This is a genomic window from Vogesella amnigena (assembly GCF_042648905.1).
In the GTDB taxonomy this organism is placed as follows: Bacteria; Pseudomonadota; Gammaproteobacteria; order Burkholderiales; family Chromobacteriaceae; genus Vogesella; species Vogesella amnigena.
The window spans coordinates 110532-164330 of the sequence record NZ_JBHRYH010000046.1 but is presented as its reverse complement, the minus strand read 5'-3'; the positions used below and the strand labels follow the sequence as shown (position 1 = coordinate 164330).

At 64.7% G+C, this 53799-nt stretch carries 56 protein-coding genes (2 of these 56 running past the window's edge); 27 read left to right on the top strand and 29 right to left on the bottom strand.

Annotated features, from left to right (window positions below; all coding sequences use genetic code 11):
- The 5 genes from ACFOKJ_RS16495 to ACFOKJ_RS16475 form a co-directional block, all read left to right on the top strand.
- Nucleotides 1–1001: the 3' portion of a leucyl aminopeptidase gene (locus tag ACFOKJ_RS16495; RefSeq protein WP_390281655.1), read on the top strand. 562 nt of this gene lie to the left of the window's left edge; 1001 of the gene's 1563 nt are visible here — the last part of the coding sequence; its start codon lies beyond the left edge, outside the window; the stop codon is at nt 999–1001.
- On the top strand, nt 988–1416 hold the full coding sequence (locus tag ACFOKJ_RS16490; RefSeq protein ID WP_390281654.1) for a DNA polymerase III subunit chi: 429 nt from the start codon (nt 988–990) through the stop codon (nt 1414–1416). Before ACFOKJ_RS16495 ends, ACFOKJ_RS16490 begins: the two co-directional genes overlap by 14 nt.
- Complete coding sequence (locus ACFOKJ_RS16485; protein WP_390281652.1) at nt 1413–3536, top strand: hypothetical protein; 2124 nt, start codon at nt 1413–1415, stop codon at nt 3534–3536. Before ACFOKJ_RS16490 ends, ACFOKJ_RS16485 begins: the two co-directional genes overlap by 4 nt.
- Complete coding sequence (locus ACFOKJ_RS16480; RefSeq protein ID WP_390281650.1) at nt 3536–4099, top strand: cob(I)yrinic acid a,c-diamide adenosyltransferase; 564 nt, start codon at nt 3536–3538, stop codon at nt 4097–4099. Before ACFOKJ_RS16485 ends, ACFOKJ_RS16480 begins: the two co-directional genes overlap by 1 nt.
- A gap of 88 nt (nt 4100–4187) precedes the next feature.
- Nucleotides 4188–4778 (top strand): thermonuclease family protein, encoded by a 591-nt coding sequence (locus tag ACFOKJ_RS16475; RefSeq protein ID WP_390281648.1) that lies wholly within the window; start codon nt 4188–4190, stop codon nt 4776–4778.
- Here ACFOKJ_RS16475 and ACFOKJ_RS16470 read toward each other — a convergent pair whose 3' ends face one another.
- Nucleotides 4779–5963 carry an EAL domain-containing response regulator gene (locus ACFOKJ_RS16470; protein ID WP_390281646.1) on the bottom strand — a complete coding sequence of 395 codons (1185 nt, stop codon included), beginning with the start codon at nt 5961–5963 and terminating at the stop codon, nt 4779–4781.
- Between the two features lie 145 nt (nt 5964–6108).
- Here ACFOKJ_RS16470 and ACFOKJ_RS16465 point away from each other — a divergent pair, with 145 nt between their 5' ends.
- A complete protein-coding gene (locus ACFOKJ_RS16465) occupies nt 6109–6651 on the top strand; it encodes a hypothetical protein (protein ID WP_390281645.1) in 543 nt (180 codons plus the stop codon).
- 97 nt (nt 6652–6748) lie between these two features.
- Here the strand turns inward: ACFOKJ_RS16465 and ACFOKJ_RS16460 are convergent, their stop codons facing one another.
- The 8 genes from ACFOKJ_RS16460 to ACFOKJ_RS16425 all read right to left on the bottom strand — a co-directional run bounded on the left by ACFOKJ_RS16460 (nt 6749) and on the right by ACFOKJ_RS16425 (nt 16865).
- Nucleotides 6749–7978 carry a multifunctional CCA addition/repair protein gene (locus ACFOKJ_RS16460; protein ID WP_390281643.1) on the bottom strand — a complete coding sequence of 410 codons (1230 nt, stop codon included), beginning with the start codon at nt 7976–7978 and terminating at the stop codon, nt 6749–6751.
- Entirely contained in the window at nt 7978–8916 is a 939-nt protein-coding gene (locus ACFOKJ_RS16455) for a complex I NDUFA9 subunit family protein (protein ID WP_390281641.1), read from the bottom strand. The genes ACFOKJ_RS16460 and ACFOKJ_RS16455 overlap by 1 nt, the downstream gene beginning before the upstream one ends.
- A 27-nt stretch (nt 8917–8943) precedes the next feature.
- The gene (locus tag ACFOKJ_RS16450; protein ID WP_390281638.1) at nt 8944–10827 is read right to left on the bottom strand and encodes a lytic transglycosylase domain-containing protein; all 1884 of its coding nucleotides are present in this window, start codon (nt 10825–10827) and stop codon (nt 8944–8946) included.
- A gap of 2 nt (nt 10828–10829) precedes the next feature.
- Nucleotides 10830–12284 (bottom strand): TrkH family potassium uptake protein, encoded by a 1455-nt coding sequence (locus ACFOKJ_RS16445; RefSeq protein ID WP_390281636.1) that lies wholly within the window; start codon nt 12282–12284, stop codon nt 10830–10832.
- Between the two features lies 1 nt (nt 12285).
- Nucleotides 12286–12678 (bottom strand): SMU1112c/YaeR family gloxylase I-like metalloprotein, encoded by a 393-nt coding sequence (gene gloA2 / locus ACFOKJ_RS16440; RefSeq protein ID WP_390281634.1) that lies wholly within the window; start codon nt 12676–12678, stop codon nt 12286–12288.
- On the bottom strand, nt 12678–14048 hold the full coding sequence (trkA, locus tag ACFOKJ_RS16435; protein ID WP_390281631.1) for a Trk system potassium transporter TrkA: 1371 nt from the start codon (nt 14046–14048) through the stop codon (nt 12678–12680). Before trkA ends, gloA2 begins: the two co-directional genes overlap by 1 nt.
- A gap of 193 nt (nt 14049–14241) precedes the next feature.
- Nucleotides 14242–14424, bottom strand: coding sequence for a cbb3-type cytochrome oxidase assembly protein CcoS (gene ccoS / locus ACFOKJ_RS16430; RefSeq protein ID WP_390281628.1), 183 nt, complete (start codon nt 14422–14424; stop codon nt 14242–14244).
- Entirely contained in the window at nt 14424–16865 is a 2442-nt protein-coding gene (locus ACFOKJ_RS16425; protein ID WP_390281625.1) for a heavy metal translocating P-type ATPase, read from the bottom strand. The genes ccoS and ACFOKJ_RS16425 overlap by 1 nt, the downstream gene beginning before the upstream one ends.
- A 51-nt stretch (nt 16866–16916) precedes the next feature.
- On the opposite strand from ACFOKJ_RS16425, the gene ACFOKJ_RS16420 reads away from it, so the two are divergent.
- Together ACFOKJ_RS16420 and ACFOKJ_RS16415 are read left to right on the top strand one after the other, a co-directional pair.
- Complete coding sequence (locus tag ACFOKJ_RS16420) at nt 16917–17906, top strand: NAD(P)H-quinone oxidoreductase (protein WP_390281623.1); 990 nt, start codon at nt 16917–16919, stop codon at nt 17904–17906.
- Between the two features lie 182 nt (nt 17907–18088).
- Nucleotides 18089–18685 (top strand): YajG family lipoprotein, encoded by a 597-nt coding sequence (locus tag ACFOKJ_RS16415; RefSeq protein ID WP_390281620.1) that lies wholly within the window; start codon nt 18089–18091, stop codon nt 18683–18685.
- Between the two features lie 72 nt (nt 18686–18757).
- On the opposite strand, the gene ACFOKJ_RS16410 is transcribed toward ACFOKJ_RS16415, so the two are convergent.
- Nucleotides 18758–19618, bottom strand: coding sequence for a hypothetical protein (locus ACFOKJ_RS16410; RefSeq protein ID WP_390281618.1), 861 nt, complete (start codon nt 19616–19618; stop codon nt 18758–18760).
- Between the two features lie 111 nt (nt 19619–19729).
- Here ACFOKJ_RS16410 and typA point away from each other — a divergent pair, with 111 nt between their 5' ends.
- On the top strand, nt 19730–21544 hold the full coding sequence (typA, locus tag ACFOKJ_RS16405) for a translational GTPase TypA (protein WP_390281615.1): 1815 nt from the start codon (nt 19730–19732) through the stop codon (nt 21542–21544).
- Nucleotides 21545–21899: 355 nt separating this feature from the next.
- On the opposite strand, the gene ACFOKJ_RS16400 is transcribed toward typA, so the two are convergent.
- On the bottom strand, nt 21900–23186 hold the full coding sequence (locus tag ACFOKJ_RS16400; RefSeq protein ID WP_390281613.1) for a Y-family DNA polymerase: 1287 nt from the start codon (nt 23184–23186) through the stop codon (nt 21900–21902).
- Nucleotides 23176–23595 (bottom strand): LexA family protein, encoded by a 420-nt coding sequence (locus tag ACFOKJ_RS16395; RefSeq protein ID WP_390281610.1) that lies wholly within the window; start codon nt 23593–23595, stop codon nt 23176–23178. Before ACFOKJ_RS16395 ends, ACFOKJ_RS16400 begins: the two co-directional genes overlap by 11 nt.
- A 153-nt stretch (nt 23596–23748) precedes the next feature.
- On the opposite strand from ACFOKJ_RS16395, the gene asd reads away from it, so the two are divergent.
- On the top strand, nt 23749–24597 hold the full coding sequence (gene asd, locus ACFOKJ_RS16390) for an archaetidylserine decarboxylase (protein WP_390281608.1): 849 nt from the start codon (nt 23749–23751) through the stop codon (nt 24595–24597).
- Between the two features lie 119 nt (nt 24598–24716).
- On the opposite strand, the gene ACFOKJ_RS16385 is transcribed toward asd, so the two are convergent.
- Nucleotides 24717–25145 carry a c-type cytochrome gene (locus tag ACFOKJ_RS16385; RefSeq protein WP_390281606.1) on the bottom strand — a complete coding sequence of 143 codons (429 nt, stop codon included), beginning with the start codon at nt 25143–25145 and terminating at the stop codon, nt 24717–24719.
- Between the two features lie 172 nt (nt 25146–25317).
- Nucleotides 25318–25749, bottom strand: coding sequence for a c-type cytochrome (locus ACFOKJ_RS16380; protein WP_390281604.1), 432 nt, complete (start codon nt 25747–25749; stop codon nt 25318–25320).
- 352 nt (nt 25750–26101) lie between these two features.
- Between ACFOKJ_RS16380 and ACFOKJ_RS16375 the strand changes: the two genes are divergently transcribed.
- From ACFOKJ_RS16375 to cueR, 3 genes are all read left to right on the top strand, one after another.
- Nucleotides 26102–26299 (top strand): heavy-metal-associated domain-containing protein, encoded by a 198-nt coding sequence (locus ACFOKJ_RS16375; protein ID WP_390281602.1) that lies wholly within the window; start codon nt 26102–26104, stop codon nt 26297–26299.
- Nucleotides 26300–26458: 159 nt separating this feature from the next.
- The gene (locus tag ACFOKJ_RS16370) at nt 26459–28849 is read left to right on the top strand and encodes a heavy metal translocating P-type ATPase (protein WP_390281601.1); all 2391 of its coding nucleotides are present in this window, start codon (nt 26459–26461) and stop codon (nt 28847–28849) included.
- A 49-nt stretch (nt 28850–28898) separates the two neighbouring features.
- Nucleotides 28899–29342, top strand: coding sequence for a Cu(I)-responsive transcriptional regulator (gene cueR, locus ACFOKJ_RS16365; protein ID WP_390281599.1), 444 nt, complete (start codon nt 28899–28901; stop codon nt 29340–29342).
- On the opposite strand, the gene ACFOKJ_RS16360 is transcribed toward cueR, so the two are convergent.
- Together ACFOKJ_RS16360 and ACFOKJ_RS16355 are read right to left on the bottom strand one after the other, a co-directional pair.
- On the bottom strand, nt 29321–30706 hold the full coding sequence (locus tag ACFOKJ_RS16360; RefSeq protein ID WP_390281598.1) for a heavy metal sensor histidine kinase: 1386 nt from the start codon (nt 30704–30706) through the stop codon (nt 29321–29323). The genes cueR and ACFOKJ_RS16360 overlap by 22 nt on opposite strands.
- Nucleotides 30703–31389, bottom strand: a complete 687-nt coding sequence (locus ACFOKJ_RS16355) for a heavy metal response regulator transcription factor (protein WP_390281595.1) — start codon at nt 31387–31389, stop codon at nt 30703–30705. Before ACFOKJ_RS16355 ends, ACFOKJ_RS16360 begins: the two co-directional genes overlap by 4 nt.
- 189 nt (nt 31390–31578) lie before the next feature.
- Between ACFOKJ_RS16355 and ACFOKJ_RS16350 the strand changes: the two genes are divergently transcribed.
- The 6 genes from ACFOKJ_RS16350 (at nt 31579) to ACFOKJ_RS16325 (ending at nt 36562) form a co-directional block, all read left to right on the top strand.
- Nucleotides 31579–32661: a hypothetical protein gene (locus ACFOKJ_RS16350; RefSeq protein WP_390281593.1), complete on the top strand. Its 1083-nt coding sequence runs from the start codon at nt 31579–31581 to the stop codon at nt 32659–32661.
- Between the two features lie 11 nt (nt 32662–32672).
- The gene (locus ACFOKJ_RS16345; RefSeq protein WP_390281591.1) at nt 32673–34061 is read left to right on the top strand and encodes a multicopper oxidase family protein; all 1389 of its coding nucleotides are present in this window, start codon (nt 32673–32675) and stop codon (nt 34059–34061) included.
- Nucleotides 34062–34087: 26 nt separating this feature from the next.
- On the top strand, nt 34088–34564 hold the full coding sequence (locus ACFOKJ_RS16340; RefSeq protein ID WP_390281589.1) for a cupredoxin domain-containing protein: 477 nt from the start codon (nt 34088–34090) through the stop codon (nt 34562–34564).
- 60 nt (nt 34565–34624) lie between these two features.
- Nucleotides 34625–34948: a copper-binding protein gene (locus tag ACFOKJ_RS16335; RefSeq protein ID WP_390281587.1), complete on the top strand. Its 324-nt coding sequence runs from the start codon at nt 34625–34627 to the stop codon at nt 34946–34948.
- Nucleotides 34949–34973: 25 nt separating this feature from the next.
- Nucleotides 34974–35498 carry a c-type cytochrome gene (locus ACFOKJ_RS16330; protein ID WP_390281584.1) on the top strand — a complete coding sequence of 175 codons (525 nt, stop codon included), beginning with the start codon at nt 34974–34976 and terminating at the stop codon, nt 35496–35498.
- 62 nt (nt 35499–35560) lie between these two features.
- Nucleotides 35561–36562, top strand: coding sequence for a YncE family protein (locus tag ACFOKJ_RS16325; RefSeq protein WP_390281582.1), 1002 nt, complete (start codon nt 35561–35563; stop codon nt 36560–36562).
- 20 nt (nt 36563–36582) lie between these two features.
- On the opposite strand, the gene ACFOKJ_RS16320 is transcribed toward ACFOKJ_RS16325, so the two are convergent.
- The 3 genes from ACFOKJ_RS16320 to ACFOKJ_RS16310 are packed head-to-tail and all read right to left on the bottom strand — an operon-like array spanning nt 36583 to nt 39172.
- On the bottom strand, nt 36583–37023 hold the full coding sequence (locus ACFOKJ_RS16320) for a carboxymuconolactone decarboxylase family protein (RefSeq protein WP_390281579.1): 441 nt from the start codon (nt 37021–37023) through the stop codon (nt 36583–36585).
- Nucleotides 37024–37059: 36 nt separating this feature from the next.
- On the bottom strand, nt 37060–38469 hold the full coding sequence (locus tag ACFOKJ_RS16315) for an MFS transporter (RefSeq protein WP_390281577.1): 1410 nt from the start codon (nt 38467–38469) through the stop codon (nt 37060–37062).
- 34 nt (nt 38470–38503) lie between these two features.
- Nucleotides 38504–39172, bottom strand: coding sequence for a class I SAM-dependent methyltransferase (locus tag ACFOKJ_RS16310; RefSeq protein WP_390281575.1), 669 nt, complete (start codon nt 39170–39172; stop codon nt 38504–38506).
- Between the two features lie 120 nt (nt 39173–39292).
- On the opposite strand from ACFOKJ_RS16310, the gene ACFOKJ_RS16305 reads away from it, so the two are divergent.
- The 7 genes from ACFOKJ_RS16305 to ACFOKJ_RS16275 all read left to right on the top strand — a co-directional run bounded on the left by ACFOKJ_RS16305 (nt 39293) and on the right by ACFOKJ_RS16275 (nt 44705).
- A complete protein-coding gene (locus ACFOKJ_RS16305) occupies nt 39293–40186 on the top strand; it encodes a LysR family transcriptional regulator (protein ID WP_390281573.1) in 894 nt (297 codons plus the stop codon).
- 435 nt (nt 40187–40621) lie between these two features.
- Nucleotides 40622–41056 (top strand): Fur family transcriptional regulator, encoded by a 435-nt coding sequence (locus ACFOKJ_RS16300; RefSeq protein WP_390281571.1) that lies wholly within the window; start codon nt 40622–40624, stop codon nt 41054–41056.
- Nucleotides 41044–41985, top strand: coding sequence for a CobW family GTP-binding protein (locus tag ACFOKJ_RS16295; protein WP_390281569.1), 942 nt, complete (start codon nt 41044–41046; stop codon nt 41983–41985). The genes ACFOKJ_RS16300 and ACFOKJ_RS16295 overlap by 13 nt, the downstream gene beginning before the upstream one ends.
- A gap of 1 nt (nt 41986) precedes the next feature.
- Nucleotides 41987–42196, top strand: a complete 210-nt coding sequence (locus ACFOKJ_RS16290) for a hypothetical protein (protein WP_390281567.1) — start codon at nt 41987–41989, stop codon at nt 42194–42196.
- Nucleotides 42193–42939, top strand: coding sequence for a metal ABC transporter ATP-binding protein (locus ACFOKJ_RS16285; protein WP_390281566.1), 747 nt, complete (start codon nt 42193–42195; stop codon nt 42937–42939). The genes ACFOKJ_RS16290 and ACFOKJ_RS16285 overlap by 4 nt, the downstream gene beginning before the upstream one ends.
- Nucleotides 42936–43808 carry a metal ABC transporter permease gene (locus tag ACFOKJ_RS16280; protein ID WP_390281563.1) on the top strand — a complete coding sequence of 291 codons (873 nt, stop codon included), beginning with the start codon at nt 42936–42938 and terminating at the stop codon, nt 43806–43808. The genes ACFOKJ_RS16285 and ACFOKJ_RS16280 overlap by 4 nt, the downstream gene beginning before the upstream one ends.
- A 9-nt stretch (nt 43809–43817) precedes the next feature.
- Nucleotides 43818–44705, top strand: coding sequence for a metal ABC transporter substrate-binding protein (locus tag ACFOKJ_RS16275; RefSeq protein ID WP_390281560.1), 888 nt, complete (start codon nt 43818–43820; stop codon nt 44703–44705).
- Here the strand turns inward: ACFOKJ_RS16275 and ACFOKJ_RS16270 are convergent.
- Complete coding sequence (locus ACFOKJ_RS16270; protein WP_390281558.1) at nt 44695–45390, bottom strand: sulfite exporter TauE/SafE family protein; 696 nt, start codon at nt 45388–45390, stop codon at nt 44695–44697. The genes ACFOKJ_RS16275 and ACFOKJ_RS16270 overlap by 11 nt on opposite strands.
- Nucleotides 45391–45647: 257 nt before the next feature.
- On the opposite strand from ACFOKJ_RS16270, the gene ACFOKJ_RS16265 reads away from it, so the two are divergent.
- A complete protein-coding gene (locus ACFOKJ_RS16265) occupies nt 45648–46433 on the top strand; it encodes an enoyl-CoA hydratase (protein WP_390281556.1) in 786 nt (261 codons plus the stop codon).
- 81 nt (nt 46434–46514) lie between these two features.
- Here ACFOKJ_RS16265 and ACFOKJ_RS16260 read toward each other — a convergent pair whose 3' ends face one another.
- The 9 genes from ACFOKJ_RS16260 to waaF form a co-directional block, all read right to left on the bottom strand.
- Nucleotides 46515–47435 (bottom strand): DUF808 domain-containing protein, encoded by a 921-nt coding sequence (locus ACFOKJ_RS16260; RefSeq protein ID WP_390281555.1) that lies wholly within the window; start codon nt 47433–47435, stop codon nt 46515–46517.
- A 99-nt stretch (nt 47436–47534) separates the two neighbouring features.
- Nucleotides 47535–48350 carry an alpha/beta hydrolase gene (locus tag ACFOKJ_RS16255; RefSeq protein ID WP_390281553.1) on the bottom strand — a complete coding sequence of 272 codons (816 nt, stop codon included), beginning with the start codon at nt 48348–48350 and terminating at the stop codon, nt 47535–47537.
- The gene (locus ACFOKJ_RS16250; protein WP_390281551.1) at nt 48347–49750 is read right to left on the bottom strand and encodes a PhoH family protein; all 1404 of its coding nucleotides are present in this window, start codon (nt 49748–49750) and stop codon (nt 48347–48349) included. Before ACFOKJ_RS16250 ends, ACFOKJ_RS16255 begins: the two co-directional genes overlap by 4 nt.
- Before the next feature lie 119 nt (nt 49751–49869).
- Entirely contained in the window at nt 49870–50313 is a 444-nt protein-coding gene (locus tag ACFOKJ_RS16245; RefSeq protein WP_390281549.1) for a peroxiredoxin, read from the bottom strand.
- A gap of 25 nt (nt 50314–50338) precedes the next feature.
- A complete protein-coding gene (locus ACFOKJ_RS16240) occupies nt 50339–50884 on the bottom strand; it encodes a Smr/MutS family protein (protein ID WP_390281547.1) in 546 nt (181 codons plus the stop codon).
- 71 nt (nt 50885–50955) lie between these two features.
- Complete coding sequence (gene trxB, locus ACFOKJ_RS16235; RefSeq protein ID WP_390281544.1) at nt 50956–51903, bottom strand: thioredoxin-disulfide reductase; 948 nt, start codon at nt 51901–51903, stop codon at nt 50956–50958.
- A gap of 199 nt (nt 51904–52102) precedes the next feature.
- Complete coding sequence (locus ACFOKJ_RS16230; protein WP_390281541.1) at nt 52103–52618, bottom strand: hypothetical protein; 516 nt, start codon at nt 52616–52618, stop codon at nt 52103–52105.
- A gap of 132 nt (nt 52619–52750) precedes the next feature.
- Complete coding sequence (locus ACFOKJ_RS16225; RefSeq protein ID WP_390281539.1) at nt 52751–53365, bottom strand: TetR/AcrR family transcriptional regulator; 615 nt, start codon at nt 53363–53365, stop codon at nt 52751–52753.
- Nucleotides 53349–53799, bottom strand: partial view of a lipopolysaccharide heptosyltransferase II gene (gene waaF, locus ACFOKJ_RS16220; protein WP_390281537.1) — the end only. It continues 593 nt past the right edge of the window; 451 of the gene's 1044 nt are visible here — the last part of the coding sequence; its start codon lies beyond the right edge, outside the window; it ends in the stop codon at nt 53349–53351. Before waaF ends, ACFOKJ_RS16225 begins: the two co-directional genes overlap by 17 nt.

The following is a 53799-nucleotide window of genomic DNA, read 5'->3' as shown; positions in this document are numbered from 1 at the left end:
ACCTGGCCAATATGCCGGGCAATATCTGCACCCCGAGCTACCTGGCGGAAACCGCGCGCGAGATGGCGCTGTCGTTCGGTGCCGAAGCCGAGGTAATGGGGCCGGCCGAGATTGCCGAGCTGAACATGAACTCCTTCCTGTCGGTAGCCAAGGGCAGCGACGAGGAAGCGCGTTTCGTGGTGCTCAAGCACTTTGGCGCCAAGGACAAGGGCGATCGCCCACTGGTGCTGGTGGGCAAGGGTCTGACCTTCGATTCCGGCGGTATTTCGCTGAAGCCGGGCGAGGGCATGGATGAGATGAAATACGATATGGGCGGTGCCGCCTCGGTGATCGGCGCCTTCCGTGCCGCAGTGGAAATGAAGCTGCCGCTGAACCTGATCTGTGTGGTGGCTACCTGCGAGAACATGCCTTCCGGTCGCGCGCTGAAGCCGGGCGACATCGTTACCACCATGTCCGGCCAGACGGTGGAAGTGCTGAATACCGATGCCGAAGGCCGCCTGGTGCTGTGCGATGCGCTGACCTATGTCGAGCGTTTCAACCCGGCCACCGTGGTGGACGTGGCCACCCTGACCGGCGCCTGCGTGATTGCGCTGGGCAATGTCGCTACCGGCCTGTACAGCAACCAGGATGGCCTGGCCAAGGAGCTGTGGCAGGCGGGCGAAGAGGTTGGCGACCGCGCCTGGCACATGCCGCTGTGGGACGAATACCAGGAACTGCTGAAGAGCCCGTTTGCCGACATGGCCAATATCGGCGGTCGCCCGGGCGGCAGCATCAGCGCGGCCTGCTTCCTGTCGCGCTATGCCAAGGCCTACGACTGGGCGCACCTGGATATCGCCGGCACAGCCTGGCGCAGTGGCAAGGACAAGGGCGCCACCGGCCGCCCGGTGCCGATGCTGGTGCAGTTCCTGCAGGACCGTGCCGACATCGCGCTGGGCAATGTGGTGCGCCGTGGCCGTCCGCGTCGTGAAGTGGTCGAAGCAGCCGAAGATGACGCGGATTGATTTCTATACCGATGTGGCCGATGCCCGGCAGTTTGCCTGCCGGGCGGCGCAGACGGTATATCGCAAGGGTGAGCCACTGCTGATCGTGCTGCCGGACGAGGCTGCGTTGCAGCAGTTCAGCCAGGCACTGTGGTCGTTTGGCGATGTTTCCTTTATCCCGCATTGCCAGTGGCAGCAGCCGGAGGCCGCGGTCACGCCGATCTGGCTGGCCGCCGGCGAGTTTCCGGCGGGGGCCGGTTCGCGCGTGCTGCTCAACCTTTCCCCGCAAATGCCGGCAGAACCTGCCGGTTTCTCCCGTATTCTGGAAGTGGTGGGCCAGGACGAGGCATCCAAGACGGTGGCGCGCAGCCGTTACCGCCGCTACCTCGACCTGGGCTTTGACATTCACCATCACAACATGAGTGCCACGGCATGAGCGATCCGAAACAAAGCGATAACGGCTGGAGTCTGCAGGACCTGCCGGTGCTGACCGAAGTGGTTGCCGAGAGCGCTGGCGAGCTGGAAGTGCCGGCCTTTGACTTCAGCGCCGAGCTGGACGAACTGGCGCGCAGCATGCCGGCGCAGTCCGAGCCGGAGCTGGAGCTGCCGCCGGAACTGTCGCTGGATGACGTATTGGGCGAAGAATCGCAGCCGGATGATGACGCGGCTTCGCTGGACGCCAGCAAGCTGATCGAGCGCCTGCCTTCGCTGGATCTGGAGGTGGACGAGCCGGGCGATCTGAGCCTGGATGATGTCTTGCCGGGTCTGGTGCCAGTGGCGGATGCTGGCTCGGAACCAGTAGCGGATGCCGATTTTGCCTTCGACCTGTCGGCAGAGCCGCAGGCGGAGCCGTCGCCGCCCAGTGCCGAGGCCGGGCTGGATGCCTTGTTTGCCCGCGCCCGCTTCGAGCCAGTGCTGCAGTCGGACGTGGATGTTTTTGCTGCCGATGATTACGACCAGCATGCGGGCAACCCGGCTGCCGCCCTGAACGTACTGCAGGCGCAGCTGGAGCAGTTTGCCGAGCCATCGGAAATGCCGGAGTTACCGGCCGACGCCTTCCTGAGCCAGGGGGCGGAGCCGGCGGTGGCGCTGATCGAGGCCGCCGAACCGGATCCGGTCTGGGCCGAAAACTGGCAGCCGGAACCCGCTCCCGTGGTGGAGGATGTGCCGCTGCCGCCGGTAGTCAGTGACGTGCTGGCTGCCGAGCCGCCCTTGCTGGAAACCGTTGCGGCTGAGGATGCCGCGTTGCCGCCGGCAGATGCGTGGCCGGAGCACGAGCAGTTGCCGCCGGAAGCGGCACAGCTGGTCGCAGAGCCATGGCCCTTGCCGCCGGTGCTGGCCGAAGCAGTGCAGGACGAAGCGGTGCAGGATGTCGGGCAGGGGGCCGAAGCCGTGTCGCAACCGCAACCGGATGCAGACGCGGATGCCAGCCAGTTCCATGTGTCGCTGGACGACTTGCTGGCCAGCCTGCAGCCTGCCGCGCCCGCCGAAGTGCCAAGCGTCGCGGTGGGTGCCGACTCGACGGTGCTGGCGAATGACTGGCCAGCAGCCGCTACCTTGCCGGAGCCGCTGGTAGCGGATGAGTCTGTCCCGGAGTTGTCAGCCAGTGGCGAGCCCGCCATGGCGGACACGATCGATGACTGGGAACTACCTGCGCCACCTGCGGATACGGTATTGCTGACTGAGCCGGCGCCGGTCGAGCTCGCGCCGGCAGTGGCGGAACCTGCTGCCGAGGATGGTTGGCCGCAGGAAATGCTGGATGATGCGGTTGTGGCGGTGGATGGCGAGCCGGACGCGGACGAGCCGCCTGCACCTGAGCCAATGACGCCGCCGCCGGAGGCTCCGGCGGTCTTGCAGTCGATTTCCATCGACAGCCTGCCTAGCGGTGTGCTGGGTGGTGGGCTGGGCGCCGTCGACGTGGCCTCGCTTGCTGCGGCTGCGCAGCTGGGTGCCGCTGCCGGCAGTCTGCCAGGCGGCAGCGACTGGCCGTTGCGCCAGCCGCTGCGTGCAGACGCCAGTGCCCGCGATGTGGAACTGGACTGGGCGCGTGACCTGCATGCCGAGCCGCCGCAAGGCATTGCCCTGCAGGACGAGCCGGAAGCCATGGTGATGCGCTCGCGTCGCCTGGGTGGGGTTGAGTTTGCCGTGCAGGAAGTCGAACCCAGGGACGAGCCTGCATCGCCGCCATTCACCATGGCGGAGCAGGACGAGCCGGTGCCGCCGTTTACCATGGCGCCAGCGCCGGAGCCGCAGGCCTTGTCGGCCAGCAGCATCCGCGTCGAGTCGGTAACGCCGCCGTTGGCCGCAATGGCCGCGCTGGGCAGCGTGAACGAGGAGGCGCTGATCGAGGCTCTGTATGCGCGGGTACTGCCGCGCATGAAGGTAGAACTGACGCTGTGGATGCAGGATGCGCTGGAGCAGCAGGCCAAGCAGCTGATCTCCGGCGTGATGCAGCAGATGAAGGAAGATTTCGACATGATGCTGGCGCAGTCGCTGAAAGAATCGCTGCGCGAGGCGCTGGATGAAGTGGCGCCGCAGCACAACAAGGACAACTGATGGGTCACCGTTTATCCCGCATCATTACCCGTACCGGCGATGCCGGCACCACCGGCCTGGGCGATGGCAGCCGCGTTTCCAAGCATTCGCCGCGCATCCACGCGCTGGGCGAAGTGGACGAGCTCAACTGCATCGTCGGCCTGATTCGCTGCGAGCCGCTGGCGGCCGAAGTGGACGCGCTGCTGGCGGAAGTGCAGCACGATCTGTTTGATCTGGGCTCCGAGCTGGCAGTGCCAGGCTACCAGGCGCTGCAGGAAACCCAGCTGGCGATGCTGGAGCAGCAGGCCGCCAGCTGGAACGAAACCTTGCCGATGCTAAAGGAGTTCATCCTGCCCGGTGGCTGCAAGGCGGCCGCGCTGGCGCACCAGGCACGGGCGGTATGCCGCCGTGCCGAGCGCAGCGTGGTGGCGCTGGACGAGGTGGAGCCGGGCCTGCCGGCCCTGCCGCGCCAGTACCTGAACCGGCTGTCCGACGTGCTGTTCATCCTGACGCGGGTGCTCAACGCTGCTGCCGGTGTCAGCGATGTGCTGTGGCAGCCGCGCCGGCTGCAGCAGTCAGACTAAGTATCTGCACATGGCCACGCGTGTGGCCTCGTTTTGCAAGCGGCCGGCAGGCCGTTTTTCATTGTCATTGTTGTCACGGATCTGCCGCATGCCACTCAATCGCCGTCAGCTGAACGCCATCGTTACCCTGCTTTCCTCCGCCAGCCCGCGGCGCAAGCTGCTGGCCGGCATCGTGCTGCTGCTGGCACTGGTGGGCTGGCTGTGGCCGCAGCAGAGCAGCCAGGGCGGGGCGGCGGGCGAGATACAGGGTGTGGTGGTGGCGATAGCCGATGGCGACACCCTTACCGTGCTGGATGCGGCGCAGCAACAGCACAAGGTGCGCTTCGCCTTCATCGACGCGCCGGAAAAGGCGCAGCCCTATGGCCAGCGTGCCCGCCAGGCACTGTCGGAACAGGTGTTCCGCCAGCAAGTGCGGGTGGAGGTGATCGAGCAAGATCGCTACGCGCGCAACGTTGGCCGCGTATGGCGCCAGGATACCGACATCAATCTGGCCATGGTGCGGCAGGGCTATGCCTGGCATTACCGGCAGTACGCGCAGAAAACCCAGGGCAGCGAAGACTTTTCGCGCTACCAGCAGGCGCAGCAGCAGGCCGAAGCGCAGCGGCTGGGCTTGTGGCAGCAAAGCACGCCGCAAGCGCCGTGGGACTGGCGCCAGCGCCGGCGTGAGGCGCAACCGTAATCAGGCTTGCGCGCTGTTGTCGTCCATGCCGAGGTGGCGCGACAGCTCGTCGGCAGCGACCGGCACGCTAAGCAGGAAGCCCTGCAATTCCAGGTCCGGGTAGCGATGCTGCAGATAGGCCAGGTCGTGGCGGTTGTCCAGGCCTTCCGCCACCATGCGCAGCTTCAGTTCGCGGCCGATGCGGATGATGCCGTCCAGAATGCTCTGGCTGCGTGGCGCGTGATGGATGCCGCGGATCAGGCTGCGATCCAGTTTCAGCTCGGTAAGCGGCAGCTCCTTGAGCTGCTCCAGATTGGTGTGGCCGGTACCAAAATCGTCCAGCGATAGCTCGAAGCCGCGCATGCGCAGCCGCAGCAGGGTGACCAGGGTATGCCCCAGGTCGCTGAAGGCCATGGTTTCGGTGATTTCCAGCACGATGCGGTTTGGCTGCAGGCCGCGAGACTCCACTTCGCGTACCAGCCAGTCGAAGAAATCCGCATCCTCCAGCAGGCTGCGTGACAGGTTGATCGACAGGCGCAAGTCGCTGGCACACGGGTCGCGTGCCAGCAGGTCGAGGCTGGTCTGCACGATGCGCCGTGTCAGCAGCACGATGAAACCCTCGTGTTCCAGCCGGTTGATGAAGCTGCCGGGGCCGATCACGCCATAGGTCGGGTGCTGCCAGCGCGCCAGCGCCTCCACTTGCACCGCGCGATGTTCAGTCTGACTGTAGATGGGTTGAAAGAAGGCGCAAAACTGGTTCTGTGCCAGGCCGCTGAAGATTTCCGCCAGCGGGATGGCCCGTTCCGGGCTGGCCGGGCGCCGTGCGGCCAACAGCAGGCGCTGCACTTCGCCCTGGAACACGTCCACATCGATAGGTTTGGCCAGGTAGGCGATGGCCGGAAAGCCCAGCTCTTCCGCCGCGCGCATACAGCCGGACAGCAGCTCCGGCACGTGGCCGCTGAGCAGCAGCAAAGTGGGCATCTGCACCAGCCGCGACAGCTGTTCGATCAGCTCGATGCCATCCATGCCAGGCATGTTCAGGTCGGTGATTACCAGGTCGACTTGCGCCATCTGCCGCGCAGCCTGTAGCGCCCAGCGACCGTCGGAGGCTTCGTGTACCTCCACGTCTGGCAGCTGCTGGCACAGTGCGGTGAGCATGCTGCGCTGGCTGCTGCTGTCTTCCGCGATCAGGATGTGGCTGGGCATGATGGTACCGAGTGAAATTGGCTGTACTGTTTTTATATAAACGGTTGGTAGCTGTTTATCCAGTTGTCCTTATTGCCGGGGGGCGGCTTGCTGCTGCCGGCAGCGTGATCTCATGGCACAATGCGCCACCTTTTCGGAGAGCAGCATGCAAAACAAAGACCTTGTCGCCCGCATCGCCGGGCAACTGCAGGCGGGGCAGCCCAAGTCGGCGATCTACGCCGCACTGCGCAGCCAGGAACATGACCCGCGGCTGGCTTACCTGCTGGCATCTGCCGCCAGCCCGGCGCGTCAGGTGCAGATGGCCAACAAGAACCGCGCGCTGATCGTGGTGATGGTGGCGCAGGCCATGCTGGCGCTGTTTGCCGGCTATGTCAGCGGCCAGCTGCTGGGCGGTAGTGCCGGCGTGTGGCTGGCGGTGTTCTATGCGCTGGTGCCGCTGGCCTTTGCCGCCGGTTTTTCCCGCTACCAGGCGGCGGCATTCAATGTCTACCTGCTGTACACCCTGATTCGTCTGCCGCAACTGGTGCAGCAGGCGATGGCCGGTGGCTTGCTGGAGGTATGGCTGCTGTTGCTGGCGCTGCTGACCCTGCTGCTTACCTGGCAGGTGCGCCGTGGCCTGTTCCCGGATTTCGGCGTTACCCTGCAGCCGCGCAAGGATGCCAGCGGCAAGTTCACCTTCAGCGATTGAGCTGGTAACAGCAGAACAGCTCCAGTGATGCAAAAAGCCCTTTCGCGGTAGCGAAAGGGCTTTGTCGTTTCTGCACGGGGCGGTGACGTCGCCTGACTTATGCGGCCGGATGCGGCCAAGCCTGCTTGCACGCGGTCAGTGCCGCCAGCCGCGCGGCATCCACTGCCAGCGGGATGGCTTTCTTGTCGTGGCAATCGCGCGCCACCGCGCCGGCATCCACGCTGGCCGCCGCTGCCAGCATGGCGGCCAGGTAGTCGGCTTGCGGGTAGTCGCAGCTTTCAAAGTTCAGCCGGCCACGCGCATCGGCCAGGCAGGCGGCCAGCATCTGTGCGAAGCGCTCCGGGCGGCGCAGGGCGTCGCAGTCGCGCAGCAGGCGTTGCACGGTGTCGGGGCGCAGCGAAAAGGCGGTGTGTACCTTGGTATGGTTCAGCAGGGTGATGCGCGCCAGGTCGCGACACTCCGCCGGTACCCGCAGCCGCTCGCACAGCGCCAGCAGCGGCGCCTCGCCGCGTGGCTCGTGGCCGATATGGCGCGGCAGGATCTCGGCCGGGGTCAGTGCCTTGCCCAGGTCGTGCATCAGGCAGGCAAAGCGCACTGCCAGCGGCTGGGCGTTGGCCGCGGCGTAATCCAGCACCCGCAGCACATGGTCGCCGGTGTCGATCTCCGGGTGGTAGTCGGCACGCTGTGGCACGCCGAACAGCGCATCCACTTCCGGCAGCAGCCGCGCCAGCGCGCCGCATTCGCGCAGCACCAGCAGCATGCACGACGGGTTGTCGGTCATCAGCCCCTTGGCCAGCTCCTGCCATACCCGTTCCGCCACCAGCGCGTCCACCTCGCCGTTGGCCACCATCTGCCGCATCAGCGCCATGGTTTCCGGCGCCACGGCAAAGCCGAAGCGGGCGGCAAAGCGCGCCAGGCGCAGGATGCGCACCGGGTCCTCGGCAAACGCCGGGCTGACATGGCGCAGCACGCCGGCACGCAGGTCGGCCACGCCGCCGTAGGGGTCGATCAGCGTGCCGTCGTCGTCCTCGGCAATGGCGTTGATGGTGAGATCTCGGCGGATCAGGTCTTCTTCCAGCGTGACGTCCGGTGCGGCGTGAAAGGTAAAGCCGTGATAGCCGCGGCCAACCTTGCGCTCGGTGCGGGCCAGTGCGTATTCCTCCTGCGTCCTGGGGTGCAGGAACACCGGGAAATCCTTGCCTACCGGGCGAAAGCCCTTGGCCAGCATGGCCTGCGGCGTGGCGCCCACCACCACCCAGTCACGGTCTTTCACCGGCAGGCCCAGCAGGCGGTCGCGTACCGCGCCGCCGACGATGTAGCTTTTCATTACCGCGCGGCCCTCTCGCGGTAGGCATCCAGCTGGCGGTTGCTTTCCGTGGCGCCCAGGTACTGCGGGGCGATGCTTTCCAGCGCTGTGGGCGCAAAGCCCAGCAGGGCGGTGGGGAAAGGCTGCGGGCTGATGTTGTCCACCCGCAGCGAGCGTACGTTGTCGCGGCTCAGCAAGGTGGGGCCGGGCAGCAGCTCCATCAGCGTGGCCTGCAGCATGGCAATGCCTTCCGGCAGGCCGATGACGCAGCGCGGGTGGCCGCCGAGCTTGGCCGCGTAGGCAGCCAGCTGGCGCAGGGTGTAGACGCGCGGGCCGGTCAGGTCCAGCGACTGGCCGCTGCTGGCCGGGGTGCGCAGGCAGGCGGCCACGGCCTGGGCCACGTCGCCAGCCCATACCGGTGCGAAACGGGTATCGGCGCCGCCCAGCGGCAGCAGCGGGGCGATGCGGGCCAGGTCGGCAAACATGTTGAGGAAGCTGTCTCCGGCACCGAACACCACCGACGGGCGCAGGATGGTGTAATCCAGCCCGCTGGCCTTGATCAGCGCCTCGCCCTTGCCCTTGGTCTGCTGGTAGTCGCTGGGTGCATCTTCCGCCGCGCCCAGCGCGCTGATGTGGATCAGACGCTGAATGCCGTTGCTGCGGCAGGCGTCGATGATGCCGGCCACCAGCGTGACATGTGCCTTTTCAAAGGCGGCGCGGCTGCCGTGCAGGATGCCCACCATGCTGATGACCGCGTCGTGGCCTGCCAGCAGCGCGCGCAGCTGCTGCTGGTCGTGCACATTGCACTCTTCCAGCTCGCAGCCGGGCAGCGGAATCAGCTTGCCCTTGTGCCGCTCGCGCTGGCGGGTGGCAATGCTCAGGCGATGGCCGTCGCGGCTCAGGTATTCGGCGATATAGCTGCCGATGAAGCCGGCGCCGCCGATGATGGCAATCTTCATGTCGCGTTCTCCCTGTGATGTATCGGCCTAGCGTGGTGGAATCACGCCCAGGCGCTGCTTCAGCGTGGCGCCAGGCTGGCGGAAGGCGCCGGCGTAGTACACCGCGTTGGCCAGTACCTTTTGCACGTAGTCCCGCGTTTCGTTGAAGGGGATGGTTTCGGTATAGATGGCCCCCTCCAGCGGCAGGCTGGCTTGCCAGCCGCGCGCGCGGCCCGGCCCGGCGTTGTAGGCGGCGGTGGCCAGCACCGGCTGGCTGTCCAGCGTGTCCAGCACATGGCGCAGATACCAGGTGCCAAGGCGGATATTGGTATCGATGTCGTTGATCTGGTAGCCATTGCCCAGCCCGATCTTGCCCGCAACCCAGCGTGCGGTGGCCGGCATCAGCTGCATCAGGCCGCTGGCTCCCACGCCGGAGCGCGCTACATTATAGAAGCGGCTTTCCTGGCGAATCAGGCCATACACCCAGGCTTCGTCGATCTCCAGCTGCTGCGCGTAGGGGCGGGTGATCTCGCGGTAAGGGGCCAGGTAGCGCAGGCTGAAGTCGTGGCTGCTCTTGGTGCGTTCGGCGGCGTAGATCGCCATGTCGAACTGCCCCTGGCTGCGGGCCAGTTCGGCGGCGGCCAGCAGCTGCTCGTCGCTGCGCTCGCGCAGTGCCCAGCGCCACACGCGGCGGCCTTCCTCGCGCCATTCGGCACGGCCGCTGCGTTCTGCCAGCGCAAACAGCGCCATCGCCTGGCGGATCGGCAGCTCTGCGGCCAACTGCTGCTGGGCTCCGCTGGTCTGGGGGCGTTCCGGCGGGGCTTCCAGCGAGGTGCCCAGCTCTTCGCGTGCCAGCAGGCCGTAGTAGTTGTGTTCGAAGCTGGTTTTCACCAGCAGCGGGCTGGCCTCGGCGCCACGGCCCAGGGCGCGCAGCGCGCGGGCGCGCCAGTACTGCCAGGCGCCCTTGCTGGCGATGGTTGCCGGCATGGCGCGGCTGATGCGTTCCACGCGGCCCCAGTCCTGCTGGCGCAGCGCGGCGCGCAGCCACCATTCCCATTGCTCCTCGGTGAGTTGCTCCGGGTCGGCCAGGTCGAAGGCGGCCAGGGCCTGGCCCATGTCCAGGCGGCGGGCAGCGGCCAGCCCCAGCTGACCCCAGGCAAAGCCTGCTTGCGCCTTGGATAGCGCCGGCGCTGCCGTGGCCAGGTTTTCCATGGCGCTGCCAAAGTTGCTGCGCGCCAGTTTGACGATGGCCTGCACCTGCTGCTCGTTGCCGCCGCTGCGGAAGAATTCGCCATCCAGCCCGGCGGCAGTGGCCAGGCGGCGCGCCACACTCTGGAAGTTTCCGTTCAGCAGCAGCCGCAGGCGGGCTTCCACCTGTGGCTGGGTCAGCAGGCGGCGGCTGGCCTGTTCGTCGATCAGGCGGGCGCAGCCATCGGGCAGGGTGGTGGACAGCAGATTGCTGTCCGGGCGGACGCTCTGCCGCCGTTGCAGGGTGGCCAGGCTGATGTAGCAGCCGGTTTCTTCGTCGCGGCCGCTGTCGGCCAGTGCGGGTGCGGCCTGCAGCAGCTCGTCCCACATGCCGCGACGACCCAGGTCTTCCAGCAGCTCGTTGAGCGTGCGTTCCACCAGGTAGCCGCTGCGGTTGCGGTTGATGAAGGCGCGTGCCGGTACGCTGTCGCCTTTTTCCAGTTGCTTCAGTGCCAGCCAGTAGGCTGGCCAGTTGTCCAGCAGGCCGCTGTCGGCCTGCTGGCTGATGTTGTTCAGGGTGGCGAGGTCGTTCTTGCGGAAGGCGTCGCGCGCCTCGAACAGCTGGTTGTCGCTCAGCGCATGGCTGGTGGCGGGCAGCAGTGCCAGTGCCAGCGCCAGCGGGCGCAGCCAGGCGGTTCTGGCGGGTCGGCGTGGGTGGCCGGCCGGGTGGGTGGTGTGCAGCATGGTCATTTTCGCCAGAAAGTAGGGGTAAACAGAATCAGGATGGTGAACACTTCCAGACGGCCCAGCAGCATGGCAAAGCTGCAGACCCAGGTCTGGAAATCGCTTAGACCGGAGTAATTGCTTGCAGGTCCCACCTGCCCCAGACCGGGGCCGGCATTGTTGATGCAGGCAATGATGGCGGTAAAAGCGGTGATGAAGTCGAGGCCGCTGGCAATCAGGGTGAAGGTCAGCAGCACGATGCTGATGAAGTACACAAAGATGAAACCCAGTACCGAGAACGCCACGCTATCCGGAATGGCCTTGCCGCCCAGCATCAGCGGCAGTACCGCGCGCGGGTGCAGCAGGTTGCTCATCTCGCGCATGCCCTGGCGGGTAAGAATCAGGGTGCGGATCATCTTGATGCCGCCGCCGGTGGAGCCGGAGCTGGCGGTAATGCACGACAGGAACAGCATCCACAGCGGCACCAGGATAGGCCACGGCGCGTAGTCGATGCTGGCAAAGCCCGAGTCGGTGGCAATGGAGATCAGGTTGAACGACACGTGGCGCAGCGCGGTGGGCAAGGTGTAGATGCCCAGCCAGGACAGCCACAGGCTGATGGCGATAATGCTGATGCCGAGCAGCCCGACAACATGGCGCGCTTCCACGTCCTGCAGGTAGTTGCGCAGGCTGCGCTGGCGCCAGGCCAGGAAGTGGGTGGCGAAATTCAGCGCCGCCAGCACCATGAACAAGGACAGGATGGCTTCGATGAGCGGAGAGTCGAAGTAGCCGACGCTGGCATCGTGGGTGGAAAAACCGCCAAGTGACAATGCGGCAAAGGCATGGCAGATGGCATCCAGCCAGCTCATGCCGGCCAGCTTGAGCCCGAGAGTGCAAAGTGCAGTCAGGCCAGCGTACACGTACCACAGGTTGGCCGCGGTCTGCGCGATGCGTGGCGCCAGCTTGCTGTCCTTCATCGGGCCGGGCGTTTCCGCCTTGTACAGCTGCATGCCGCCGATGCCCAGCATCGGCAGGATCGCCACCGCCAGCACGATGATACCCATGCCCCCCACCCAGTTGAGGAAGTGCCGCCAGAAGTTGATGGCCGGCGGCAGCCGATCCAGGCCGGGAATCAAGGTGGCGCCGGTGGTGGTAAGCCCGGACATGGCCTCGAAAAAGGCATTGGTGAAGCTCATGCCCGGTATGTACAGCAGCAACGGTACCGCCGACATGACGGCAAAGGTAAGCCACAGCAGTGCCACCAGGATGAAGCCGTCCCGCGGCTTCAGCTCGCGCTCGAAGCGGCGGGTGAGCAGCCACAGCAGGCTGCCGGCGCCGCCGCCGGCCAGCGCCGAGTAGGCAAAATCGATGGCGGTGCCATCCTGGTACAGCCAGGACACGGCGCAGGGCAGCAGGAACAGCAGCGAGTACAGCAGGATCAGCTTGGACAGTACGTGCAGGATGGGCAGCAGCTTGCTCATGTCAGTTCACCTGCTCGTACAGTTCGATTGGCAGGCCATCCGGATCGGCAAAAAAGGTAAAGCGCTGGCCGGTGTATTCATCCACCCGCACCGGCTCGCACGCTACGCCCAATGCCGCCAGGCGGGCGATCTCCGCGTCCAGTGCCGTTACCGCCAGCGCCAGGTGGCGCAGGCCGCAGGCTTCCGGCCGGGTGGGGCGCGGCGGCGGGGCGGGAAAGCTGAACAGCTCCAGCCGGCTGCCGTCCGGCAGCGCCAGATCCAGCTTCCAGGAGTCGCGCTCGGCACGATAGTGCTCGGCCATCACGCGGGCACCGAGCACCGTAGTATAAAAGGAACGCGCGCGCGGGTAGTCGGCGCAGAGGATGGCGATGTGGTGAATGCCGTGGATCGCCATCAGAAAAACCCCAGCTTTACCTGTGTCAGCTTCTCGATCTGCCGCACCATGTGGCGACCATGCACGAAGAAGATCACGTGATCCTCCGCCTGTAGCTGCAGGTCGTGATGTGCCATCAGCACCTGCTCGCCGCGCAGCAGCGCCACGATGCTGCAGCCATGCGGCAGGGCGATGTTGTCCAGCCTGCGGCCAACCAGGCTGGAGGTTTTCTCGTCGCCATGGATGATCACTTCCATTACCTCGGCGGCGCCGCGGCGCACCGGCTGCGCCGCCACCACATCGCCACGGCGCAGGTGCGCCAGGATGGAGCCGATGGTGGACAGGTAGGGCGAGATCACGATGTCGATGCGGTTGCCTTCCAGCAGATCGACGTAGCTGGAACGGTTCACCAGCGCAATGACGCGGCGCGCGCCCATGCGCTTGGCCAGCAGCGTGGACATCAGGTTGTCCTCGTCGTCGTTGGTCAGCGCGCAGAACACGTCCATCTCGTCCACGTTCTCGCCTTCCAGCAGGCCCTCGTCGGTGGCTTCGCCATGCAGCACCAGCACCTGCGGCAGATTCTCCGCCAGCCAGCGCGCGCGCTGTGCGCCGTGTTCGATCAGTTTCACTTCGTAATCGCCGGACAGCATGCGGGCCAGCCGGTAGCCGATATTGCCGCCGCCGGCAATCATCACCCGCCGTACCGGCTTTTCGCTGGCGCGCAGTTCGTTGAGCATGGCGGGCACGTCGCCCCTGGCGGCCATGAAGAACACTTCGTCATCGGCCTCGATCACGGTGTCGCCATCCGGGCGCACCAGTTTGTCCTTGCGGTAGATGGCGCAGATGCGGCAGTCGCTGTCCGGCAGGTCTTCGCGCAGGTGGCGCAGCGGTTTGCCCAGCAGCTTGCCGCCGGCCACCGCCCGTGCCACCACCAGCTGTACCTTGCCGCCGGCAAAATCCAGCACCTGCAGCGCGCGCGGGTAGGCCAGCACCCGTAGCAGGTTGTCGGTAACGATCTGCTCCGGGCAGATGGCATGCTCCACACCGAACTGGCGCATCACCGGGCTGTCGCCGTCCACGTAGCCGGTGGCACGCAGGCGGGCGATGCGGGTGGGCACGTTGTAGCGCTGCTCAGCCAGCGCGCAGGCCACCAGATTGGTTTCGTCGTTACGCGTCAGCGCCAGCAGCATCTCGCTTTCGTCGATGCCGGCATCCTGCAGCACCGCCGGGTGGGCGGCATTGCCCAGCACGGTGCGGATATCCAGCTTGTCCTGCAGCAGCTTCAGCAGGTTGCTGTCCTGATCGACGATGGTGACATCGTTGCCTTCGCCTACCAGGTTTTCCGCCACGCTGGCGCCAACCTGGCCGCCGCCGAGAATGAGGATTTTCATGCAGGATCCGTGTTGCTGGAGGCACGCGCTGCGTGCGGTTCATCGAATGGTGTCCGGCGGCGGGGTGCGCGCCGGGCTGGCAAGCATATGACATTACGCCCGCCGTTGTCATGAGCCATGGGCGGTGCGCACGGTAAACCATGTTGCGCCGCAAAAGCGCTGCGGCCAACCACGAAGGTTGGCCGCTGTCGCATTACCGCTGCTGGCTCTGGTCCTGCTCCTGGTCCTGCGGCGGCCGGTCGTCGTCCATCAGGATGCGGTGCGCCGGGCCTTCCAGGTCGTCGAACTGGCCGGAGCGGGTGGACCACCAGAAGATGGCGCCGATGATGAACACCAGCACGATGCTCAGGGGAATCAATAAATACAGGCTTTCCATTATTTGCTCCGTTTCACCAGCCGCAGCGCGTTGCCCACCACCAGCAGCGAGCTGAGTGCCATGCCCAGGCTGGCTACCCAGGGGGTGACGTGGCCGGCGATGGCCAGCGGCAGTGCCACCAGATTGTACAGCGCTGCCCATGCCAGGTTCTCCCGGATAATGTGCAGGCAGCGGCGCGCCAGTGCAAAGGCGCGTGGCAGCTGGGCGATATCGTCGCCCATCAGCACCATGTCGCCGCTGGCGCGGGCCACGTCGGTGCCGCCGCCCATGGCCAGCGACACATCGGCGCGCGCCAGCACCGGCGCGTCGTTCACGCCATCGCCCAGCATCAGCACCCGCGCGCCATCCTGCTGCAGCTGGCGCACATAGGCCAGCTTGTCTTCCGGCGTGGCGCCGGCATGGTAGTGGGTAATGCCAAGCTGACCGGCCAGGGTGGCCACCGCCAGTTCGGCATCACCGGACAGCAGGTGCAGGCGCAGCCCCTGCTGTTGCAAGTTGCCGATCAGTGCCGGCACGCTGTCACGCAGCTGGTCGCCAATGGCGAACCAGGCCTTGATGCCGGCAGCGTTGCCCAGTGCCACCACGGTGGCAGTGGCGGGCAGGTCCGGCGGCGTGGCTTGTGCCGCCAGCCCGGCCAGCTCGGCGGCGAATGCCGGCTTGCCCAGCCGCCAGCGCTGGCCGCCGATCATACCTTCTACCCCCTGGCCCGGCTGGTTGTGCAGATTCCCGACTGCCGGCAGCGGCTGCGTGCCGGCGGCTTCCAGCAGGGCGCGGGCAATCGGGTGTTCCGAGCCTTGCTCCAGCGCGGCTGCCAGCAGCAGCGCCGGGCTGCTGTCCGGGTGCGCTGGCTGTTCGCTGGCCAGCAGGCGCATGCGGCCAAGGGTGAGGGTGCCGGTCTTGTCGAACACTACATCGCTGACGCGGGCCAGGGTTTCCAGTGCGTGGCCGCGGGTGGTGAGTACGCCGATCTGCGCCAGGTGGCCGGTGGCGGCGGTGAGCGCCGCCGGGGTGGCCAGGCTCAGCGCGCACGGGCAGGAGATCACCAGTACCGCCACGGTGATCCACAGCGCATGCTGCGGGCCGTCCAGCAGGCTCCAGCCGATAAAGGTGCCGGCGGCGGCCAGCAGTAGCAGGCTGACGAACCAGGCGGCAAAGCGATCGGCCAGCTGTGCCAGTTGCGGTTTTTCCGCCAGTGCCTGGTCCAGCAGGCGCACGATGCCGGCCAGGCGGGTGTTGCCGCCGGTCTGGGTGACTTGCAGTACCAGCGGGCTGGCCAGGTTGACGCTGCCGGCAATCACGCTATCGCCACAGCCCTTGCGCAGCGGCGTGCTTTCGCCGGTAAGCAGCGCCTCGTTCACGCTGCTGTTGCCGTCCACGATGTGGCCGTCGCAGGGGATGGTTTCGCCCGGGCGTACCAGCAGCATGGCGCCGGGCTCCAGGTTGGCCGCAGCCACTTCGCGGCAGTCGCGGCTGTGTGGCCAGTTGTCCAGCTGGTGGGCGAAGGCGGGAATCAGTTTCACCAGCCGCTCGGTGGCTTCGCCAGTCTTGCGCCGCGCCATGCCTTCCAGGTAGCGCCCGCCCAGCAGCAGGAAGATGAACATCGACACCGAATCGAAGTACACGCCGTGCTCCACCTTGTTGAGCAGGGCCCACAGGCTGGCAAAAAAGGCAGTAAGGATGCCGATGGTCACCGGGGTATCCATGCCCACGCGGCGGGTGTGGATGTCGCGCAGGGTGGAGCGGTAGAACGGAATCGCCGAATACAGCACCACCGGCAGCGTCAGCACGAAGCTGGACCAGTGCAGGATCCACAGCCACTGGCTCTCGATGTCGCCCTCCGGTGCCATGTAGATCGGCACCGCATACATCATCACCTGCATCATCGACAGCCCGGCCACCCACAGCCGGTTCAGCGCGGTCTTGCGCTCCTGTTGCTGCAGGGTTTCCTGGCGGGCACTGTCGTAGGGGTGGGCGCGGTAGCCGATTTCCGCCACTGCCTGCAGGATGCGCGACAGTTGCAGCTGGCTGTTGTCCCAGCGCACGCGGGCGCGGTGGCTGCTGTAGTTGATGTCCACGCTCAGCACGCCCGGCAGCTGGCGCACATGCTGCTCGTTCAGCCATACGCAGGCGGCGCAGGTAATGCCTTCCAGCATCAGCGTGGCTTCGCGCACCTCGCCGTCTTCGTGGCGAACGAAGCTTTGTTGCAGCTTGTCCGAATCGTATAGCGCGATCTGCTGCAGCAGCTCCGCCGGCAGCGGCTCGGCCTTGCCGGCGTCTTCGGTGCGATGCTGGTAATAGTCACCCAGACCGCTGTCGATGATGGTCTGCGCCACCGCCTGGCAGCCGGCGCAGCAGGCGTGTTCGGTTTGTTGGCGATAGCGGATCGGGTAGTCCTGGCCCGCGGGGATGGGCAGGTGGCAGTGGAAACAGGGCTGGCTCATGGCGTGCTATTGTAATGCAATAACATTTGGCAGGTTTGTGGAGGGTCAATCATGGCTATGCAGGCAGTGGTGCAGTCGGCACCTGGCGGGGTGGATACCCTGCGCTTGGATGTGGTGGAAAAGCCGGAGCCGGCCCCCGGTCAGCTGCGGGTGCGGGTGTTGGCCGCAGGGCTGAACCGCGCCGACATCGTGCAGCGCGAGGGGCATTACCCGCCGCCGAAGGGCGCCTCGCCGATCCTGGGGCTGGAAGTGGCCGGCATCGTGGATGCGGTAAACGGCCCATCGCGTTTCCAGGAGGGCGATGCGGTGTTCGGCCTGATTGCCGGTGGCGGTTATGCCGAATACGCGCTGCTGGACAGCTCGGCGGTGATTCCCAAGCCGGACATGCTGAGCTGGGTCGAGGCCGCCAGTCTGCCGGAGGCATGGATGACGGCCTGGCATAACCTGGTGGATGTCGCCGGGCTCAAGTCGGGCGAGACGGTGCTGATCCATGCCGGCGCCAGTGGTGTTGGCGCGGCGGCCATCCAGCTGGCCGCCATGCTGGGCTGCCGGGTTGTCGCCAGTGCCGGTAGCGAGGAAAAGCGCGAGTTCTGCCGGCGCTTGGGGGCCGATGAGGTGATCGACAGCCGTAGCGCCGGTTTTGCCGCCAGCCTGAAGGCGCAGGGTGGGGTGGATGTGGTGCTGGACCCGGTGGGGGCTTCGCTGTTCAACGACAATATCGCGGTGCTGAATCAGGATGGCCGCCTGGTGCTGATCGGCGTGATGGGTGGAGCGCAGGCCGATCTCAATCTTGGGCTGCTGCTGGTGAAGCGCCTGCGGGTGATCGGGTCTACGCTGCGTAGCCAGCCGGAAGCGGTGAAGGCAGGCCTGGCCGCCGCGCTGGAGCGCGAAGTGCTGCCTGCGCTGCTGGACGGCCGCGCGCATGTCACGCTGGATAGTGTCTACCCGTTGGCTGCAGTGCAGGAGGCGCATGCCTGCATGGAGGCCAATCGCAACCTCGGCAAGATCGTGTTGAGCCTGCTGCCTGTCATGCCGGGGTAACAGATCGCCGCTAAGGTGCCGTGTACAGCAAGATTCTTCCTGCTGCATGGATGTGCATGGGATTCGGGGCGGCCGCGTGGCCGCCCTTTTTTTGTATTTATTGATACAAATGCATGACAGACGGGTTTTGACGAGGTAAATAGTATTGCCGTTTGCTAAATAAATAACTCAGGGAGGCTGTTATGCGTTTGATGAAATCTGTGGTGGTGTCTGCTGTTGCACTGGCGGCGTTGTCTGGCTGCGCGCTGACGACCGAACATGTCCAGCTACAGTACGCGCCGCAGGCCGTGGTGGCGCCACTAGCCGGGGCTGGCAGTATTTCGGTCAGCGTGCAGGTGGTCGATCAGCGGCAGGATAAAAAAATCGGCAGCAAGAAAAACGGCTTCGGTATGGAAATGGCACCGATTCTGGCTGCCGATGATGTGTCCGGTACGGTGCGGCAGGCGCTGGAGCGGGAGCTGCGTGCGCGTGGTTTTCAGTTGGCGGATGCTGCGGCAGTGGTGTCGATCGCGGCGGATCTGACGCGCTTTTATAACGATTTCAAGATGGGTGTGTTTGCCGGTGATGCGGTGGCTGATCTGAACCTGTCCATTACCGTGAAATCGCGACAGGGTCAGCTGCTTTACTCGCGCCATCTGGCTGCGCAGGGGGTGGAAACCAATATCCAGCTGGCCACCGGCAATAATGCCCGTATCGCCTTGAATCGCGCCCTGGAGAACGGCATGAAGAGCCTGTTCGAGGACCGCAACTTCATCGCCGCACTGTTGGCCGCAGCGTAAACGTACAGGCCGTGCCGCTACTGGCGGCACGGCCTGGTGTTACCGGGAAGGGGCGCCGGTGGCAGGCTGGATTCAGTGCTGTACCGGCGACAGCGCCTCGATCAGCGCCACTTCCTGGGTGTAGCCCAGGGCGCGCAGCTTCTCCAGCAGCGCTTCGCCATCCACCTTGTACTTGTGATCCAGCTCGTCGTGCAGGATGCGCACTTCCACCGCCAGCCACAGGCCGCGGCAGGATTCGGCGCTGTCGAAATGCACGCCGCGCAGCACTTCCGCCACCAGGTGCAGTTCGGCATCGCTGAAACGGCGCGACAGTAGTGCCTGCTCGCGGCGGATGATCTCGGCGTAGCGGTCGCACATCTGCTGCACGCGGGCATCCAGCGGTGCGTCTTCCGGCGCGTGCTCCAGTGCTTCGGCATTGAACCAGGCGGCAGCGTCCAGCGTGACGTGCTCGGCGGCCTCTTGCCAAGCCTCCTGCAGTGCGGCGGCAAAGCGCGGCTCGGCATTGAATGACAGCGCAAATTGCATGGCGGGCGGGGTGTCCGGGCTGAGGGTTTCGCCGTTGATGCTCAGTTCGCCGGCCTCGTTGCAATGCACTTCTGCCCGCCAGGCAGCCTCTTCGCCGGTGGCCAGGTTGTCCACCAGTACTTCCAGGTAAGGCAAGGCCAGGGCCTGGCCTTCGTCGGCGGTTACCAGCCGTACGCCGATATCGAACAGGTGGCGCTTGGGCAGGCGCAGCATCTGCAGGCCGTTGTCGTGACGCAGCAGGGTGTAGTCGTCGCCGGTGTCGTACACCGCCAGGTCGCGCGCATCACGGGCGGTTTTCACCAGCTTGCCCTGCAGCTCGTCCGCCAGCAGGTTGATGTCGGCCTCCGGGCGTACGTAGCCGGTGCGGTAGTTGTCATGGATGTGCCACAGTGCATTCCAGTCGTACATGGTTCTAGCCCCCTCAAAACGGCGCAGTGTACCGAAAAATGGCGGTATTCACTGCAGTGTCACCCTGTTCATGATAGAATCGCGCGACTTTTTCGCTGACACCGAGCACCCATGACCCGACAAATTCGTAACATCGCCATCATTGCCCACGTTGACCACGGCAAAACCACCCTGGTTGACCAACTGCTGCGCCAGTCCGGCACCTTCCGCGACAACCAGCAGGTTGACGAGCGCGTGATGGATTCCAACGACCTGGAAAAAGAACGCGGCATTACCATTCTGGCCAAGAACACCGCCATCGAGTACGAAGGCGTGCACATCAACATCGTGGACACCCCGGGCCACGCCGACTTCGGCGGCGAAGTAGAGCGCGTACTGGGCATGGTTGACGGCGTGCTGCTGCTGGTAGATGCAGTGGAAGGCCCGATGCCGCAGACCCGCTTCGTGACCAAGAAAGCCCTGGCACTGGGCCTGCGTCCGATCGTGGTAATCAACAAGGTAGACCGTCCGGGCGCACGTCCGGACTGGGTGGTAGACCAGACTTTCGACCTGTTCGACAAGCTGGGCGCCACCGACGAGCAGCTGGACTTCCCGATCATCTACGCTTCCGGCCTGAACGGTTTTGCCAAGCTGGAGCTGGAAGAAGAATCCAGCGACATGCGTCCGCTGTTCGACACCGTGCTCAAGCACGTGCCGACCCCGCCGGGTAGCGCCGACGCGCCGCTGCAGCTGCAGATCGCTGCACTGGACTACTCCAGCTACACCGGCCGCCTGGGCGTTGGCCGCGTACTGAACGGCCGCATCAAGCCGGGTCAGCAGGTAGTGGTGATGAACCATGAAGACCAGGTGGCTTCCGGTCGCATCAACCAGGTGCTGGGTTACAAGGGCCTGGATCGTGTGCCGGTGGAAGAAGCCGAAGCCGGCGACATCATCATCATCTCCGGTATCGAGGATATCGGTATCGGCGTGACCATCTGCGACAAGGAGCAGCCGGTAGGCCTGCCGATGCTGTCGGTGGACGAGCCGACCCTGACCATGGACTTCATGGTGAACTCCAGCCCGCTGGCCGGCACCGAAGGCAAATTCGTGACTTCGCGCCAGATTCGCGACCGTCTGACCAAGGAGCTGCTGACCAACGTGGCGCTGCGCGTGGAAGACACCGAAGATTCCGACGTATTCCGCGTGTCCGGTCGTGGCGAACTGCACCTGACCATCCTGCTGGAAAACATGCGCCGCGAAGGCTTCGAAATGGCTGTGGCCAAGCCGCGCGTGGTGTACAAGGAAATCAACGGCGAGAAGTGCGAGCCGTACGAAAACCTGACCATCGACCTGGAAGATGACCACCAGGGTGGCGTGATGGAAGAAATCGGTCGTCGCCGTGGCGAACTGACCAATATGGAATCCGATGGCCAGGGTCGTACCCGCCTGGAATACCACATTCCGGCGCGTGGCCTGATCGGCTTCCAGTCCGACTTCATGACCATGACCCGCGGCACCGGCCTGATGAGCCACGTGTTCGACGACTACGGTCCGGTGAAGGCCGACCTGCCGGGCCGCCACAACGGCGTGCTGATCTCGCAGGATAACGGCGAAGCCGTGGCCTACGCGCTGTGGAACCTGGAAGACCGCGGCCGCATGTTCGTGAGCCCGGGCGAGAAGGTATACGAAGGCATGATCATCGGCATCCACAGCCGTGACAACGACCTGGTGGTGAACCCGCTGAAGGGCAAGAAGCTGACCAACGTGCGCGCTTCCGGTACCGACGAAGCCGTGCGCCTGACCACTCCGATCAAGCTGACGCTGGAATCGGCAGTGGAGTTCATCGACGATGACGAGCTGGTGGAAATCACCCCGAAATCCATCCGTATCCGCAAGCGCTGGCTGCAGGAACACGACCGTCGTCGTATGTCCAAAGTAGAAGGCTAAGCCTGCGCAAGCATGCATGGCAGACACGAAACCCCGGCTAGCGCCGGGGTTTTTTTCTGGCTGCAGCCAAACTAGCCACTTATGGATTGCCGGACCCGGCAAAGCCGGGCCGCTCCAGCAAAGTGCTTGCATCGGCATCCTTCCTGTTTACAAAGCAAAGTCCTTTTGCCTGGCAAAAGGACTTTGCCAATCCCCTCAAACTCCAGCCTGAGCTGGGGTTTTTTCTTGCTTGTCTTATCCAGAAAGCAGGCTACGCTGGAGATATGCCAGATACGTTTGGTGTGTCCTGAGTAGTCGTGTGTTTCTCCTCCTCTTTTGCGGCCAATGTTGGCCGCATTTTGTTGCTGCCGCCGGTTTAGGTGCTGGCGCTCAGCAGCTCGTCCCAGCGGGTGGTGCAGCGTGGCGACAGCTTGTCCTGGCGCATGTGCCAGCGCCCACACCCCAGCAGGCTGCTGCCGGTGCGGATACTGTCGCGGCCGAAGCGGTGGTTGATGCTGTCCACGGTTTGCATCAGCTGTTGCCCGCGCGCGCTTTCCCCGCCCAGAAACAGGTCGTGCTGACGGCTGAAATCGCCTGCTACCAGCTCGTCCAGCACCACGCCGCATTTGTGATAACGCACGCCAGGCAGATACAGCGTTTGCAGCAGTAGCAGCGCCTGCCGTGTCAGCTCCCGGGTGTCGGTGCTGGGCAGCAGCAGCGACAGGCTGGCCCAGTTGCGGCGCTGCAGGCCGCCTCCGCGCCCGGGCGGGTCGGCGCGCAGCATCACGTGCAGCAGTCGGGTGGCGCTGTGCTGGGCGCGCAGCTTTTCGGCGCTGCGGGCGACGTGGTGGCTGATGGCGGCGCGCAACTCGTCCAGATCGCCAAGCCGGTGGGCAAAGGAGCGGGTGGAGTGGATTTGCTTGCGTGGCGGGGTAATGTCGCAGATATCCAGACAGGCTTCGCCACGCAGTTCGCGCACCGTGCGCTCCATGGCAAGGCCGAAGCGCTGGCGTGACCATGCCGGGTTGGCCGCAGCCAGTTGCGCCGCATTGGCAATGCCCAGCCGCTGCAGCTGCTCGCGCAGGCGCTGGCCTATGCCCCATACCATGCCGACATCCATCGCCCGCAGCTGCGCGTCCTGTTCGGCGGCATTCAGCATCTGCCAGTCGAACACGCCGCCAAAGCGCGGTTGCTGCTTGGCTACCAGGTTGGCCAGCTTGGCCAGGGTCTTGCTGCTGCCGATGCCGATGGATACCGGCAGGCCCAGCTTGTGCTGCACCGCCTGCCGTAGCTGACGCGCCCGGGTTTGCGGCTCGGGCAGCCCGGCAAAGTCCAGGAAACATTCATCTATGGAGTAAATCTCCTGTGCGCCGGCATGCTGCGCGGCCAGGGTCATCATGCGCCGTGACAGCGAACCGTACAGCTCGTAATTGGATGACAGCGCCTTGCCACGATGGCGGTACAGCAGGTTGCGCGCTTCGTGAAATGCCACCCCCATCGGCACGCCGATGGCCTTGGCCTCCGGCGAACGCGACACGATGCAGCCGTCATTGTTGGATAGCACCACCACCGGCACGCCATGCAGTTGCGGGTTGAACAGCCGTTCACAGGACACGTAGAAATTGTTGCCATCCATCAGGCCGAAGCAGCTGTCAGGCGGCATGGTCCTGCTCCTGCCGGCGCCGAAGCTGGCGCGCCATGCCTACCACCACGCCCCACAGCAGGGCATCGAAATGCGCCGGCGGTGGTTCGTCCTGCCATTGTTGCTGCGCGTTGCGGTGCCCGAGCCAGCTGCGCCCAGCGCTTTGCCGCCACAGGCGCACCACGAAGCCACTGTCCTGCCAGTACACCACCAGGTCGCCATGGCGCGGCGTCAGCCCCTTGTTGAGAATCAGCAGGTCGCCATCCAGGATGCCGCAATCGATCAACGCGTCGCCGCGCGCGCGCAGAAAGAAGGTGGCCATGCGGTCGGGGCATAGCAGCTGGTGCAGATCCAGCTCGTCGGTGGGCAGGTCGGCGGCCGGGGAGGGGAAGCTCGCCAGGGCCGGGCGCTTGAGCAGTGCGAGTTTCATGGCGTCAATTTGAAAACGTACAAATTCAAATTAACGGAAAAGTCGCGGCTTTTCAAGTGCTGCGTTACCGGGGTGGCGGGAATCGGTCGGGACAGTGGCCGCTCGTCGGGTGCTGCCGCTATAATGCGCGGCTGCTTTTATAAGGAAAACATCGTGCGTGACCGCCTGGCCGTATTGCCGCAGTACTTGTTGCCGAAACAGGCATTGACCCGCTTTGCCGGCAGCATCGCCAATGCCCAGGGTGGGGCGGCCACCACGGCGCTGATCCGGCGCTTTATCCAGCGCTACCGGGTGAACATGGCCGAGGCGGCCAACCCTGATCCGGCCAGCTATGCCTCGTTCAATGAATTCTTCACCCGTGCCTTGCGGCCCGATGCCCGCCCGCTGGCGGATGCGCCGCTGCTGTGCCCGGTGGATGGCGCCATCAGCCAGTTTGGTGCCATCGAGCGTGACCAGCTGTTCCAGGCTAAGGGCCATCATTACTCCACCACGGCGCTGCTGGGGGGCGACAGCGCGTTGGCCGCACGTTTTGCCGATGGCCATTTCGCCACCATCTACCTGAGCCCGCGTGATTACCACCGCATTCACATGCCGTGCGACGGCACGCTCAAACGCATGATCTACGTGCCGGGTGCGCTATTCTCGGTCAATCCGACCACCGCGCGCGGCGTGCCAGGGCTGTTTGCCCGCAACGAGCGGGTGGTGTGCGAGTTCGATACTCCGCACGGGCCGCTGGCGCTGGTGCTGGTGGGGGCCACCATTGTCGGCAGCATGGCTACCGTGTGGCATGGGGTGGTAAACCCGCCGCGCAGTGGCGATATCCGGGTATGGCGCTATGACGATCAGGCCATCATGCTGCGCAAGGGCGAGGAGATGGGGCGCTTCCTGCTCGGCTCCACCGTGGTGCTGCTGTTCCCGCGCGATACGCTGCGCTTCAACAGCGACTGGGCACCGGCGCGTCCGGTTCGCCTGGGCGAGAAGATGGCGGACACCACTGCCTGACGCCAACCCCGGCACAAACATGGCTTCGGCAAATGGCCGCGCTAATAACAAAGCCCTTCCACATATTGGAAGGGCTTTGTTCGTATCGGCAGTCAGAATGTTATTTGCTGACGGTTGCCTTAGCGCTTGGGGCCGCGGAAGCTGTCGTGGCAGCTCTTGCAGCTGGCAGCAACTGCCGCGTACTTGTTGCGCACGGCGGCCAGATCGTCGCTTTGCGCCCCTGCCTGCAGCGCATTCACCGCGCTGATGAATTTATCCTGCTCGGCCTTGAACCTGGCCGGCTGGCTCCAGATTTCCGGCTTGGCGCGGCTCACGTCATCAATGGTGCCCGGCTTGAACAGCAGGAACGGCGCCGGTGCGGCGGCCTTCAGCGCATCGGCATGCTTGATGAACTGATCCTTGCGAAACGGGCCATCGCGCAGCATTACGCCGACAGGTTCGAAGCTGAGCAGCACTTTCTTGAAGCTTTTCTGGCGATCTTCGCCGGGGCCGGCCAGGGCGCTGCTGCACAGCAGGGTCAGCAGCAGGGCGGTGGTGAGTGTTTTCATGTTGCGCTTGTCGGGAGGAAAAGGGTTCAGACCCGGCGAGTGTAATAAGTTTCCGTGGCAAAGCAAGCATCCGCCCCGGTGGAAGCGTATCGCTTTGCTGTCGCCGGCATGACAAAGCCCTGGTGCAATGCATCAGGGCTTTGTGCTGGCTGTTCTGGTACGCGGCCGGCGCTCAGTCGGCGCGGAACTGGTCGTGACAGGCCTTGCAGGTCTGCTGGGTGGCGCCAAACTGCGCTTTTACGTCGCTTACGCTCTGGGCGCTGGCTGCGGTGGCCTTCAGCTTGGCGACCTCGGCCTTGTGCTTGTCGATGGCGGCCTTGAACTCGGCTGGGCGGGACCAGATTTCCGGCTTGGCATCGGTCTTGCCCTTGGTGCTGCCGGGGGTGAAGTATTGCCACGGCTGCTGCGCCAGTTCATCCAGGTGTGCGGCCAGCTTGGCGAACTCTTGCTGGCTGAACTGGGTATCGCCTTTCACCATCTTGCCCATGGCGCCCACGGTCTTCTTGTATTGCTCGAACACCTGCTGCCGCGCGGCAATGGGGTCGGCGGCAAGGGCGGGGGAGAGTGCGCTACAGCAGAGAACGGTCAGCAGCAGTTTTTTCATGTGGCTGGCTCCAGGGGAAGGAAAAATGCACGGCAGCATAGCACGGGCATGCCATTGACAAGCTCTGGAATTGGTTAAGCCTTGTTAAGTCTTGTTGTGCGGTAACACGCATGTTCACATGGCTTCCACCCGGATACCTGTCCGTGCGAGCCGGGCTTGTGTCTGCGGGTGCCAGTCAGCCGCCTGCGAAGCGCGTCGCTGCCGCAAGCAGCAGAAGCCAACTTTAGCGCGCAGGAAGGAGCGAATGCGCAAGGCTGAAACATCGAAATCCCGGCTGTTGACCTTGCCACGGTGGCAAGCTCCAGACTGCAGGTACGGCCAAGGTTGGCCGCATCACTGTGAAGGACATTCCATGTATACCCTGCAAGTAGACAATATCGGCTGCGGCAGCTGTGTCGCCAAGATCAACCAGGCGCTGAAGGATCTGGACAGCCAGGCATCGGTGGATATCGATCGCACCAGTGGCCGTGCCAGTATTCGTACCGACGAGGCGCTGCAGACGGTGTGCGATCTGCTGACCGATATGGGCTACCCGGCACGCCCGCTGTAAGTGCTGGCTTACCCCGACATGCCCCTGCGTATTGCGCAGGGGCATGTTGTTTTTTGGAATGGATTCCGGCAGGTAAAAAATTTGCGCGAATCGGGCTTGACCTTCCCATCATGGCAAGGCCGATGCTGACTTCACACCCCAGATAAAGGAGTCCGCATCATGTCCCGTTCAATTGCTGCCGCTGCCAGCCAGACCCTGCGCTTTCCCGTGCTGGGCATGACTTGTGCCAGCTGTGTTTCCCGCGTGGAGAAGGCCCTGCACCAAGTGCCGGGCATCCAGAGCGCCAGTGTCAACCTGGCTACCGAGTCCGTCACCCTGCATACCGAGCCGCATTTCGAGCTGGCTGCTGCGCATGCCGCCATCGCCCATGCCGGCTACCAGGTGGGTAGTGAGACGGTGCAGCTGGAGATTCATGGCATGACATGCGCCAGCTGTGTCAGCCGGGTGGAAAAAGCGCTGCTGGCGGTGGCTGGGGTTACCGCGGCCAGTGTCAATCTGGCGACGGAAACCGCACGTGTCAGCTGGCCGGCGGGTGGTGACAATGCGCTGCTGCTGGCTGCCGTGGCGCGTGCCGGCTATCAGGCCAGCATCCGCGAGCAGGCGCAAACGGCACCGGCTGCGCAGCATGTGTCGTGGTGGCCGGTGGCGATGGCTGCCCTGCTGTCGCTGCCGCTGGTGCTGCCCATGCTCGGCGAGCTGGCGGGCGCACACTGGATGTTGCCGGCCTGGTTGCAATTTGTGCTGGCTACCCCGGTGCAGTTCTGGTTGGGGGCGCGTTTTTATCGTGCCGGCTGGAAGGCGCTGCAAGCCCGCAGCGGCAATATGGACTTGCTGGTCGCCATTGGTACCAGTGCGGCATACGGGCTGTCGCTGTACCAGTGGTGGCTGCATGCCGGTCATGGCGGTGGCCATCTGTATTTCGAGGCATCGGCAGTGGTCATTACCCTGGTATTGCTGGGTAAATGGCTGGAGGCGCGCGCCAAGCAGCAGACCACGGCGGCGATCCGTGCCTTGCAGGCGCTGCGACCGGCTACGGCCCGGGTACGCCGCCATGGCGTAGACCTGGACCTGCCGCTGGCGCAGGTGTTGCTGGGCGACCTGGTGGTGGTACGTCCCGGCGAGCGGGTGGCTGTCGATGGCGTCATCATCGAAGGTCGCAGCCAGCTGGATGAATCCATGCTTACCGGCGAGAGCCTGCCGGTAAGCAAGCAGGCCGGCGATACCGTTACCGGCGGCGCCATCAACCACGATGGCATGCTGCTGGTGGCAACCCGTGCACTGGGCGAGGACAGCACCCTGGCTCGCATCATCCGCATGGTGGAGGATGCCCAGGCCGGCAAGGCGCCGGTGCAGCGGCTGGTGGACCGGGTGAGTGCCGTGTTCGTGCCGGTGGTGCTGCTGATCGCGGTACTGACGCTGGCCGGCTGGTGGTGGTTCAGTGGCGATGTCGAGCAGGCGATTCTCAACGCCGTGGCCGTACTGGTGATTGCCTGTCCCTGTGCGCTGGGGTTGGCAACGCCTACTGCCATCATGGCCGGTACCGGCGTGGCGGCACGGCATGGCATGCTGATCAAGGATGCCGAGGCGCTGGAGCTGGCGCATGGGCTGCAGGTAGTCGCCTTCGACAAGACTGGTACGCTTACCGAGGGCAAGCCGCGACTGCTGCACAGCATTGCGGCCAACGGTGACGAACAGAGCCTGCTGCAGCTGGCTGCCAGCTTGCAGCAGGGCAGCGAGCACCCGCTGGCCAAGGCGGTACTGCAGGCATTACCGACGGCGCCTGCCGGCAAGGTTGCCGAGTTGCAGGCGCTGCCGGGGCGCGGGCTGCGCGGGCAGGTGGATGGCGTGGCGTATCTGCTGGGTAATCAGCGCCTGATGCAGGAGCACGGCATCAGCCTGTCGTCGCTGTACAGCTTTCAGCAGGAAGAAGAGCTGCTGGGGCGCACCGTGTCCTGGCTGGCGCGTGCCGATGATGGCAAGCTGCTGGGCATGCTGTCGTTTGGCGACCGCATCAAGCCGGCCGCTGCGGCTGCCATCAGCCAGCTACGGGCGCTGGGGGTGCGTAGCGTGATGATTTCCGGCGACAACCGCGCGGCGGCACGCCAGGTGGCGGATGCGCTGGGCATCGACGAGGTGATTGCCGAGGTATTGCCCGGCGACAAGGCCGGCCACATTGCCCGTCTGCGGCAGGATGGCAGCCGCGTCGCCATGGTGGGGGATGGGGTCAACGATGCGCCGGCCCTGGCGGCGGCAGATGTCGGCATGGCCATGGGAACCGGCACCGATGTAGCCATGCAGGCGGCGGGGGTGACGCTGATGCGCGGTGACCCCACGCTGGTGGCGCAGGCCATTGCCATTTCACGTCGTACCTATCGCAAGATCCGGCAGAACCTGTTCTGGGCATTTATTTTCAATCTGGTAGGCATCCCGCTGGCGGCGCTGGGCATGCTCAGCCCCATCGTGGCCGGGGCCGCCATGGCGTTGTCCAGTGTCAGCGTGGTATCCAATGCGCTGTTGCTGTACCGCTGGCGTCCTGCGGGTCTGCGTTGAGTACGCGCGGGCCGGCTGGCCCGCACGGTCATATCGGAAGGAGCGTGACATGAATATCGGTCAGGCCGCTGCTGCCAGCGGCGTTTCCGCCAAGATGATCCGTCATTACGAAAGCATCGGGCTGATTGCGCCGGGGCTGCGTACGGCATCTGGTTACCGGCAATACAGCCAGCGAGAGGTGCACCTGCTGCGTTTTATCCGTCAGGCGCGCAACCTGGGGTTTCCGCTGGAGCAGATACGTGTCCTGCTGTCGCTATGGCAGGACACCGGCCGCGCCAGCGGCGATGTCAAACGGTTGGCCGCAAGCCATATTGCCGAGCTGGACGAGCGTATCCGGGCGCTCAGCGACATGCGCAATACCCTGCAGACCCTGGCCGATGCCTGCTCCGGCGACAGCCGGCCGGATTGCCCCATCTTGCAGGGGCTGGCCGAGGGGCATGGCGGGCTGTGTACGCACCATGCGGATACGGCTCACCCGGCAAGCGGCGGCTGAGCGGGAAACCACAGGGTAAAGCAGGTGCTGTTATCTGCCGAGGTCACGCTGATGCGGCCGCCGTGCACTTCGGCAATCGAGCGGGTGATGGCCAGGCCCAGCCCGGCGCCATCCGATTCGCCCGCCGCGCGGGAGGGGTCTGCGCGGTAGAAGCGGTCGAACAGCCGTGGCAGCTGTTCCGGTGGAATGCTGCTGCCGGCATTGCAGACGCTTACCGTGCTGCCATCGGCCTGCTGCGTGATGTTGACGCTTACCTCGCTGCCGGCCGGGGCATGGCGCAGCGCATTGGAGAGCAGATTGCTCAGCGCGCGGCGCAGCATCAGCCGGTCGCCCTGCAGCTGGCCGCTGCCGTGCTGTTGCAGGCGGATGGTTTTTTCTTCCGCCAGCGCATCGTAGAACTCCAGCAGCGCCGCTACTTCTTGCTCGATGGCAATCTGCTCCCGGCTGGGCAGCACCAGTCCGTGCTCGGCCTTGGCCAGGAACAGCATGTCCGACACCGTGCGCGCCAGGCGCTGGAATTCCTCGGCGTTGGAGGCCAGGATGTCGCGGTATTCGTCGGCACTGCGTGGCTGCGAGATTGCCACCTGTGTCTCGGTGAGCAGGTTGCTGATCGGGGTGCGCAGCTCGTGGGCAAGGTCGGAGGAAAACTCGGACAGCTTGCGAAAATCTTCCTGCAGCCGGCGCAGCATGGCATTCAGCGATTCGGCCAGGTCGGCCATTTCCGGCGGCACCGAGTCCACCGGCATCTGCGCATCGAGGTGCTGACCGGTAATGACCTGCGCCCTGGCCTTCATCGCGCGCAGCGGCGCCAGGCCGTTGTGTGCCACCCACCAGGCCAGCACGCCACCCAGCAGGGCCGACAGCAGGATGTATATCAGCAGCGACTGGCCGATCATGTGCATGAAGTGCTCGTGCCTGCCGGTATCGATCGCCGCGCAGATGGTGAGTTCGGTGCCCGGGTTGTCCGCCAGCTGGCCGCTGCGGCACATGCCGTGATAGTTGGCGCCGGCATGCTGCCAGCGCAGCATCTGCTGGCTGTCGTTGTTGCCGGGCAGGGGAAAGTGGAAGCCCGTTGGCGCTCGCGAGGCATACACCGGGTAGCCCTGGCGCTGCAGTTGCACGTACAGATCGCGGTGGTTGTGTACCACGTCGTCCAGCCGTGCGGCCAACGCTGCCAGGTCGGGCGAGGTGCGCATCACCTCGCGGATCAGCCCCAGTTTGTCGCGCAGGTCGTCGGCATCCTGTTCGGCGAAGTGTCGATCCACCATCACGCCGACCAGCAGCCCCAGCCCCGCCAGCAGTAGCACGGAAACCAGCGCATACAGCAGTGTCAGCCGCGCGGTTAGCGACAGGCGGCGCTTCATGCGCCGATCTCCGGCACTTCCAGCACATAGCCCATGCCGCGCACGGTGTGAATGAGCTTGGGCTCGAAGTCGTCGTCCACCTTGGCGCGTAGCCGGCGCACGGCGACATCGATCACATTGGTATCACTGTCGAAATTCATGTCCCATACCTGGGAGGCGATCAGGCTGCGTGGCAACACCTCGCCCTGGCGGCGCATCAGCAGTTCCAGCAGGCCGAACTCCTTGGCGGTGAGGGTGATGCGCTTGCCATCGCGGCTGACACGCCGGCGCAGCAGGTCCAGCTCCAGGCCGGCGATCTGCAGGGTGGTGGCCTCCACCGTGCCACGGCCACGACGCAGGATGGTGCGCACCCGCGCCAGCAGCTCGGCAAAGGAGAACGGCTTGACCAGGTAATCGTCCGCGCCCAGCTCCAGCCCCTTGACCCGGTCTTCTACCTGGTCGCGGGCGGTCAGGAACAGCACCGGCATGGTCTTGTGTCGCAATCGCAGCTGGGTGAGCACTTGCCAGCCATCCATGCCGGGCAGCATCACGTCCAGAATCAGCAGGTCATGCCCGCCTTCCAGTGCCAGGTGCAGCCCTTCCTGGCCGTCATGCGCCAGATCCACCGCAAAACCAGCCTCGCGCAAGCCCTGGCGCAGGTACTCGCCGGTCTTGATCTCGTCTTCGACAATCAGAATCTTCATCGCCATTTCCTGTTTCAGGCCGACAGTTTGCCACTGCCAGCCGGCTGCTGTGTCAGATGACAGATTTGTAATCTGGCTGTCAGTTTGCTGTTGGCCGCGGCAAGCCACACTGCCGCTACCAAAAACAGAGCCAGTTTTCCCGCCGCCACGCCAGATTTCGCCGGCACGGGCAGGGAAGGAGACCGGAGCATGAACAAACACAAACTGCTGCTTGCCGCATTGCCGCTATTTGCCAGTCTGGCACAGGCACAGCAGCCTCCCGAGAGCGCATGGCAGCAGGCCAATCGGCGGGTTGCCGAGTTTTCGCGCGGCCACGCCGATGTGCTGAAGTGGGAACAGGCGCATCTCGCGGCTTCCGCCCCCGCCGCCGCCAAACCCGCCTCGCTGGTACTGAATACGCTTGCCGATGGCGTGCAGCTGGCCTGGCGGGCGTATCCGGAGTTGGCCAAACCATTGGCGCAGCTGGGGCGGGAGGAAGTTGCCTTGCTGGCCAGCGGCCAGTGGCAGGCACTGTCCGCCGCCAGGCTGCGCCAGGTTGACGATGCCGACGAGCTCATCGAGCTTGCCCATGCCACCCGCAAGATGCTGTTGGCCGCGATAGTCGTGGAACAAGCGCTGCCATATCAGCAGCAAGCCTCGCAGGCGGCGGAGGCCGCCGCCGAGCTGGGGGCGCGCATGGCGCAAACCGGCAACTGGAGCAAGCTGCAGGCGGCCCAGCGACAACTGCTGCAGCTTGGCGCGCAACAGCAATGGCAGCGCAGCCAGTACGCCGCAGTGCTAAGTCGGGCCAATGTGCTCAAGGCGCTGCAGCAATGGGCGCGCAGCACCCCGCAAACCCTGCAGTTGCCGCCGGCACTGCCCGCGCTGCCCGCGGCGCCCCTGGACGAGCAAGCCGTGCAGCATCGCCTGGCGCAAGTCGGCGCCACGCTTGCCGGCAGCGAACAGATCGCCATGCGCGCCAACGCCGCGCTGGCCTACCGCGCCTATGCCACCGCCTACGCGCTGGCCAGCAGCCAGCAGGACATGCTCAAGCTGCGGCAATTCATCTACGACGAAACCGTGCTGCGCTACAACGGCATGCTGCTGAACAGCTGGGAGCTGCTGGATGAAGCCCGTGCGCTGGCCGAGGCCAATGTGAATGCCATCGGCGCCGTGCGTGACTTCTGGCTGGCGGAAGCCGACCTGCAGCTGGTGCTGCTGGGCGGTCAGCCCGAGAGCTTTGTAAACCTGGCTGCCGGCAGCGGCGACAGTCCTGCCGCGGCGGGCCATTGAAAGGATAGTGCATGAGTATCGATCCCTCCCGCCGCCAGTTCTTTGCCGGCGCCGCCACCGCGGTAGTTGGCGCCACCGTGGCCCGCTCGGCGTTGGCCGCATTGCCGGAGGCGGTAATCCAGACTTCGGTGGAAACCGCGCCGCCGCTGATACCGAACAGTGGCCGTCCCTACAACCCGGTGGTCACCCTGAACGGCTGGACCTTGCCGTGGCGCATGAACAACGGCGTCAAGGAGTTCCACCTGGTGGCCGAGCCGGTGGAGCGCGAGATGGCGCCCGGCTTCACCGCCCAACTGTGGGGCTACAACGGCCAGAGCCCGGGCCCGACCATCGAAGTGGTAGAAGGCGACCGGGTGCGCATCTTCGTTACCAACAAGCTGCCGGAACACACCAGCGTGCACTGGCACGGTCAGCGGCTGCCCAACGGCATGGACGGCGTCTCCGGCCTGACCCAGCGCAGCATCAAGCCGGGCAAGACCTTCGTCTATGAATTCGTGGCGCGGCGCCCCGGCACCTTCATGTACCACCCGCATGCCGACGAAATGGTGCAGATGGCGATGGGCATGCATGGTTTCTGGGTGACGCACCCCAAGGGCAAGCACCCGCTGATCGACGAGGTGGACCGCGACTTCTGCTTCCTGCTCAACGCCTTCGACGTGGAGCCGGGCAGCCGCACCCCCAAGGTCAACACCATGACCGATTTCAATATCTGGGCGTGGAACAGCCGCATCTTCCCGGGTATCGATTCGCTGAATGTGCGGCTGAACGACAAGGTGCGTATCCGGGTGGGCAACCTGACCATGACCAACCACCCGATCCACCTGCACGGGCATGAGTTCCAGGTCACCGGCACCGATGGCGGGCCGACGCCCAGATCCAGCCGCTGGCATGAAGTCACCACCGACGTGGCCGTAGGCCAGATGCGGCAGCTGGAGTTTGTCGCCGACGAGGAAGGCGACTGGGCGATTCATTGTCACAAGAGCCACCACACCATGAATGCCATGGGCCACGACGTGCCGACCATGATCGGTGTCGATCACCGTGGCCTGGTGGGCAAGATTCAGCAGGTAGTGCCGGATTACATGCTGATGGGCGAGCGTGGCATGGCCGACATGGGCGAGATGGAAATGCCGATTCCAGACAATACCGCGCCGATGATGACCGGGCAGGGGCCGTTCGGCTCGCTGGAGATGGGCGGCATGTTCAGCGTGCTGAAGGTGCGCAAGGACCAGCCTGCCGGCAGCTACAAAGACCCGGGCTGGTTCCAGCACCCGGCCGGCACGGTGGCATTCGAATACAACGGTGAACTACCGGCGGCGCCACGCCAGCAGGCTGCGGCCAACCCTGGCGCCGCCACGGTAACAGCCAAAAAACCGGGAACGCGCCCGGAACAGCATTAACCACACCATTACCAGGAAAGCACAGCATGAAAACCACCCACCACCTTGTTGCCATCGCCCTGCTGACCGCTCTGGGCATTGCCCCGGCGCTGGCCAGCGGCACCCACGCCGGCGGCCATGGCGAAAGCGCCATCGGCCAGCCGGGCAAGGCTGCCAATGTCACCCGCACCATTGCGGTAGACATGTCCGACAATATGCGTTTCTCCATGCCGCTGATCAGCGTGAAGCAGGGCGAAACCATCCGCTTCGTGGTGAAAAACCTGGGCAAGGTAAAGCATGAATTCAGCCTGGGTACCGAGCAGGAGCTGCTGGAACACTACGAAGTGATGAAGAAATTCCCGGACATGGAGCACGACGAGCCGAGCAAGGTGTCGCTGGCACCTGGCGCCAAGGGCGAGGTGATCTGGCACTTCAGCAAGGCAGGCACGGTCAATTTTGCCTGCCTGCATCCGGGGCACTACGATGCCGGCATGAAGGGCCAGATCAAGGTCGCCAAGAAATAACTCCACGCGTGGCCGGCCGGCTGGCCGCCCGCTGTTTTCCCTTTTCAGGAGCATGACACCATGACTATTCGCGCATTGATTCTCGCTACCTCTCTCGGCCTGGCCGCCCTCAGCCCGGTTGTCCATGCGGCTCAGGCGGCTGCAACAAGCAGCAGCATGGACATGCTGACCGATGGCGAAGTCCGCAAGATCGACCCGACTGCCGGCAAGATCACCATCAAGCATGGGCCGATCACCCATATGGACATGCCGGGCATGACCATGGTGTTCACCGCCAGGGACAAGGCGCTGCTGGACAAGGTCAAGGTGGGCGACAAGATCCGTTTCATGGTCAGCCATGAAGACGGCAAGATGCTGGTGACCGAGATTCAGCCCGCCAGCTGATGCGCATGGCCGGGGACACCCGGCCATGTCTTATCCACCTGAAGCCAACCGTAAAGCCATGCCGTCACTTACCCGCAAACAGAAAATCGCCTCCGTCACCGTAATCGGCCTGTTGGCCGCAGGCTTGGGAGCTTATTGGTATATCGGCAGCCAGTCTGTGCCGGAGTCCCGCATCTTGCGTCCGGACGATGCCGCCGTGGTGGCGCGCGGCCAGCAGGTGTACCTGGCCAATTGCGCCAGCTGCCATGGCAGCAAGCTGGAGGGGCAAGCCAACTGGCGCGAGCGTAATGCCCAGGGCATGCTGCCGGCGCCGCCGCATGATGAAAGCGGGCATACCTGGCACCACCCGGACGAGATGCTGTTTGCCATCACCAAGTATGGTGTGGCCAAGGTTACCGGCATGACGGACTACCAGTCCGCCATGCCGCTTTACGAAGGCAAGCTCAGCGATGCCGACATCATCGCTGTGCTGTCGTGGATCAAAAGCCAGTGGCCGGCAGAGATCCGCACCCAGCACGATGCGGTAAACCAGCGCGCCCGGGAAGGCTGACCCGCCGCCGGGCCTCGCTGCCCAGGGCGGACCGAATCTGTTGTTATCTGAAGGGAAATGCTATGCGTCGTACCGCTTCTGCAGCATGGCTGCTGAGTCTGTCACTGTTGGCCACCTCCGCACTGGCGGCACCGTCCGGCACGGTGTTTACCGCAAATGAACGGGGCAACTCCATCAGCCAGATTTCGCTGGCCGATGGCAAGGTCACTACCATCCCGCTGGAAATCTCGCCGCACAATGTGCAGGTCAGTGCCGATGGCAAGCGTCTGCTGGCGGTGGGCATGAACATTCATGCCGGCCACCATGGCAGCGGGCAGGCCGGCGGCGAGCTGCAGGTATTCGAACTGCCGCTGGGCAGCAAGCCGAACCTGGTGCTGCCGGTGGCCGGGCATCCGGGCCATGTCGTTACCGACCGCGACAGCAAGCTGGCCTTTGTTACTGATGCCGACAACAACGCGGTACAGGTCTATGAGCTGGAGAGTAAGCGGCAGATCGCCACCATCAAGACCGGCAACTATCCACACGGTCTGCGCCTGAGCCCGGATGGCAACAGCCTGTATGTGGCCAACGTGAAGAGCGACAGCGTATCGGTGATCGACGTGGCCAGCCTGCGGGAAACCGGGCGTATCGCCGTGGGCAATGCGCCGGTGCAGGTGGGTTTCGCCGCCGATGGCAAGCAGGCCTATGTGTCGCTGAGCGCGGAAAACGCATTGGGCCTGATCGATACCGCCAGCCGCAAACTGAGCGGCAAGGTAAAGGTTGGCCGCAACCCTATCCAGATGTACGCCACCCCGGATGGCAGCAAGGTGTTTGTAGCCAATCAGGGTAGCAGCAAGCAGCCGGATAACCGGGTGACGGTGGTGGACCCGGCTGCCGGCAAGGTGATTGCCGAAGTGCCGACTGGCAACGGCGCGCACGGTGTGGCCATCAGCAGTGATGGCCAGTACGTGTTTGTCAGCAATATCGAAGCCGGCTCGGTGTCGGTGATCGACAGCCGCAGCCTGCGTGTCATCAACAGCTACCCGGTGGGGGCCGGGCCGAACGGTATCAGCTATCGCGACTAGCGACTGTCCGTCACTGCCGCTCAGCCGGCTGGCAGCTTGCGAAAGGCGATGGCAAAGCGGTTCCAGGCATTGATGGTGGTAATCAGCAGGGTGAGATCCACCAGTTCGGCATCCTGAAACTGTTCGCGTACCTGCTGCCAGCTGGCATCCGGAACATGGTTGTCCGCCACTAGGGTAAGGTCTTCGGTCCAGAGCAGGGCGGCGCGTTCACGCGGGCTGAACAGCGCTGCCTCGCGCCAGGCGGGCAGCAAGGCCAGCCGGCGGTCATCGATGCCGGCGCGGCGGGCATCGGCAGTGTGCACATCCATGCAATAGGCGCAGCCATTGAGCTGGGAGGCGCGCAGGCGTACCAGCTCCTGCAGTGCTGGCTCCAGCGTGCTGGCGGCCAGTTGGCCATCCAGGCTTTTCAGTGCGCGCATGGCGGCCGGGTTGGCCTGAAAGAAAGGGAGTCGGGTCTGCATGATGTTTCCTCGTGGTGTGGTGGTGGGTAGGGTGTTTCAGTTGCTGGCCGGCACAGTCTGCAGGCGCCAGCCAAGCAGCATGGCGCTGGCGATCAGCAGCGCTGCCAGGGAAAAGGTCAGGTGCAGGCCGCTGCTGCTGGCTGCCGCGCTGGCCGCCCCGTGCGTAACGCTGCCGCTGGCGGTGGCGAATACCGCACCCATGGCGGCGGCACCGGTGATCAGCCCAAGGTTGCGCGCCAGGTTCAGCAGGCCGGAGATCAGGCCGCGCTGTTCCGCCGCCACGCCATGCATCACGCCGGTGTTGTTGGCCGCCTGGAACAGTGCATAGCCAGCAGTCAGGGTGACGATGGCCAAGAGGTAGCCGGTGCTGCCCATGCTCAGCGGCAGCATGGCCAGCCCGCTGCTGCCGGCCAGCATTGCCAGCAGGCCCAGCAGCACCATGCGGCCAGCACCGTAGCGATCCACCAGCCGCCCGGACGGCACGCCGCCAAACGCTGCCACCAGCGGCCCGGCGCTCATCACCAGCCCGAGCTGTGTGCTGCTCAGCGCCAGGGCGCGGCTCAAGTAGAACGGTCCCACTACCAGGGTGGCCATCACCACCGCGGCCACCATGCCACTCATCAGCAGGCTGAGCAGTAGTTGCGGGCGGCGCAGCAGCGACAGCCGGATCAGCGGCGTGGCGGCGCGTTGCTGGCTGCGCAGGAACAGAGCGCCCCCCAGTAGCGCCAGCAACAGCAGGGTGCTGTTGCTTTGCTGCCAGCTGCCGTGGCCGCTGGTCATCGCCAGTGCGTAGCAGCCCAGGCTCAGGGCCAGCAGCAGGGTGCCAAGCGGGTCGTGGCCACCGGCAGGCGCGGCAGCTTGCTTGCTGGCCGGCAGGTGGCGCTGCAATAACAGCAGTGTCAGCCCGCCCAGGGGCACCAGCACCAGGAACAGCGACTGCCAGCCCAGGCTGCCCAGCAGCAAGCCGCCCAGCGAGGGGCCGAGTGCGGTGCCGATGGCAGAGCTGGTGCCCAGCAGGCCCATGGCCTGGCCGGTACGCTCCCTGGGCACGATGTCGGCGACATAGGCCATGCTCAGCGCCATCATCAGCGCCGCGCCGGCGCCCTGTATGGCGCGTGCGGCGATCAGCAGTGGTAGCGAAGGGTAGCTGCACAGCAGTGACGCCAGGCTGAACAGCGCCACGCCGCCCAGCAGCAGGCGCCGGCGGCCCAGCATGTCACCCAGCCGGCCGGCGCTGACAATCAGGGTGGTAATCGCCAGCAGGTAGGCCAGTACAACCCACTGCACTTGCTGGAACGATGCCTGGAACACGCTGCTCAGGCTGGGGAGTGCCACGTTGGCGATGCTGGTGCCCAGCGATGACAGCAACATGGTCAGTGACAGGCTCAGCAGCGCGCGGCGTTCGCCGGTGCTGGGCGCCGGCAGGGGGGAAGCAAGAGTCGGCATGATGTTCTCCAGAGGTTGGCCGCAGCCATGGGGGTTAGCGACGGCTGGCGCGCAGCAGGCAGTCCAGCGCCTGGCGCGGCCCATCGGCGGTCTGTACCGTGCGCGGCAGCTGTGCCGCCTGTTCGATATGCAGTTCGTCAGCCAGCAGGCTTGCCAGCTGTGCGGCGCTGTACAGCACCTCGGCATGGCGCGGGCCGCCATGGCCGTGACTGAGGTTCTGCGGGTCATGGGCGATCAGCAGCAGGGTGCCGCCGGGCGCCACTGCCTTGGCCGCACGTAGCAGGATGGGCGCCAGTGTTGGCCATGGCAGCTGCAGATACAGCACGGTGACCAGATCGTAATGCCCTGCTGCCGGCTGGTAGGTTTCCAGGTCGGCGCAAATGCAGTGCAGCTGTGCATCCAGCTGGCGCGATGCAGCCAGCCGCCGGCCCTTGGCCAGCGCCAGCGCGGCGAAATCCACCGCGTCCACCGTCCAGCCCTGGCTGGCAAGCCAGATGGCGTTGCGGCATTCCCCGGCGGCCAGGTCCAGCGCGCGGCCAGCCGGCAAGGTGGCGCTTTGCTCGGCCAGCAGGGCATTGGGATGCACGCTCCACAGGAAGTCGTCATTGGCATAGCGGCGGTTCCAGTCGTCCGCGCCCATATGCCAGGGCGGAGTATCCGCCGTGGTGGGTTGCAGGTTGGGGGTATGGTGTTGCTGGGTCATGGCTTGGGCTCCTGAACAAGATATTCAGCAGCTTATGCCGCGGTATAAAATGGCGGAAGGCGCACGATTTGCACTTTATACGTGCACCGTATGCACTGATTGCGTTTGCCAGGAGGCACCATGACCACCCCGCCAGATCTGAACCTGTTATTTACGTTGGATGCACTGCTGAGCGAAGGCAGCGTGGCGGGCGCGGCCCGTCGACTGGGGTTGAGCCCGTCCGCCATGAGCCGGGCGCTGCAGCGGCTGCGTGACAGCACCGGCGACCCCCTGCTGGTGCGCGCTGGTCGTGGCCTGGTGGCCACGCCACGGGCCGAGGCGCTGCGCGCGCAGGTCAGCCCGCTGTTACAGCAGGTGTTGCAGGTGCTCAGCCCGGAGGTGGTGCCGGATCTGCTGCAGGTGCAACGCCGCTTTACCCTGCTGTGCAGCGATGGTTTCGTGGAAAACTTCGGCCCGCAGCTGCTGGCCCGCATCGCGGACGCGGCGCCGGGTATCCAGCTGAGTTTCATCGGCAAAACCCGGCGCGATAACAGCCTGCTGCGCGATGGTAGTGCCGACCTGGAGACTGGTGTGGTGGGCAAAATCACCGCGCAGGAGCTGCATGCGCGTGCCCTGTTTCATGACCATTTCGTGGGTGTGGTGCGGGCAGGGCACCCGCTGCTGGAGGGCGACATCAGCATGGCGCGCTACGCCGCCTGTGACCATGTGGCCGATTCGCGGCATGGCTTCGGGCAGGACCCGGTGGATGTGGCGTTGGCCGCGCACGGCCTGTCGCGGCGCATCGTTACCTCGGTAGCCGGCTTTGCGCCGGCGCTGGCACTGGCGCGGCACGGCGAACTGGTGGCCACCGTGCCGGAGCGGCATACCCGCAACCTGCGCAGCGGGCTGGAGACCTTCGTGCTGCCGGTGGCGGTGGCCGACATCACGCTGTCCATGCTGTGGCACCCACGGCTGGACGCCGACCCGCTGCATCGCTGGCTGCGCAACACCTTGCGCGAGGTGTGTACCGGCTAGCAAGGCGCTGCACAATTTAGGCCGCAGCGAAAAACTGCCGCTTCCGTCGTGATGCTGCGTTGCTCGTGACAGCTGTTCCGGGCCGGTGACGAGGGGGCAAATGGTGGCGGCGGCAGGCAACTGTTGTTCGTGACTGCTCAGCACCAGCTTCTGCCAGTCGTCGATGATGGCGATGACGTGGCGCATTGCTGGCGAGCCCTCGCGGCTTGTGAACACTATGTGGTTGCGCCGGTTTCCCGAGTGTTAGCACGCAGGTTTTCTATGTCAGAGCAGGCGGATTCCGGCGTTGTTCGGGTTTGGCCGGCTGGTGCGTGCTCATAGGTGGTTGATTTCGCATGGTGGATGGCTGCCGGATTGCGGAACCGTGCCTTGTTTGACCCTCGTTAAGTTATACCGTAACATTCGCGAATTCATATAGTTTGTGTAAACCCTGTCATGGATAGTGCCAGCTTTATTGCCGCCGCCGATCGCCATTGCCAGACCCAGGGTGCCAGGCTCACCAGCCTGCGCCGCCAGGTGCTGGAGCTGGTGCTGGACTACGACGGTGTGGTGAAGGCCTACCAGGTGCTGGCTGATCTGCAGCGCCTGCGTGGCATTGCCGCGCCGCCTACCGTGTATCGCGCGCTGGACTTCCTGGTGGCTACCGGGCTGCTGCACAAGGTGGATGCGCTGAACGGCTACATTGTCTGCCGCCATGTTGGCTGCAGCCATGAAGGCCTGATTCTGGTGTGCAGCCAGTGCGGCAAGGTACAGGAGCTGGATGCCACGCCGATGCTGGCACTGCTGCGCGAACAGGCCGGTGGCGAAGGCTTTGCCATCGGCCCGCAAAATCTGATGCTGACAGGGCTCTGTCAAGGATGCCAAGCATGAAAAAGACCCGGGTGAATGTGCTGACCGGCTTTCTGGGCGTGGGCAAGACCACGGCCCTGCGCCATTTGATCAGCCAGCGTCCGCGTGACGAGAAGTGGGCGATCATCGTCAACGAATTCGGCGAGATCGGCATCGACGGCGCAGTGCTGGACGATGGCGAGCTGCCGGTGGCGGAGATCGCCGGCGGCTGCCTGTGTTGCGTGGCCGGGCCGCAGATGACGGTAACGGTGGCCAACCTGCTGCGCCGCGAAAAGCCGGACCGGCTGATCATCGAGGCCAGTGGCCTGGCGCACGCAGCCGGGCTGATCGACGAGCTGCGCACCGAGCCGCTGGGCAATGCGCTGGAGCTGGGCGCGGTGCTGACGCTGGTGGACCCGCGCCAGTTCGTCAACAACGATTACTTCCGTCAGCCGCTGTACCGCGACCAGGTGATGGTGGCCGATGTGCTGCTGGCTACCAAGTGCGATCTGACCGATGCCGACACCCTGGCCACCTACCGTGACAAGGCGGCGCAGCTGTTTCCGCCCAAATCGCTGGTGGCGGAGATACATCATGGCGCGGCCAGCCCGCAGTGGCTGAACGCCGCCGGAGCCGACAAGCCGCGTTACCGTCCGGCGGTGCGACAGGACGATGCGCCCGGCTGGCAGTCGCAGGGCTGGACGCTGCCGGCGGACAAGGCGTTTTCCGGTGAGGCGCTGACGGACTTTTTCGACCGCCTGCCGCAGATGGTGGACGGACTGGTGCGCGCCAAGGGCGTGTTCCAGGTGATGGATTCCTGGTTGTGGCTGAACTGGACCGATGGCCGCTGGGCCGCCAACCAGGTGGCCTGGCGTCGTGACAACCGTTTTGAACTGATTGCCAGCAGTCTGGACGCAGCCGCCATCGAGGCGGCACTGCATGCCTGCCTGGAACCGTGGTCGCAGGACTGATATGGCCGAGCATCATTATGATCATGCTGGGCATGAGCACGCGCATGAACATGCGCATTCCCACCCACACCCGCATGCCGCCGGTGAGCACGGCCATCTGCCAGGCTGGCGCCTGCTGGCCATGGCGGCCTGGCAGCGCCTGCTGCTGGCCAGTGGCTTGCTGTTGCTGCTGTGGCTGCTGGTGTGGTGGGCACTGGGAGCAGAAGCTTGATTACGCTGCATAACCTTACCGTGTCCTACCAGCGCCACCCGGCCGTTCACCATGTGAGCGGCCGCTTTGCTCCGGGGCTGGCCACCGCCATCTTCGGGCCGAACGGCGCCGGCAAGAGCACCTTGCTGAAGACCATCATGGGCGCGATTCGCCCCGACAGCGGCGAGGTGCGTTTCGACGGCATCAGCCGCAAGGATATTGCCTACCTGCCGCAACAGTCGGAAATCGACCGCAGTCTGCCGGTGTCGGTCATCGACCTGGTCAGCAGCGGTCACTGGCGCAGCAGCGGGCTGTTTGGCCAGGTTGGCCGCAAGCAGGACCAGCTCAGCTGGGATGCGCTGGTTACCGTGGGGCTGGAGGATTTTGCGCTGCACCCGGTGTCGGCGCTGTCCAGCGGCCAGTTCCAGCGCGTGCTGTTTGCCCGCATCCTGGTGCAGGATGCGCGACTGATCCTGCTGGACGAGCCATTCAACGCCGTGGATGCGCGCACCACTTTCGATCTGCTGGAGCTGGTGCGGCGCTGGCAGGAAGAGGGCCGCACGGTGATTGCCGTACTGCACGACTACGAGCAGGTACGGGCCTACTTTCCGCAAACCCTGCTGATGGCGCGCGAGGTGGTGGCCTGGGGAGCAACCAGCAGTGTGCTGAGCGATGACAACCTGCGCCGCGCCGCCGATACCGCTGCGCACTGGCAGGCCAATGCGCCAGTGTGCGCGGTGGATGTGACGGGAGCCGCCAAATGACGCTGCACGAAATGCTGATTTCCCCGTTTGCCGATTTCGCCTTCATGCGTCGCGCGCTGGTGGGTTGTCTGGCGTTGGCGCTGGGTAGTGCCCCGGTGGGGCTGCTGCTGGTGATGCGGCGCATGAGCCTGATGGGGGATGCCATGAGCCATGCGGTGCTGCCCGGCGCGGCAGTGGGCTACCTGCTGGCCGGCCTCAGCCTGCCGGCCATGAGCCTGGGCGGTTTTGTCGCCGGAGTGCTGGTGGCGCTGCTGGCTGGCTTGGCCACCCGCTACACCGAGGTAAAAGAGGACGCCAGCTTTGCCGGCTTTTATCTGCTGTCGCTGGCGCTGGGGGTGCTGCTGGTGTCCAAGAGCGGCAGTAATGTGGACCTGATGCACCTGCTGTTCGGCTCGGTGCTGGCGGTGGACGATGCAGCCATGCTGCTGGTGGCGGCGGTGGCCAGCGTCACCCTGCTGACCCTGGCCGCCATCTACCGTCCCTTGCTGCTGGAAAGCCTGGACCCGGTGTTCATGCGTGCCATCGGCGCCCGCGGCGGCGTGTGGCATCTGTTGTTCCTGCTGCTGGTGGTGCTGAACCTGGTGGCCGGTTTTCAGGCGCTGGGCACGCTGATGTCGGTGGGGCTGATGATGCTGCCTGCCATCTCCGCCCGGCTGTGGGCGGCCAGCGTTGGCCGCATGCTGCTGGTGGCATTGCTGATTGCCAGCCTGTCGGCTGTTGGTGGCCTGTTGCTGTCCTTCCATGCCGAACTGCCGTCCGGCCCGGCCATCATCCTGCTGGCGGGCCTGGCCTATCTGTTCTCCATGTTGCTGGCGCCGCAGGGCGGTCTGCTGCCGCGCCTGATCCGTTCCCGTCATCTCACCAATTAGGAGTTGTTGATGCGCAAGTTGTTTGTTGCTGCCTTGTTGCTTACCCCGGCATTGGCCATGGCCAAGGTGCCGGTGGTGGCCAGTTTCAGCATTGTTGCCGATATCACCCGCGAGATCGGCGGCGACAAGGTGGAGGTGCTGTCGCTGGTAGGGGCGGATCAGGACGCGCATGTGTTCCAGCCATCGCCGGCGGATGTGCGCAAGCTGGCTAGCGCCAAGGTGTTCGTGGTCAGTGGGCTGGGTTTTGAGGGCTGGATGCCACGCATGACGCGTGCGGCCGGCTTCAAGGGGTTGACGGTAGTGGCTGCGGCGCGGGTGAAACCACTTGCGGTGCAGGAGGAGGGCCATCACGAGAACGACGGTCATGACCACGGCAGTGTTGATCCGCACGCCTGGCACAACCCGCAGAACGTGATGCTGTACGCCGATGCGATTGCCGCCGGCCTTGCCAAGGCCGACCCGGCCAGTGCCGACGAATTCCGCCAGCGTGCCGCTGCCTACAAGGGCAAGCTCAAGGAACTGGATGCCTGGGCAGCGCAGCAATTTGCCAGCGTGCCGGCGGCACGTCGCAAGGTGCTGACTTCGCATGAAGCGTTTGGCTATCTGGCGGCGCGTTACCAGATCCGCTTCCTGGCGCCGCAGGGCATCAGCACCGAAGCAGAAGCTTCAGCCAAGGCCGTGGCACGGCTGATCCAGCAAGTGAAGAAAGAGCAGGTAAAGGCGGTGTTTTTCGAGAACATGGCCGACAAGCGCCTGCTGCAGCAGCTTGGCAAGGAGGCCGGCGTCAACCCTGGTGGCAAGCTGTACGCGGATGCACTGTCCAGTGACGGCAAGGCCGGCAGCTACCTGCAGCTATTCCGCAGCAATGTGACGTCGCTGCTTGGCGCTATGCGCTGAGCAGTAGTTGCGCCAGGTGCCAGCAACCGATGGCACTGACGGCCAGTCCCGCCACCAGGCGGACTGGCCGTTGTTGTTTCCACTGCCCGAGCTTGTGCGCAAACGCTCCCATCAGCAGCAGGTTGGGCAGGGTGCCAAGGCCGAAGCTGAGCATGACCAGCGCGCCACTGCTGGCGCTCTGGCTGGCCAGTGCCGCCAGGCTGGCGGTGTAGACCAGGCCGCAGGGCAGCCAGCCCCACAGCGCACCTACCAACACGCTCTGCCAGCCATGACGCAGCGGCAGCAGGCGGCGGGTCAGTGGCTGCAGCCGGCGCCATAACGGCTGGCCCAGGCGCTCGATACGGGTGACGACGCCGGACAGGCCGGCAAGGTACAGCCCCAGCAGGATCAGCAGCACGTTGGCCGCAGCGAACAGCCCCAGCTGCAGCGGGCGGAAATCCGCCTGCGCCACGCCCCATTGCGCCAGCCCGCCCAGCAGCGCGCCAATCAGCACATAGCTGGCCAGACGACCCAGGTTGTAGCCCAGCAGCAGCCAGGGCTTGCTGCCTTGCCCGGTTACCGAGATGGCAGTGACAATGCCGCCGCACATGCCAAGGCAGTGCACGCCGCCCAGCAGACCGGTGACAAAAAGTGAGAGCAGGCTGATTTCCAGCATGGTGAAGTGCAGGGCAGGGTAAAGCGCCATTGTAGCAGGCCGGTTTGCGGCGAAATTTTGTATTTTTAATCGATATGGCTATGAATAATGGCAATTCATGCTTATCGGGTTATTGCTCACGGATAGCTTGAAAAAACAGTGGGATAGTCCATCGTTATAACTGGAAAACCTGTCATGCCGACACCGAATGCCTGGCTTGCGTGTGCGTGCCTGGCGGGTGAACTCAGGGCAGATGCGTCTATCCCGACCGTGAGATACGGGTGCAGGAAAAGGGGGAGTAACACCGTATGAACAAGCAGATCGTGATAGAGCACCTGGGGCAGTCGGCGATCGTTACCATCGATAATCCGCCCGCCAATATCTGGGGGCTGAGTACGCTGCAGCAGTTGGCAGCCGCCATGGAGGCACTGGATCAGGAACAGTCGGTGCGCTCGGTAGTGATTACCGGTGCCGGCGACCGGTTTTTTTCCGCTGGCGCCGATTTGCAGCAGTTTGCCAAGGGCGACAGTCAACTGGCTGGCCGGGTGGCCGACGCTTTTGCGCTGGCATTCAACAGTATCCGCCGCTTTCGCGGCGTTACCGTGGCGGCAGTGAACGGCTACGCCTTGGGTGGCGGCCTGGAGTGTGCGCTGGCCTGCGACTATATCGTGGCCGAGCGTGGTGCCCGGTTGGGCTTGCCGGAAACCGCGGTGGGGCTGATACCCTGTGCCGGCGGTACCAAGGCCTTGGCGGATCGTGTCGGCGTGCCGTGGGCCAAACGCATCATTCTCGGTGGCGAAATGGTCAGTGCCGAACAGGCGCTGCGCATTGGCCTGGTGGAGGAAGTCACGGATACCGGTCTCGCCAAGATCATGGCCGTGAGCCTGGCCGGCAAGGTGGCGCAGCAGGGGCGCTCGGCGGTACTGGCTGCCAGGCAGCTGATCGAGGGCAGCCAGCAGACCACGCTGGAGCGGCAGCTGCTGCAGGAGAAAGCCGCTTTTCTGGAGCTGCTGGGCGGAGAGGAGCAAATGGAAGGCGTGGCCGCGTTCCTGGCCAAGCGCAAACCGGCCTGGCAGGAAGATGACGATGATTGATGCACCAGACTGATGCAACAAAAAAAGCCGTTCAGCGCCAGGCGCTGAACGGCTTTTGACTAGTGGTGTTCGCCCAATTGCTCAGGCAGCTGCCGGCTTGCGCAGGCGCGACACCAGGGTGAACAGGGCAACCAGAACGGCACCAGCCAGCAGGCCGACCAGCCCGTTCAGCAGCGCCGGCAGCATGGCGGCCAGCGGGCCTAGACCGCCGGCCAGCGCCGGGCTGGCCTCGATGGCGTGATGCAGCGGGGCGATGCCATGCGCCAGGATGCCGCCACCCACCAGGAATACGGCGATGGTGCCGGCTACCGACAGCAGGCGCATCAGCGGCGGCGCGGCATGCACCAGCATGCGGCCAACCGCCTGGCTGGCGGCATGCGGTTTTTGCGTCAGGAACAGACCGACATCATCCAGCTTGACGATGGCGGCCACCAGGCCGTACACCCCCAGCGTCATGGCGACAGAGATGCCTACCAGTACCGCCAGCTGGGTCATGAAAGGCTGGCTGGCCACGGTGCCCAGGGCAATGGCGATGATTTCCGCTGACAGAATGAAGTCGGTGGTGATGGCGCTTTTGATCTTGTCGCGCTCGAACGCCACCATGTCGATGGTCGGATCCTGCACTGCATGCAGCAGCTCCTCATGCGCCGCGTGCTCTTCGCTGGCATGCAGGTATTTGTGCGCCAGTTTTTCCGCGCCTTCGAAGCACAGAAACGCGCCGCCCAGCATCAGCAGCGGGGTGATCAGCCAGGGCAGCAGTGCGCCGATGGCGAGCGCAGCAGGCACCAGTATCGCCTTGTTGCGCAGCGAGCCTACCGCTACCGCCCATACCACCGGCAGTTCGCGTTCGGCGCGGATGCCGGTTACCTGTTGCGCATTCAACGCCAGATCATCGCCCAGCACCCCTGCGGTTTTCTTGGCGGCCACCTTGGTCATGGCGGCCACGTCATCCAGCAGGGTGGCGATGTCGTCAATCAGCATGAAAAGGCTACTGCCAGCCATTGAAGCTCCTGTATCTGATATGGGTAATGGGATGCCGCCAGTGCGGCGGCGGATAGCGAAGATAACAGGAAGTGCGCGGCGCCAACAGCGGTGCCGCTGCTATTGCGCGGCCTGGTGGCAGGCCGCGAACTGCTGTCGCAGCCAGCTCGCCATCAGGCTGGCAACCTGCTGCCAGCGTGTATCCAGCATCAGCATGTGGCCAAGGTCCGGCAGCACCTGTGTCTCGATACCCAGCAGGAGGCCGCCGCTGCTGGCTTCCAGCGGGCTGACCAGCAGGTCGTTGCGGCCAACGATGGATAGTGCCGGGCAGGGCAGTTTGCGGGCAAACAGTGCCGTGGTCAGGCTCATGTCCAGGATGGCGCGCTGGCTTTCCACTTGGCTGTTGTCCGCCAGCCATTGGGCGCAGGCCAGATCGGCATCCGGCGACAGCAGCATGCGGCGTACCTCGGCTGCGGTTGGCGTGTGCCGCCCCTGCTGGAACAGGTTGAGCCCCAGCAGGATGTCCGGGGCGGTGAGCCCAAGCCGCCAGGTGGACATCGCCATGCCGCCGGGTGGCACGCTGGCCAGCAGGATCACGCCCGGTGCAGTGTGCTGGCGCAGATACTGCTGCAGTACGTAGCCACCCATGGAGTGCCCGACCAGCACCGGTGGTGCCGGCAGTTGGCCGCAGGCCCAGGCCACATCGGCCACATAGTCGGTAATACCGAAATCGTGCAGCCGCTCGCGGCCAGGGCTGCCACCATGACCGCGCAGGCTCAGCGCCCAGCAGTCATGACCTTGCGCCGCCAGCCAGGGCAGGAAGTGCTGCTGCCAGCAACTGGCGGCAGCATAGGCGCCATGCACGAACAACAGCGGCGGAGCTGCTTGCTCCGCCGCTGTTGCCGTGACATGGATCAGTTCCAGCTTGCCGCTCACAGCACTTCCGCCGCATGGTCAGCCAGGCGCGAGCGCTCGCCACGCTGCAGGGTGATGTGACCGGAGTGATCCCAGCCCTTGAAGCGGTCCACCACATAGGTCAGGCCGGAGCTGCCTTCGGTCAGGTACGGAGTGTCGATCTGGCTGATATTGCCCAGGCACACTACCTTGGTGCCGGGGCCGGCACGGGTGATCAGGGTTTTCATCTGCTTGGGCGTCAGGTTCTGCGCCTCGTCGATGATCAGGTACTTGTTGAGGAAGGTACGCCCGCGCATGAAGTTCAGTGACTTGACCTTGATGCGGCTGCGGATCAGGTCGCGGGTGGCGGCGCGCCCCCAGTCACCGCTGTCGTCCTCGGTCTTGCCCAGCACGTCCAGGTTGTCTTCCAGCGCGCCCATCCACGGCATCATCTTTTCCTCTTCGGTGCCGGGCAGGAAGCCGATGTCCTCGCCCACCGGCACGGTGACACGGGTCATGATGATCTCGCTGTACAGCTTCTGCTCCAGCGTCATCGCCAGACCTGCAGCCAGGGTCAGCAGCGTCTTGCCGGTGCCGGCCTGGCCCAGCAGGGTGATGAAGTCCACCTCCGGGTTCATCAGCAGGTTCAGCGCAAAGTTCTGTTCGCGGTTGCGTGCGGTGATGCCCCAGACATTGTTCTTCTGGTGGCTGTAGTCGCGCAGCGTCTCCAGTACTGCAGTCTTGCCATCCAGCTGGATCACCCGGCACTGCAGTGGCTGCTCGCCCTGCTGCCACAGCAGCTGATTGAGGATCAGCCCCGGTACGTCCGGCCCTTTCAGCTGGTAGTAGGTGCGGCCGTGTTCCTGCCAGGACTTGAGATCCTTGCCGTTGCGGTCCCAGAAGCCCTGGTCGATTTCTCGCATGCCGCTGTATAGCAGGTCGGTGTCTTCCAGCACCTTGTCGTTGAAGTAGTCTTCCGCCTCCAGCGCCAGCGCCCGCGCCTTGATGCGCATATTGATGTCTTTGGACACCAGGATCACGTTGCGCGACGGCTCCAGCTGCTTGAGCGCCATCACGATGCCCAGGATCTGGTTGTCCGCCTTGCCCACCGGCATCGACGCCGGCAGCGTGGCGTGGATGGCCTGGGTCTGTAGCAGCAGGCGGCCGGTGGCAGCCTCGCGGCTGGCGTTTTTCAGCTCGATGCCGTCGGCGATGTCGGCGCCGGCCTGGCTGACGATCTCATCCAGGAAACGGCTGGCCTGGCGGGCATTGCGCGCCACTTCGGACATGCCCTTCTTGTGGGTATCCAGCTCTTCCAGGGTAATGATGGGGATGAAGACGTCGTGTTCCTCGAAGCGGAACAGGCAGGTGGGGTCGTGTAGCAGTACGTTGGTATCGAGGACGAACAGTTTGACGTTTTTGCTTTTCTTGCGACTTGCCATGATATGGGCCCCCTTGGCTGGTGGGTCCACCCGATGTGGACCCACAGAGCCGGCGCAATACCTTTTTTGCGGCTGCGGCCAACCCCGATCACAGCCGCAAGCAGATATTGAACAGGCTCTTAACGCGATGTCACGAACGCAAGCACTTCTTCGGCGTGACCCGGTACTTTCAGGCCGCGCCATTCGCGAAGGATCTTGCCGGCGCCGTCGATGACGAAGGTGCTGCGTTCGATCCCTCTCACCTGTTTGCCGTACATGTTTTTCAGCTTCATGACAGCAAACAGATTACATACAGTTTCCTCCGGATCGCTGATCAATTCAAATGGCAATTCGAACTTGGCCTTGAAATTCTCATGCGATTTCAGGCTGTCGCGCGACACGCCGACAATGCGCGCGCCGGCGGCGGCAAAGGCGACGTGCTGGTCACGGAAAGCCTGGGCTTCGGTGGTGCAGCCGGGGGTATTGTCCTTGGGGTAGAAGTACAGCACGGTCAACTGGCCATCGGGTAGCGTAATCTGCTGGCCGCTGGTGGCCGGGGCGGTAAAAGTCGGGCAGGTGTCCATTATGGTTTCCTTGTCGTGATGGGCGTCAGGATGGGCGTTTGAGCAGTGCCAGCACGGCGCCGCTGCCACCCTGGTGGCTGGCGGTTTCACAGAAGGCGAGTACGTCCGGATGGTGGCTCAGCCAGGCGCGTACCATCTTGGGCAGCACCGGCTCGCCGCGCGAACTCAGCCCCTTGCCGTGGATGATGCGCACGCACTGGCCAAGCTGGCGGGCGTGGTGCAGGAACAGTGCCAGGCGCTCATGCGCTTCGAAGCGGTCGAGCCCGTGCAAGTCCAGCTCGGCACATACCGGCCAGTGGCCGCCACGCAGCTTGCGCAGCGTGCCGTTGGGCATGCCGGGGCGGCGATGCTGATGTTCCAGCTCGGCTGGCTCGAACCAGCCCAGCATCTGCGCAAACAGGCTGTTGTGTTCGCTTTCACCCTGGCTGGGTTTGGGCTGGCGCAGCGGGCGTGGTTTCGGGCGCGGCAGCGGGTGCTGCACCCGGCCGTCCGGCTTCAGCGGGATGACATGGCGCATCAGCGCCGGGAAGTCTGGCTCCGGCTCGGGGTTGGCCGCAACGGCAACAGGCAAGGCCCTGGCGGGCCTTGCCTGTGCTTTGATCGGCTTGAGCTGATCCTTGAGCGACTTCAAGACCGTGCCGCTTAGTGGTCCAGGAAGCGCTCGGCGTCCAGGGCTGCCTGGCAGCCGGAAGCCGCGCTGGTGATCGCCTGGCGGTAGATGTGATCCTGCACGTCGCCGGCAGCGAACACACCCGGCACGCTGGTAGCGGTAGCGTTGCCCTCGCGACCGCCACGGGTCACGATGTAGCCGGTATCGTCCAGCTCCAGCTGGCCCTGGAAAATGTCGGTGTTCGGCTTGTGGCCGATGGCGATGAATACGCCCATCAGCTTGATGTCTTCGGTGCTGCCGTCGTTGAACTTCAGGCGGGCGCCGGTTACGCCGCTATCGTCGCCCAGTACTTCATCCAGGTTGGCATTCAGCTTCAGGGTGATCTTGCCTTCGGCAACGCGTGCCATCAGCTTGTCGACCATGATCTTTTCGGCGCGGAAATGCTCGCGACGGTGGATCAGGGTAACGTGCTTGGCGATGTTGGCCAGGTACAGCGCCTCTTCCACCGCGGTGTCGCCGCCGCCTACCACCGCCACGTCCTGGTTGCGGTAGAAGAAGCCGTCGCAGGTGGCGCAGGCGGATACGCCCTTGCCGGAGAATGCCTGCTCGGACGGCAGGCCGAGGTATTTGGCGGAAGCGCCGGTGGCGATGATCAGCGCATCGCAGGTGTATTCACCGGAATCGCCAATCAGGCGGAATGGCTTTTCATCCAGCTTGGCAGTATGAATGTGGTCGAAAATCATCTCGGTGCCAAAGCGCTCGGCGTGCTGCTGGAAGCGCACCATCAGCTCCGGGCCTTGTACGCCGGCCACGTCGGCAGGCCAGTTGTCCACGTCGGTGGTGGTCATCAGCTGGCCACCCTGGGCCATGCCGGTGATCATTACCGGCTTCAGGTTGGCGCGGGCGGCGTAGACGGCTGCGGTGTAACCGGCCGGGCCGGAGCCCAGGATCAACAGCGGGCTGTGACGAGTTTGGCTCATGTTTCATTTTCCTGTTCGTCGATGAATGGGGTGTATTTTAGCAGTTTGTGGCGCTCTGCCGATTAAGCCTTGCTAATGATGAAATAGTTTTGGGCTAATGCCGGTCATGCAAGTGGTGTTTGCAGGCTGCGAGGTGTGTTGTTGTCTGAAAAGCAAACAGCCTGCCACGGGGCAGGCTGTTTGTAGGGCTTGGTATGTGTCAGGCGCTGGCGCGTACCGTGCCGCTGTTGTCGGCAGGCTGCAGCAGGGATTGTGTGCTCTGGTACTGCACCACGGCTTGCTGCTGGCTGTAGGCGTTCAACTCGGCACGATTGCTGTCTTGCTGCTGTTGCTGGCGCTGGGCGTCGGCGGCACGCTGGGCCTGATCGCCAGCACCGGTTGCCGTACTTTGGCGGTCCTGCTCGGCGGCAGCTTGTGGCGCGGCTTCGCTGCGGGCCGCGGCGCGGGCATTGATCAGTTGCGATTGCAGCCTGTCTTCCAGCTCGCGATTGGGCTGGCTACTGGTGGCGGAGCCATTGGCGCTGGTTTCGCTGTTCTGCTGCACCGCCTGGGTGGTGACATTATTGCTTTGCTGACTGGCCGCCGCCTGCTGCTGGCTGGCGGTGGCTGCCGCCTCGCCGCTTTCCCGCACCTGCTGGCGCTGTTGCTGCTGTTCAAGCTGCAAACTGCGCGCAATCTCGCTGCTGCCATAGCTGCTGGTAACGGGATTGATCATGGTGAGACTCCTGGTAGGGCAGTTGCCGCAAAGGCTGCGGTGGATGCGTCAGTATAGTCGCCCCCGCCGTTGGCGTCATGGCAAAACTAAACTTTCATCAACGCATTCAATGGCCTGCAGGTGCGGGTTGGCTTATTCGCCGCGCAGCACCAGCGCCAGCATGCGCTCGGCCAGCTGCGCCACGCTGAGTTCGCCATCGTTGCGGTACCACTGCACGGTCCAGTGCAGGCTGCCCAGCAGGGTGCGGCGCAGCAGGCGGGTGTCGTTCTTCACCAGACCCTCGCTGGCGGCCTGGTCCAGCACTTGCTGCCACAGCGCTTCGTAGCGGTCACGCAGCACGATCAGACCCGGCTTGGCGGCTGGCGATACGCTGCGCCATTCGTACAGCATCACTTCCAGTGCGGCCTGATTGTCGCCAAGCAGCGAGTGCAGGTGAACGCGGAACAGTGCCGCCAGTTTGCTGCGGGTGTCGGTGGCGCTGGCCAGCGCGCTTGCCAGTTGTTCGGTGGTGGCGGTAATGCCGAGCGCCATCACCGCCACCAGGATCTCTTCCTTGGTGCGGAAGTGATAGAACAGGCTGCCCGATTGCAGGCCTACTGCGTTGCCCAGGTCACGCACGGTGGTGCGTTCGTAACCCTGGTCGCGGAACAAGCGGGCGGCGGCGCGCACCAGCTCCATGCGGCGGCTGTTTTCTTCCGGCGTGGCGGGAATGTCCTTGCGGTTCATGTTCTCAGTCTTGCGGGTCATCTTGCGGGGTTTGCTGTTGCAGCAGGTTTTCGGCCGCGTGCCATACCTGTGCCGGATGCAGGTTTTCCAGGCAGTGGGTGTGTTTGTACGGACAGTTGCGCTCGAAGCAGGGGCTGCAGTCCATGTTCAGCGACACGATGGCGGCCTTGTTGCTCAGCGGCGGGGTGAAGTCCGGGCTGGATGAGCCGTAGATGCCCACCAGTGGCACATCCAGTGCCGCAGCAACGTGCATCAGGCCAGAGTCGTTGCAAATGGCCAGTTTGGCAAGCCCCATCAGGTCGATGGCTTCTTCCAGCCCGGTCTTGCCGCACAGGTTGGCCGCGGCGCCTTCGGCCAGGCGGGCGATGTCATCGCCGATTTCACGATCCTTGGGCGAACCGAACAGGCACACCTGGTAGCCGGCAGCCTGGTAGCGGCGAGCCAGCTCGGCAAAA

Excerpts from the sequence above, each read along its gene's own strand:
- ACFOKJ_RS16490 (WP_390281654.1), top strand. The coding sequence starts at position 988 with ATGACGCGGATTGATTTCTATACCGATGTGGCCGATGCCCGGCAGTTT.
- ACFOKJ_RS16485 (WP_390281652.1), top strand. The coding sequence starts at position 1,413 with ATGAGCGATCCGAAACAAAGCGATAACGGCTGGAGTCTGCAGGACCTG.
- ACFOKJ_RS16480 (WP_390281650.1), top strand. The coding sequence starts at position 3,536 with ATGGGTCACCGTTTATCCCGCATCATTACCCGTACCGGCGATGCCGGC.
- ACFOKJ_RS16475 (WP_390281648.1), top strand. The coding sequence starts at position 4,188 with ATGCCACTCAATCGCCGTCAGCTGAACGCCATCGTTACCCTGCTTTCC.
- ACFOKJ_RS16470 (WP_390281646.1), bottom strand. The coding sequence starts at position 5,963 with ATGCCCAGCCACATCCTGATCGCGGAAGACAGCAGCAGCCAGCGCAGC.
- ACFOKJ_RS16465 (WP_390281645.1), top strand. The coding sequence starts at position 6,109 with ATGCAAAACAAAGACCTTGTCGCCCGCATCGCCGGGCAACTGCAGGCG.
- ACFOKJ_RS16460 (WP_390281643.1), bottom strand. The coding sequence starts at position 7,978 with ATGAAAAGCTACATCGTCGGCGGCGCGGTACGCGACCGCCTGCTGGGC.
- ACFOKJ_RS16455 (WP_390281641.1), bottom strand. The coding sequence starts at position 8,916 with ATGAAGATTGCCATCATCGGCGGCGCCGGCTTCATCGGCAGCTATATC.
- ACFOKJ_RS16450 (WP_390281638.1), bottom strand. The coding sequence starts at position 10,827 with ATGCTGCACACCACCCACCCGGCCGGCCACCCACGCCGACCCGCCAGA.
- ACFOKJ_RS16445 (WP_390281636.1), bottom strand. The coding sequence starts at position 12,284 with ATGAGCAAGCTGCTGCCCATCCTGCACGTACTGTCCAAGCTGATCCTG.
- gloA2 (WP_390281634.1), bottom strand. The coding sequence starts at position 12,678 with ATGGCGATCCACGGCATTCACCACATCGCCATCCTCTGCGCCGACTAC.
- trkA (WP_390281631.1), bottom strand. The coding sequence starts at position 14,048 with ATGAAAATCCTCATTCTCGGCGGCGGCCAGGTTGGCGCCAGCGTGGCG.
- ccoS (WP_390281628.1), bottom strand. The coding sequence starts at position 14,424 with ATGGAAAGCCTGTATTTATTGATTCCCCTGAGCATCGTGCTGGTGTTC.
- ACFOKJ_RS16425 (WP_390281625.1), bottom strand. The coding sequence starts at position 16,865 with ATGAGCCAGCCCTGTTTCCACTGCCACCTGCCCATCCCCGCGGGCCAG.
- ACFOKJ_RS16420 (WP_390281623.1), top strand. The coding sequence starts at position 16,917 with ATGGCTATGCAGGCAGTGGTGCAGTCGGCACCTGGCGGGGTGGATACC.
- ACFOKJ_RS16415 (WP_390281620.1), top strand. The coding sequence starts at position 18,089 with ATGCGTTTGATGAAATCTGTGGTGGTGTCTGCTGTTGCACTGGCGGCG.
- ACFOKJ_RS16410 (WP_390281618.1), bottom strand. The coding sequence starts at position 19,618 with ATGTACGACTGGAATGCACTGTGGCACATCCATGACAACTACCGCACC.
- typA (WP_390281615.1), top strand. The coding sequence starts at position 19,730 with ATGACCCGACAAATTCGTAACATCGCCATCATTGCCCACGTTGACCAC.
- ACFOKJ_RS16400 (WP_390281613.1), bottom strand. The coding sequence starts at position 23,186 with ATGCCGCCTGACAGCTGCTTCGGCCTGATGGATGGCAACAATTTCTAC.
- ACFOKJ_RS16395 (WP_390281610.1), bottom strand. The coding sequence starts at position 23,595 with ATGAAACTCGCACTGCTCAAGCGCCCGGCCCTGGCGAGCTTCCCCTCC.
- ACFOKJ_RS16385 (WP_390281606.1), bottom strand. The coding sequence starts at position 25,145 with ATGAAAACACTCACCACCGCCCTGCTGCTGACCCTGCTGTGCAGCAGC.
- ACFOKJ_RS16380 (WP_390281604.1), bottom strand. The coding sequence starts at position 25,749 with ATGAAAAAACTGCTGCTGACCGTTCTCTGCTGTAGCGCACTCTCCCCC.
- ACFOKJ_RS16375 (WP_390281602.1), top strand. The coding sequence starts at position 26,102 with ATGTATACCCTGCAAGTAGACAATATCGGCTGCGGCAGCTGTGTCGCC.
- ACFOKJ_RS16370 (WP_390281601.1), top strand. The coding sequence starts at position 26,459 with ATGTCCCGTTCAATTGCTGCCGCTGCCAGCCAGACCCTGCGCTTTCCC.
- cueR (WP_390281599.1), top strand. The coding sequence starts at position 28,899 with ATGAATATCGGTCAGGCCGCTGCTGCCAGCGGCGTTTCCGCCAAGATG.
- ACFOKJ_RS16360 (WP_390281598.1), bottom strand. The coding sequence starts at position 30,706 with ATGAAGCGCCGCCTGTCGCTAACCGCGCGGCTGACACTGCTGTATGCG.
- ACFOKJ_RS16355 (WP_390281595.1), bottom strand. The coding sequence starts at position 31,389 with ATGAAGATTCTGATTGTCGAAGACGAGATCAAGACCGGCGAGTACCTG.
- ACFOKJ_RS16350 (WP_390281593.1), top strand. The coding sequence starts at position 31,579 with ATGAACAAACACAAACTGCTGCTTGCCGCATTGCCGCTATTTGCCAGT.
- ACFOKJ_RS16345 (WP_390281591.1), top strand. The coding sequence starts at position 32,673 with ATGAGTATCGATCCCTCCCGCCGCCAGTTCTTTGCCGGCGCCGCCACC.
- ACFOKJ_RS16340 (WP_390281589.1), top strand. The coding sequence starts at position 34,088 with ATGAAAACCACCCACCACCTTGTTGCCATCGCCCTGCTGACCGCTCTG.
- ACFOKJ_RS16335 (WP_390281587.1), top strand. The coding sequence starts at position 34,625 with ATGACTATTCGCGCATTGATTCTCGCTACCTCTCTCGGCCTGGCCGCC.
- ACFOKJ_RS16330 (WP_390281584.1), top strand. The coding sequence starts at position 34,974 with ATGTCTTATCCACCTGAAGCCAACCGTAAAGCCATGCCGTCACTTACC.
- ACFOKJ_RS16325 (WP_390281582.1), top strand. The coding sequence starts at position 35,561 with ATGCGTCGTACCGCTTCTGCAGCATGGCTGCTGAGTCTGTCACTGTTG.
- ACFOKJ_RS16320 (WP_390281579.1), bottom strand. The coding sequence starts at position 37,023 with ATGCAGACCCGACTCCCTTTCTTTCAGGCCAACCCGGCCGCCATGCGC.
- ACFOKJ_RS16315 (WP_390281577.1), bottom strand. The coding sequence starts at position 38,469 with ATGCCGACTCTTGCTTCCCCCCTGCCGGCGCCCAGCACCGGCGAACGC.
- ACFOKJ_RS16310 (WP_390281575.1), bottom strand. The coding sequence starts at position 39,172 with ATGACCCAGCAACACCATACCCCCAACCTGCAACCCACCACGGCGGAT.
- ACFOKJ_RS16305 (WP_390281573.1), top strand. The coding sequence starts at position 39,293 with ATGACCACCCCGCCAGATCTGAACCTGTTATTTACGTTGGATGCACTG.
- ACFOKJ_RS16300 (WP_390281571.1), top strand. The coding sequence starts at position 40,622 with ATGGATAGTGCCAGCTTTATTGCCGCCGCCGATCGCCATTGCCAGACC.
- ACFOKJ_RS16295 (WP_390281569.1), top strand. The coding sequence starts at position 41,044 with ATGCCAAGCATGAAAAAGACCCGGGTGAATGTGCTGACCGGCTTTCTG.
- ACFOKJ_RS16290 (WP_390281567.1), top strand. The coding sequence starts at position 41,987 with ATGGCCGAGCATCATTATGATCATGCTGGGCATGAGCACGCGCATGAA.
- ACFOKJ_RS16280 (WP_390281563.1), top strand. The coding sequence starts at position 42,936 with ATGACGCTGCACGAAATGCTGATTTCCCCGTTTGCCGATTTCGCCTTC.
- ACFOKJ_RS16275 (WP_390281560.1), top strand. The coding sequence starts at position 43,818 with ATGCGCAAGTTGTTTGTTGCTGCCTTGTTGCTTACCCCGGCATTGGCC.
- ACFOKJ_RS16270 (WP_390281558.1), bottom strand. The coding sequence starts at position 45,390 with ATGGCGCTTTACCCTGCCCTGCACTTCACCATGCTGGAAATCAGCCTG.
- ACFOKJ_RS16265 (WP_390281556.1), top strand. The coding sequence starts at position 45,648 with ATGAACAAGCAGATCGTGATAGAGCACCTGGGGCAGTCGGCGATCGTT.
- ACFOKJ_RS16260 (WP_390281555.1), bottom strand. The coding sequence starts at position 47,435 with ATGGCTGGCAGTAGCCTTTTCATGCTGATTGACGACATCGCCACCCTG.
- ACFOKJ_RS16250 (WP_390281551.1), bottom strand. The coding sequence starts at position 49,750 with ATGGCAAGTCGCAAGAAAAGCAAAAACGTCAAACTGTTCGTCCTCGAT.
- ACFOKJ_RS16245 (WP_390281549.1), bottom strand. The coding sequence starts at position 50,313 with ATGGACACCTGCCCGACTTTTACCGCCCCGGCCACCAGCGGCCAGCAG.
- trxB (WP_390281544.1), bottom strand. The coding sequence starts at position 51,903 with ATGAGCCAAACTCGTCACAGCCCGCTGTTGATCCTGGGCTCCGGCCCG.
- ACFOKJ_RS16230 (WP_390281541.1), bottom strand. The coding sequence starts at position 52,618 with ATGATCAATCCCGTTACCAGCAGCTATGGCAGCAGCGAGATTGCGCGC.
- ACFOKJ_RS16225 (WP_390281539.1), bottom strand. The coding sequence starts at position 53,365 with ATGACCCGCAAGACTGAGAACATGAACCGCAAGGACATTCCCGCCACG.